The organism is Streptomyces sp. NPDC058470, from assembly GCF_042721055.1.
Classification (GTDB): domain Bacteria; phylum Actinomycetota; class Actinomycetes; order Streptomycetales; family Streptomycetaceae; genus Streptomyces.
In genome coordinates, this window is record NZ_JBHXMF010000061.1 from 1 (window position 1) to 54,761 (window position 54,761).

A 54,761-nucleotide genomic window follows, 5' to 3' on the forward strand; every position below is an offset into this window, starting at 1 on the left:
CCTGGGGGCTGCCGCCCCCAGACCCCCGCTGTCGGCCTGGACGGCCTCGTCCTCAGACGCCGGACGGGCTGAAGATCTCTCCCCGGCCGGCGTTGAAAGATCTCGGTCGCTCCCCGGCTGGAAGATTTCAGCGCCGCCGGGGAAAGATCCAGCCCCTCCGGCGTTTGAGGAGCGGGGTCTGGGGCGGAGCCCCAAAAGCAAGGGACGGGTAGGGGCGGAGGGGGCGAAAAACCCCGCCCCGCACCACCCACGACCGCGCCAAAGCGGCGCACCCCCCACCTCGACTGCTACGCCTCGTACAAACGCCCTCCGGTTGTCCCACCCCTAACGTTGACGACGAAAGCCACGCCAACCAACCTCGGAAGGGCCGGACTCATACATGACTTCCCCCCACGCCTTCTGGCTCGCCGGCCGCCAGGCCACCGGTGAGACCACGTTCGACGTCACCTCCCCGTGGGACGGCCGGCTCGTCGGCCAGGTCAGCGTGCCGACCGACGCCCAGGTCGAGGAAGCGGTGGCCGCCGCGTACGCGGTACGGGACGAGTTCGCCGCGACCCCGGCGCACGTCAGGGCCGCCGCCCTCGATCACGTGTCGAAGCGCCTGGCCGAGCGGACCGAGGAGATCGCCCGGCTCATCTCGGCCGAGAACGGCAAGCCGATCAAGTGGGCGCGCGGCGAGGTCGGCCGCGCGGTGTCGGTGTTCCGGTTCGCGGCCGAGGAGGCCCGCCGGTTCAACGGAGGCGAGGCGCAGCGGCTCGACACGGACCTCGGCGGTCAGGGCCGGCTCGCGCTGACCCGCCGGTTCCCGAAGGGCGTCGTGCTGGGCATCGCTCCCTTCAACTTCCCGCTCAACCTGTGCGCCCACAAGATCGCCCCGGCCATCGCCGCCGGCGCGCCGATCATCCTGAAGCCGGCGCCCGCGACCCCCCTGTCGGGCCTCCTCATCGGCGAGCTGCTGGCCGAGACCGAGCTGCCCGCCGGTTCGTGGAGCATCCTGCCGGTGTCGAACGAGCGGATGCCCGCGCTGGTGCAGGACGAGCGGCTGCCCGTCATCTCCTTCACCGGGTCCGAGAAGGTCGGTTACGCGATCATGGACAGCGTGCCGCGCAAGCACTGCACGCTGGAGCTCGGCGGCAACGGCGCTGCCGTGGTGCTGGCCGACTGGGCGAGCGACGCGGACCTGGACTGGGCCGCCACCCGCATCGCCACCTTCTCCAACTACCAGGGCGGCCAGTCCTGCATCTCCGTGCAGCGGGTGATCGCGGACGCGTCCGTGTACGACCGGCTGCTGCCGCGCATCGTCGCCGCCGTCGAGGCACAGGTCACCGGGGACCCGTCGGACGACAGGACCGACGTCGGCCCGCTGGTCGGCGAGGACGCCGCCAAGCGCGTCGAGGCGTGGGTGGAGGAGGCGGCCGGGGCCGGTGCCCGTGTGCTCACCGGCGGCAAGCGGGACGGTGCCGCGTATGCGCCGACCGTGCTCGCCGACGTACCGCAGGACACCACCATCTCCTGCGAGGAGGTCTTCGGGCCGGTCCTCACCGTACGGCGGGTGGAGGGCGAGGCAGCCGCCTTCGCCGCCGCCAACGACTCCAAGTACGGGCTCCAGGCAGGCGTGTTCACGCACGACCTCCAGACCGCGTTCCGCGCCCACCGCGCCCTGGAGGTGGGTGGCGTCGTGATCGGTGACGTGCCGTCCTACCGTGCCGACCAGATGCCGTACGGCGGTGTGAAGCAGTCCGGCGTGGGCCGCGAGGGCGTGAAGTTCGCGATGGACGACTACACGTACGAGCGGGTGCTGGTTCTGACGGGTCTCGCCCTCTGACCTTCCCTCCCCAACAACTAGCTCATGGGAACCATTTTCATATAGGCTCCCGATGAAGGGCCCGGCGCCGATGCCTTCCGGTGCCGGGCCCTGTGCGTCGTCGGCCCGCGCGTTGGGCCGCGCGTTGAGCCGCGCGTTGGGCCGAACGCCGCGCGAGGGCTGGTGGGGTCACCCGGAATCAGGTAAATACGATCGAGTAGAACCGATCGGTAACGTGCGCCCGAAGATCAGCGAAATGGTGCACAAGATCGGGGTACCGGAGCGTAGGAGATCGGTACACGAAACCCTGTTCCCGATGCGCGGCGAGGTGACCCTCATGACCGCAACACCCCACAAGCCCACCGTCACCGAACGTGAGGCCCGGCAGGTGGCCGAGGCCGCGCGCGAACAGGACTGGCGCAGGCCCAGCTTCGCCAAGGAGCTCTTCCTCGGCCGCTTCCGGCTCGACCTGATCCACCCGCACCCCCTGCCCGCCGACGAGGACGCCCGGCGCGGCGAGGAGTTCCTCGCCAAGCTGCGCGACTTCTGCGAGACGAAGATCGACCCGGCGCTCATCGAGCGCGAGGCGCTGATCCCCGACGAGGTCATCAACGGCCTCAAGGAACTCGGCGCCTTCGGTATGAAGATCGACACGAAGTACGGCGGTCTGGGCCTCACCCAGGTCTACTACAACAAGTCGCTCGCCCTGATCGGCTCGGCGAACCCCGCGCTGGGCGCGCTGCTCTCCGCGCACCAGTCGATCGGCGTACCGCAGCCGCTGAAGCTCTTCGGCACCCAGGAGCAGAAGGACGCCTTCCTGCCGCGCTGCGCCCGCACCGACATCTCGGCGTTCCTGCTGACCGAGCCGGACGTGGGTTCCGACCCCGCCCGTCTCGCGACGAGCGCCGTACCGGACGGCGACGACTACCTCCTGGACGGCGTGAAGCTCTGGACGACCAACGGCGTGGTCGCCGACCTCCTCGTCGTCATGGCGCGAGTGCCGAAGTCCGAGGGCCACAAGGGCGGCATCACGGCCTTCGTCGTCGAGGCGGCCTCCGAGGGCATCACCGTCGAGAACCGCAACGCTTTCATGGGCCTGCGCGGCCTGGAGAACGGCGTCACGCGCTTCCACCAGGTCCGGGTGCCCGCCGCGAACCGGATCGGCCCGGAGGGCTCGGGCCTGAAGATCGCGCTGACCACCCTGAACACCGGCCGGCTCTCGCTCCCCGCGATGTGCGTGGGCGCCGGCAAGTGGTGTCTGAAGATCGCCCGTGAGTGGTCGGCGGCGCGTGAGCAGTGGGGCAAGCCGGTCGCGTTCCACGAGGCGGTCGGCGCGAAGATCTCCTTCATCGCGGCGACGACGTTCGCGCTGGAGGCCGTCCTCGACCTGTCCTCCCAGATGGCCGACGAGGACCGCAACGACATCCGGATCGAGGCCGCCCTCGCCAAGCTGTACGGCTCCGAGATGGCCTGCCTGATGGCCGATGAGCTGGTCCAGATCCGCGGCGGCCGCGGCTTCGAGACGGCTGCGTCACTGGCGGCGCGCGGGGAGCGGGCGGTACCCGCCGAGCAGGTCCTGCGCGACCTCCGTATCAACCGCATCTTCGAGGGCTCGACGGAGATCATGCACCTGTTGATCGCCCGCGAGGCCGTGGACGCCCACCTCTCGGTCGCCGGTGATCTCATCGACCCCGACAAGTCCCTCTCGGACAAGGCGAAGGCGGGCGCGAACGCCGGTGTCTTCTACGCCAAGTGGCTGCCGAAGCTGGTCGCAGGACAGGGTCAACTCCCGCGCGCGTACGCCGAGTTCAACCAGGACGTCGACCTCTCCCCGCACCTCCGCTTCGTCGAACGCAGCGCCCGCAAGCTCGCCCGCTCCACCTTCTACGCCATGTCCCGCTGGCAGGGCCGGATGGAGACCAAGCAGGGCTTCCTGGGCCGGATCGTCGACATCGGCGCCGAACTCTTCGCGATGAGCGCGGCCTGTGTACGCGCCGAACTCCTGCGCACCACCGAGGAGCACGGCCGCGAGGCCTACCAGCTCGCCGACGCCTTCTGCCGTCAGTCCCGCATCCGCGTCGACGAACTCTTCGGTCGGCTGTGGACCAACACCGACGACCTTGACGGCAAGGTGGTCAAGGGAGTCCTGGCGGGCAGGTACGAGTGGCTTGAGCAGGGCGTGATCGACCCGTCGGGGGATGGCCCGTGGATCGCCGACGCGTCGCCAGGCCCAAGCAAGAAGGAGAACGTCCACCGTCCCATTCGCTGACCTTTTCCCCAGGAGCGCACAGCAGCCCCGTCCGTCATTCCACCGCTTGCCGCACCGAACCTGTGCGCCAACAATGAAATGAGTGGAATGGCGAACGGGCGTCCGCATTCTCCGGTGGGCCCACCACTGGACAAGGGTGCTCACGGACGCCGCTCAGTTGTGGGGGAATTCCCATGCCAGCCAAGGGCCTTGACGCCATCACCGGCAGGATCATGCGGGCCGGTGAGGGCCGGATGCTGCGCCGCCTTGAGCGCGTGGCCGAACAGGTGGGCTCCCTGGAGGAGGACTTCAAGGAGCTGACCGACGAGGAACTCCAGTCGCTCACACCGGAGTTCAAGGAACGGTACGCCGCAGGCGAGAGCCTCGACGATCTGCTGCCGGAAGCCTTCGCCGCGATGCGCGAGGCCGCGCGCCGCACCCTGGGTATGCGCCACTTCGACGTCCAGATCATGGGCGGCGCGGCGCTCCACCTCGGCAACATCGCCGAGATGCAGACCGGCGAGGGAAAGACGCTCGTCGGCACGCTCCCCGTGTATCTGAACGCCTTGACCGGCAAGGGAGTTCACCTCGTCACGGTCAACGACTACCTGGCCGAGCGCGACGCCGAGTGGATGGGCCGCGCCTACCGCTTCCTCGGCCTGACCGTCGGCGTCATCAAGACGCAGTCGACCCCGGCCGAGCGCCGCGACCAGTACGCCTGCGACATCACGTACGGCACCAACACCGAGTTCGGCTTCGACTACCTGCGCGACAACATGGCCTGGTCAAGGGACGAACTGGTCCAGCGCGGCCACCACTTCGCGATCGTCGACGAGGCCGACTCGATCCTCATCGACGAGGCGCGCACCCCACTGATCATCTCCGGCCCGGCCGACCAGCCCACGCACTGGTACGAGTCCTTCGCCGGGTTCGCCCTGCGGATGAAGGGCGTCCTGGTGCAGGAGGAGCAGTTCACCACGCCGACGGACAAGGACCGCCTCGCCGAGCTGCGCACCCAGTACGACTACGAGTACGACCCCAAGAAGCGCACCGTGTCGATCCTGGACCGCGGAGTGGAGTACCTCCAGGACCAGTTGGGCATCGAGAGCCTCTACGAGTCCGACCACACCCCGCTCATCGGACACCTCGGCAACGCCCTCAAGGCCAAGGAGCACTTCAAGAAGGACAAGGACTACGTCCTGGTGGACGGCGAGGTGCTGATCGTCGACGAGCACACCGGGCGCATCCTCGCGGGCCGCCGCTACAACGAGGGGCTGCACCAGGCCATCGAGGCCAAGGAAGGCGTGACGATCAAGGACGAGAACCAGACGCTCGCCACGATCACCCTGCAGAACTTCTTCCGCCTCTACGAGAAGCTCGCCGGAATGACCGGCACCGCCATGACCGAGGCGGCCGAATTCCACCAGATCTACCAGCTGCACGTCGTCCCGATCCCCACCAACCGGCCGATGGTCCGCGTCGACGACCCCGACCAGATCTACCGCACCGAGGAGGCGAAGTACGCCGCGATCCTCGCCGACATCGCCGAGCGGCACGAGGCCGGCCAGCCGGTCCTGGTGGGCACCACCTCCGTGGAGAAGTCCGAGGTGCTGTCCGCACGGCTGCGCAGGGAAGGCATCCGGCACGAGGTACTCAACGCCAAGAACCACCAGCGCGAGGCCCAGATCGTCGCGCAGGCCGGACGCAGGGGCGCGGTCACCGTGGCCACCAACATGGCGGGCCGCGGCACCGACATCATGCTCGGCGGCAACCCGGAGGCCATGGCGCTCGCCGAGACCGGCGCGGACACGGACCCCGAGGACCGACAGAAGGTCCTCGACCGGATCACCACCACGGCCGCCGCCGAACACGACGAGGTCAAGAGCCTCGGCGGCCTCTACGTCCTGGGCACCGAACGCCACGAGTCACGTCGCATCGACAACCAGCTGCGCGGCCGGTCGGGCCGCCAGGGCGACCCGGGAGCCTCCCGCTTCTACCTCTCGCTCCAGGACGACCTGATGCGGCTGTTCCGCGCCAACGTGGTCGACCGCGTGATGTCCATGGCGAACGTCCCCGACGACGTACCCATCGAGAACAAGATGGTCACCCGCGCCATCGCCTCCGCCCAGGCCCAGCTGGAGCAGCAGCACTTCGAGTCCCGCAAGGACGTCCTGAAGTTCGACGAGGTTCTCAACCGGCAGCGCACCCTCATCTACGCCGAACGCCGCCGGGTCCTCGCGGGGGAGGACCTGCGCGAACAGGTCCTGCACTTCATGGACGACACGGTCCGGGCCTACGTCGAGCAGGAGACCGGCGAGGGCTTCGCCGAGGAGTGGGACCTGGAGCGGTTGTGGAGCGCCCTCAGGCAGCTTTACCCCGTGCGGATCACCGTCGAGGACCTGGAGGACGCGGCGGGCGACCGCGCGAACCTCACCGCCACCGAGCTGCTCGACGCGGTGACGGAGGACATCCACGCCCGCTACGAGGACCGAGAGGCCGAACTCGGCGCCGACGCCCTGCGTGACCTGGAACGCCTGGTCGTTCTCTCCGTCCTCGACCGCAAATGGCGCGTGCACCTCTACGAGATGGACTACCTGCGCGACGGCATCGGCCTGCGCTGGACGCTCGGCCGGGAGCCGATCGTCGAGTACGAGCGCGAGGGCTTCGACATGTACGGCGCGATGACCGAGGCCATCAAGGAGGAGTCCGTCGGCTATGTGTTCAACCTCGACGCCGCGGCTCCGGCCGCCGAGACCCGTCGCGGGCCGACCGACGGACTTCACTTCACCGCGCCCACCCTCGACACGGCGGAGGGAGTCGTCGAGGGCGCCTTCACCCCGGCCGACACCGCTCCCGAACCCGCGGAGGAGGCCCCCGCGGGGGAGGGCGCCCGGCCCGAGAGGTCGAGGGCCAGGCGCCGCCGCAAACGGTGAGGGCGGGTCAGCAGTACTTGTCGCTGGGATCCCGCGTCGTCCACGAGCACGAGTCGACCTTGCTGCCGTTCGCCTTGGTGAGCGTGGCGGTGTCGCTCGTGTTGTTCCAGACGTACGCGCGGCGGTTCTGGTACCGGTTCGCCGAGGTGGCCGTGCCCTTACCGGTGTGCACCTTGACGGTCTTGCCCGCCCCGATCTTGATATTGGGGAAGGTGTACTTGTGGTTCGCGATGTCCTTCAGGATCCAGCCCTTGACCGAGATCGCCGCGGAACTGGTGTTCTTGAGCAGCACCCATTCGCCGTTCAGGCTGGTGTTCGAGCCGGTGTCCGATCCCGGGCTGTCGAACCAGACCCGGTTGATGGTCACACCGCCGGCGGCCTGAGCCGGAGTGCTGAGAAATGTGCCGGTCAGTGCCACGGCGCCCGCGAGAGCGGGCAGGGCAGCGCGTATCCGCATGATCCGCATGAGAAACCCCCCAGGGTTTTGTCCACCGGTCGGTCGTCCACCGACCGGTGATGCAGTGTTATCACGTGATCTTCACGTTGGTTTCACAAAGGGTGATTTCAGTTCCTCCGGCACACGTAGGTGCTAATGGGACCGGAAGAGGGCGCGCTGTCCTGCGCGTGACGCATTGCGGCCACAATGGGGGAATGAGCGACAGTCCAGCGCCCCTCGCTGATCCGCATCTTGTCTTCGATCCCGTGAACGGAGTCCGGGATGTCGTGATCCTCGGTTCCACCGGCTCGATCGGCACCCAGGCCATCGACCTCGTGCTGCGCAACCCCGACCGGTTCCGGGTCACCGGGCTCTCCGCCGCCGGCGGAAGGGTCGGACTGCTCGCCGAGCAGGCCCACCGGCTGCGCGTCCGGACAGTCGCCGTGGCCCGCGAGGACGTCGTACCGGCACTGAAGGAAGCCCTCGCGGCGCGGTACGCCCCTGGTGAGGCCCTTCCCGAGATCCTCGACGGGCCGGCCGCGGCCACCCACCTGGCCGCCTCCGCCTGCCACACCGTGCTGAACGGAATCACCGGCTCCATCGGCCTCGCGCCCACCCTCGCCGCCCTGGAGGCGGGCCGGACCCTCGCGCTCGCCAACAAGGAGTCGCTCATCGTCGGCGGCCCGCTGGTGAAGGCGCTGGCCAAGCCCGGCCAGATCATCCCGGTCGACTCCGAGCACGCCGCCCTGTTCCAGGCCCTCGCCTCCGGCACCCGGGCAGACGTACGGAAACTCGTCGTGACCGCTTCCGGGGGCCCCTTCCGGGGACGTACGAGATCCGAACTGGCCGCCGTCACCCCCGAGGCCGCACTCGCCCATCCCACCTGGGCCATGGGGCCGGTCATCACCATCAACTCCGCGACCCTGGTCAACAAGGGGCTCGAAGTCATCGAGGCGCACCTCCTCTACGACATTCCCTTCGAACGGATTGAGGTGGTCGTGCACCCGCAGTCGTATGTCCACTCGATGGTTGAGTTCACCGACGGATCGACGATCGCCCAGGCGACGCCCCCCGACATGCGCGGGCCCATCGCCATCGGGCTCGGCTGGCCCGAGCGCGTGCCCGACGCCGCGCCCGCCTTCGACTGGACCAAGGCGTCGACCTGGGAGTTCCACCCCCTCGACACCGACGCGTTTCCGTCGGTCGCCCTCGCCCGGCATGTCGGGCAGCTCGCGGGCACGGCCCCGGCGGTGTTCAATGCCGCCAACGAGGAGTGCGTGGACGCGTTCCTGAGCGGCGGACTGTCGTTTCTCGGGATCATGGAGACTGTCACCCGAGTGGTTGAGGAACACGGCACACCGGTTACGGGAACTTCCCTGACCGTCGCGGACGTCCTCGAAGCGGAGACCTGGGCGCGCGCCCGGGCCCGCGAACTGACGGCACAGACGAAACAGACAGCACAGACGACAACCGCGGAGGCTCGTGCATGACGACCTTGATGATGATCCTCGGCATAGTCGTCTTCGTGGTCGGCCTGCTCATCTCGATCGCGTGGCACGAGCTGGGGCACCTGTCGACGGCCAAGCTCTTCGGCATTCGCGTGCCCCAGTACATGGTCGGTTTCGGCCCGACCATCTGGTCGCGCAAGAAGGGCGACACCGAGTACGGCATCAAGGCGGTCCCGCTCGGCGGCTACATCCGCATGATCGGCATGTTCCCGCCCGGCCCGGACGGCAGGATCGAGGCCCGCTCGACCTCCCCCTTCCGCGGCATGATCGAGGACGCCAGGTCGGCCGCCTTCGAGGAGCTCAAGCCCGGCGACGAGAACCGCCTCTTCTACACGCGCAAGCCGTGGAAGCGAGTGATCGTGATGTTCGCGGGCCCCTTCATGAACCTCATCCTGGCCGTCGCGATCTTCCTCGGCGTGATGATGACGTTCGGCATCCAGACCCAGACCACCACCGTCGGCAAGGTCTCCGACTGTGTCATCCAGGGCAGCGAGAACCGGACGAAGTGCGCGGCAGGCGACGAGGCCGCGCCCGCCAAGGCCGCCGGCCTCCAGGGCGGCGACAAGATCGTCGCGTTCAACGGCAAGTCCGTCACAGACTGGTCGACCCTCCAGTCCGACATCCGCGCCAACCCCGGCAAGGACGTCACCCTCACCGTCGAGCGCAAGGGCGAGCAGCTCGTCCTGAACGCCCACCTGATCAAGAACCAGGTCAGCAAGAGCGACGGCAACGGCGGCTATGTCGAGGGCAAGTACGTGTACGCCGGCTTCCTCGGCTTCACACCCGCCACCGGCATCGTCGAGCAGTCGTTCGGCCAGTCCGTGGACCGCATGGGCGACATGATGCAGAACGGCGTGGAGTCGCTGATCGCCCTGCCCAGCAAGGTCCCCGCCCTCTGGAACGCGGCCTTCGGCGACGGTCCGCGCGCGGCCGACTCCCCGATGGGCGTGGTCGGCGCGGCCCGCATCGGCGGCGACGTCTTCACCCTCGACATCCCGGCCTCGCAACAGATCGCGATGATGCTGTTCCTGGTGGCCGGCTTCAACCTCTCCCTGTTCCTGTTCAACATGCTCCCGCTGCTGCCGCTCGACGGCGGGCACATCGCGGGCGCGCTCTGGGAGTCGCTGCGCCGGAACCTGGCGAAGGTGCTGAAGCGTCCCGACCCGGGCCCCTTCGACGTCGCCAAGCTGATGCCGGTCGCCTATGTGGTGGCCAGCGTCTTCATCTGCTTTACGATCCTGGTGCTCATCGCCGACGTGGTTAACCCGGTGAGAATCTCCTAGTAAGACAGCGTTCGCGGTGGCCGGGCAGACTGACTGCCCGGCCACCGCCGTTGTGTGCGTCCGGCCGACCACCATTGAGTGCGTTTACCGGCGGGATGTGCTTGGGCCGCTGCCCGTGCCGTAATCTCGAAGCCTGGAGCCCACAATTCCGGGACCTTGATCCACAACTTGGGGTTGCACAGCAGATGACTGCGATTTCTCTCGGCATGCCGTCCGTTCCGACCAAGCTGGCCGAGCGCCGCAAGACCCGGCAGATCCAGGTCGGAACCGTGGCCGTGGGCGGAGACGCACCCGTCTCGGTGCAGTCGATGACGACGACGCGTACGTCGGACATCGGCGCCACGCTTCAGCAGATCGCCGAGCTGACCGCGTCCGGCTGCCAGATCGTCCGGGTCGCCTGCCCCACCCAGGACGACGCCGACGCCCTCGCGGTGATCGCCAGGAAGTCCCAGATCCCCGTCATCGCGGACATCCACTTCCAGCCGAAGTACGTCTTCGCGGCGATCAACGCCGGCTGCGCGGCCGTGCGCGTGAACCCGGGCAACATCAAGCAGTTCGACGACCAGGTCAAGGAGATCGCGCGGGCCGCCAAGGACACCGGCACCCCGATCCGGATCGGCGTCAACGCGGGCTCGCTGGACAAGCGGCTCCTCCAGAAGTACGGCAAGGCGACGCCCGAGGCGCTCGTCGAGTCCGCCCTGTGGGAGGCGTCCCTCTTCGAGGAGCACGACTTCCGGGACATCAAGATCTCGGTCAAGCACAACGACCCCGTGGTCATGGTCAACGCCTACCGCCAACTGTCGGCGGCCTGTGACTACCCCCTCCACCTCGGCGTCACGGAAGCCGGTCCGGCCTTCCAGGGCACGATCAAGTCGGCTGTCGCCTTCGGCGCGCTGCTGAGCGAGGGCATCGGTGACACGATCCGCGTCTCCCTCTCGGCCCCGCCCGTGGAGGAGGTCAAGGTCGGCATGCAGATCCTGGAATCGCTGAACCTCAAGCAGCGGCGCCTGGAGATCGTCTCCTGCCCGTCCTGCGGCCGCGCGCAGGTCGACGTCTACAAGCTGGCCGAGGAGGTCTCCGCCGGCCTCGACGGCATGGAGGTCCCGCTGCGCGTCGCCGTCATGGGCTGCGTGGTGAACGGCCCGGGCGAGGCCCGCGAGGCCGACCTCGGCGTAGCCTCCGGCAACGGCAAGGGGCAGATCTTCGTCAAGGGCGAGGTCATCAAGACCGTCCCCGAGTCGAAGATCGTCGAGACGCTCATCGAGGAAGCGCTGAAGATCGCCGAGCAGATGGAGGCGGACGGAGTCGCTTCGGGCGAGCCGTCGGTGTCGGTGGCGGGCTGAAGCTTTTCCCGGGCCGGCGCTGGAGATCTTCAGCCCGTCCGGCGTTTGAGGACGAGCGCCTTCAGTGCGATGCGGGGGCCCTGGGGCGGTAGCCCCCAGGAACAAGGGACGGGCAGGGGCGCAGGGGGCGAAAAACCCTCCCCACCCCAACGGGGCGGCGCGCCACAACCGTGGCAGGTACAGTGCGGAGATCAGCAGATCCGTATGGTGAGGCCCCCGCACGTGTTGACGCAGACCACCACAAGGGTCCTCGAACCGAGTGACCTGGACGCCGCGCTCGCCGTCCTCGACCGCGAGCCGGTCACGAACGCTTTCGTCGCCTCCAGGGTCCAGGTCGCCGGCCTCGACCCCTGGCGCCTGGGCGGCGAGATGTGGGGCTGGTACGAGGACGGCATGCTGCAGTCCCTCTGCTACGCCGGCGCCAACCTCGTGCCGATCTGCGCAACCCCCCGAGCCGTCCGCGGCTTCGCCGACCGCGCCCGCAGGGCCGGCCGCCGCTGCTCCTCGATCGTCGGCCCCACCGAGGCCACCGCCCAGCTGTGGCGCCTGCTCGAACCGAACTGGGGCCCCGCCCGAGACGTCCGCCCGCACCAGCCCCTGATGGTCACCGACCGGCTCCCCACCGCCATCGCCCCGGATCCGTACGTCCGCCGCATCCGCAAGGACGAGATGGAGACGATCATGCCGGCCTGCGTGGCGATGTTCACCGAGGAGGTCGGCGTCTCGCCGCTCGCCGGTGACGGCGGCCTGCTCTACCAGGCCCGTGTGGCCGAACTCGTCGGCGCCGGCCGCTCGTTCGCCCGCCTCGACCGACACGGCAAGGTCATCTTCAAGGCCGAGATCGGCGCCGCCACGACACAGGCCTGCCAGATCCAGGGAGTCTGGGTCGCCCCCGAGTACCGGGGACAGGGCTTCGCGGCCCCGGGCATGGCAGCGGTCCTGGGCTACGCCCTCGCGGACGTCGCCCCGGTCGTCAGCCTGTACGTCAACGACTTCAACACGGCGGCGCGGCGCACCTACCAGAGGGTGGGCTTCAGAGAAGTCGGCGCATTCATGAGCGTCCTTTTCTAGCCCGGCGCTCCTCCCGACCGTCCGGTTCCGGCCGCGCCACGGCAGTCAGTTCTGAGCCGCGGACGTGACCTGTAGTCTCCCCGGCATGCTGCGCTTCCCCGGTCAGGGCCCCCGCACCCCCGACGACGTGGTCATCGGCCCGCTGGATCTCACCGCGCGCGTCGACGAGGCGCTCGCCGTGCAGGCCCTCGCCTTCGGGCTCGGCGCCGACGAGATCGCCGTACGACGCCAGATCGTGCTGCGGCACCTGAGCTATCCGGGAGCCCGCGCGCTCGGCGCCACCACCGTCGACGGACGGCTCGTCGGCTTCGTCTACGGCATGCCGAACGACCGTACGCACTGGTGGTCAACCGTCGTCGAGCCGTATCTGCGCGGCCAGGGCCACGACAACTGGCTCGACGACTCCTTCGTGATCACCGAACTGCATGTGCACCCGCACCACCAGAACCGGGGGGTGGGCCGCGCACTGATCACCACCATCACGGACGACGCCGCGGAACCCCGTTCGATCCTCTCCGCCATCGACACGGACAGCCCGGCCCGCGGTCTGTACCGCTCGCTGGGGTATGAGGACCTGGCCAGGCAGGTTCTGTTCCCCAGCGCGCCGAAGCCGTACGCGGTGATGGGTGCCCCACTGCCGTTGCGGCGCCGCTGACGGGGAAACGGATTTCCGGGGACGGCGGGCCCCCGGCTAACCTCCTTGGCATCACCCTTGAGCAGCAGGAGTCAACAATCATGGCCCAGGTCCAGCGCATGTCCCGTTTGATGGTCAAGACACTGCGTGACGACCCGGCGGACGCCGAGACGCTCAGCCACAAGCTGCTCGTCCGCGCCGGCTATGTGCGCCGTACCGCCGCGGGCATCTGGTCCTGGCTGCCGCTGGGCAAGAAGGTCCTCGACAACATCTCCCGGGTCGTCCGGGAGGAGATGGACGCCATCGGCGCGCAGGAGGTCCTCCTCCCCGCGCTGCTGCCCAAGGAGCCGTACGAGGCCTCCGGCCGCTGGCAGGAGTACGGCGACCTGCTCTTCCGTCTCAAGGACCGCAAGGGCGCGGAGTACCTGCTCGGCCCGACCCACGAGGAGATCTTCACCCTCCTGGTGAAGGACCAGGCGTCCTCGTACAAGGACCTGCCGGTCATGCTCTACCAGATCCAGACGAAGTACCGGGACGAGGCCCGCCCGCGCTCCGGTGTGCTGCGCGGCCGCGAGTTCCAGATGAAGGACTCGTACTCCTTCGACACCACGGACGAGGGACTCGCGGAGTCGTACGCCCTCCACCGCGCCGCCTACCAGAAGATCTTCGAGCGCCTGGGCCTGGACTACCGCATCGTGTCGGCCGTCTCCGGCGCGATGGGCGGCTCGGCCTCGGAGGAGTTCCTCGCGCCCGCCGCCGCCGGCGAGGACACCTTCGCGGACTGCCCTGCCTGCGACTACGCGGCCAACACCGAGGCGGTCACCTTCGCGCTGGCGCCCGTGGCCGGTGAGCACGGCCCGGTCGAGGAGCTGGACACCCCCGACACCCCGACCATCGAGACCCTGGCCGCGCTCCTCGGCGTCCCCGCCTCCGCCACCCTCAAGAACCTCCTGGTCAAGGTCGACGGCGAGATCGTCGCCGTCGGCGTCCCCGGCAACCGCGAGGTCGACCTCGGCAAGCTCGGCGAGCACCTCGCGCCCGCCGTCGTGGAACTCGTGACGGCCGAGGACTTCGAGGGCCGCGAGGATCTCGTACGGGGGTACGTGGGCCCGCAGGGTCTGGAGAAGGTCCGCTACATCGCCGATCCGCGCATCGCCCCCGGCACCGCCTGGATCACCGGCGCGAACAAGGTCAACACGCACGCGAAGAACGTCGTCGCCGGCCGCGACTTCGAGGTCGACGACTACCTCGACGTCGTGGTGGTCGAGGAGGGCGACCCCTGCCCGTCCTGCGGCACCGGCCTCAAGCTCGACCGTGCCATCGAGATCGGCCACATCTTCCAGCTCGGCCGCAAGTACGCCGACACCTTCCAGCTCGACGTCCTCGGCCAGCAGGGCAAGCCCGTCCGCGTGACCATGGGCTCGTACGGCATCGGCGTCTCCCGCGCGGTCGCGGCCCTGGCCGAGCAGTCGGCGGACGACCAGGGGCTGTGCTGGCCCAAGGAGATCGCCCCGGCCGACGTGCATGTAGTCGCCGCGGGCAAGGCGCTCCAGACCGAGCTGGCCCTCACCGTCTCCGAGAAGCTCGGCGCCGCGGGTGTACGTGTCCTGGTGGACGACCGGGCCGGTGTCTCGCCGGGCGTGAAGTTCACCGACGCCGAACTCATCGGTGTACCGCAGATCCTGGTCGCCGGGCGGCGCTCGGCCGAGGGCGTCGTGGAACTCAAGGACCGCCGCACCGGCGAGCGCGAGGAGCTGACGGTGGACGAGGCGGTCGCCCGCCTGACGGCGTAACCCTCGATCGGTCTTCCACGGCTCTCCGATTGCTTGAAGTCTGGAATTAAAGACGTCTCTCAGAGACTTCTTCTCGGCCCTATGGTCGCCGCACAGGCTTCTCTCAGGCTGCTCCCCGACCGTATGACGTGACAGCGCGTCATACGGTCGGGAGCGCCAATGACAGGCAGCGAGTGGGGGGCCGCCGCGGCGGTCCGCAGAGGGACACGGCGTACGGCGGCGGTGGCAGCGGCCGTGACACTGGCGGCGGCTGCCGGGATGTTCGCCCTGATCGGCACGATGCAGGCGGACGCGAACACGGCGGCGAGCGGCAGCACGGACTCCTCGTCGAGTTCGACGGGTTCGTCCTCGGACTCTTCGTCGTCTTCTTCCTCGTCGGACTCGAGGCTCCAGGCGCCGTCCGACAACCCCACGTCCGTGGGCGGCGGCTCGGCCGACTCCACCTCGGGGGCGTCATGACCGCCGCTGCCGACTGGCGTGCCCTCGGCACGAGCGTCCGCCTGGTCACCACCGACCCGGCTCTGCTGGACTCCTGCAACCTGCTGCTCGCCCGGCATCTCGCCGAGGTCGACGCCACGTGCAGCCGGTTCCGCGAGGACTCGGAGCTGACCGCGCTCGACGGCACCGAGGGCCGGCCGGTCAAGGTCAGCCCGCTCCTCGCGGAGGCCCTGGCCGTCGCGCTGCGCGCAGCGGAGGCGACCGACGGCGCCGTCGACCCGACGGTCGGCTCGGCCATGAACGCCCTCGGCTACGACCGCGACTTCCAACTGCTCAAGGTGGACGGTCGCCCCGTGCGGCTCACCGTGCGCCCGGTCCCCGGCCGACGCCTGGTGACCCTGGACCGCGCGACCAACACGGTCACTGTCCCGGCGGGGATCCGCCTCGACCTCGGCGCCACCGCCAAGGCCTGGGCCGCCGACAGGGCGGCGACGATGCTCGCCGAGGCGGCCGGCTGCGGGGTCCTGGTGAGCCTCGGCGGCGACACGGCCGTCGCGGGCGAACCACCGCACGGCGGCTGGCGCATCCGCGTCCAGGACGCCACCGGTGCCGTGGACGAGATCCCGGCGGCCGGCTCGTACGCCACCATCGGCATCCGCAGCGGCGGCCTCGCCACCTCCGGCACCACCGTCCGCCGCTGGCGCCGCGGAACCCACAACCTCCACCACATCCTCGACCCCCGAACCGGCCTGCCCGCCCAGACCCCCTGGCGCACGGTCTCCGTAGCAGCAGCAACCTGCGCCGACGCCAACGCCGCGAGCACAGCGGCCCTGGTGAAGGGCGCGGGAGCAGAACGCTGGCTGACCCATCTGGGCCTCCCGGCACGACTGGTGGCAAACGACGGCGCGGTGATCACGACACCGGGCTGGCCTACACCAACTTCTGATCCAGGACGGGCACTTTCAGCCCGTCCGGCGTCATTCGAGGACGAGGCGGTGCCATCCTCATCCCTCGCCCACCTGTTGGGGCCCCGCCCCAATCCAGCCCGTCCGGCGTTGTTCGTGGACGAGGCGGTGCCATCCCGATCCCCCGCCCACCCGTTGGGGCTCCGCCCCGTTTCAGCCCGTCCGGCGTTTGAGGACGAGCGCGTTCCGCGCGATGCGGGGGTCTGGGGGCGGAGCCCCCAGGAACAAGGGACGGGTAGGGGCGGCGGGGGCGAAAACCCCTGGACCCCAGCCACAACCGAGGCCGCGGCATGACCGACCCCGCGATCCTCTGGTACGCCAACCGGGCCACCGGCGCGATCTGCCTGGTCCTGTTCACGGTCGTGGTCCTGCTCGGCACAGCCGTACGGCTACGAGCCCGCCTCCCCGGCCTCCCCCGCTTCGGCACCGTAACCCTGCACCGCACCCTCTCCCTCTCCGCCCTCGCCTTCCTCGCCCTGCACATCACCACCGCCGTCGTGGACGGCTACGTCAACATCACCGTCCTCGACGTCCTCGTCCCCTTCACCTCCGCCTACCAGCCCCTCTGGCTGGGCCTGGGCACGGTGGCCCTGGACCTGATGATCGCGCTCGTGGTGACCAGCCTGCTGCGGGCCAGGATCGGCCCCCGCACCTGGCGCGCCGTCCACTGGCTGGCGTACGCCTCCTGGCCGATCGCCCTGATCCACGGCATCGGTATCGGCACGGACACCGGATCCGCCTGGATGCTGTGGCTGACGATCTCCTGCGTGACCGCCGCGCTCACGGCCTTCGGCATCCGGGTGGCCCACGCGGCCCGCGAGTCGAGGCTCACCCCGTCGGCCCTCCTCCACACAGCCGAACTCCATGCGGCCGAACTCCGCACGGCCGAACTCCGTACGAGGGCGGGAGCTCGCTCATGACCATGACCTTCACGGACATCTACATGTCACCCCGTCTGCTCGCCCCCGGCGGCACCCCGGCCGGCCACATCACCCACCAGCAGCGCTACGGCCCCGTGGCGTACGGCAACCCGGCGCACCTGCTGCGCACGCTCGCCGAGTCCGGGCTCACCGGCCGTGGCGGCGCCGCGTTTCCCACGTACCGGAAGGTGGTCGCCGTCGCCGAGGCGAGCCGCCGCTCGGGCCGCGTCCCGGCCGTCGTGGCGAACGGCGCCGAGGGCGAACCCGCCAGCCACAAGGACAAGACGCTGCTGCGGCTCTCGCCCCATCTGGTCCTGGACGGGCTTCAGTTGGCGGCCGAGGCGGTCGGCGCGGGGGAGGCGTACCTCGCTGTCGAGGACGGCGTGACTCCCCTGGAGAGGGCACTCGCCGAGCGCCACGACCCGCTGCCCGTGCGCGTCGTACGCGTCCCGAAGCGCTTTCTCTCCGGCCAGTCGTCGGCCCTGGCCCAGTACCTCTCCGGGCAGGCCGCGCTGCCCCGCGACCAGCACCCCCCGGTCCGTGAGCAGGGCGTGCGCCGAGCCCCGACCCTCGTCCAGAACGTCGAGACGCTCGCGCACCTCGCCCTGATCGCCCGCTACGGCGCCGACTGGTTCCGCTCGGCGGGCACGCCGGACGAGCCGGGCAGTGCCCTGTGCACGGTGTACGCGCCGGGCCGGGAGGTACGCGTGGTGGAGGCGCCGTTCGGGATGCCGCTGCACCGCCTCCTCCCGCTGGACGGCGTCGGCGCGGTGCTGACCGGTGGCTACCACGGCAGCTGGCTCACGACCGCCGAGGCCGCGACCCGTATGCTGAGCGCCGCCAATCTTGGAGCGGGCGTCCTCATCGCGCTGCCCGCCGACCGCTGCGGCCTCGCCGACACCGCCCACGTGCTGCGCTACCTCGCCCTGGAATCGGCAGGCCAGTGCGGGCCCTGCCTCAACGGCCTGCCGCGTATCGCCGCCGCGTTCCAGACCCTGGCCGCACCCGGCCCGCAGGGCACCAGCCGGCAGGACATCGCCCGCTGGGCCGGACTCGTCGAGGGCCGCGGCGCCTGCCACCACCCCGACGGCACCGTCCGCCTGGTCCGCAGCGCGTTCACGACCTTCGCCACCGAACTCGACGCCCACGCCACCGGCCGCTGCACCGCGTCCGACCGTCGCCCGCTGCTGCGCGTCCCCGAGAACCGGAGCTGACATGGAAGCAGGCACGGAACTCGACGTCGACTGGACCGCCTGCAAGGGCCACGGCCTCTGCGCGGAACTGCTCCCCGAGCACATCACGCTCGACGAGTGGGGCTACCCCCTGTTCCCTCCGGGCCCGCTCCCCCGAAAGGCCCTGAAACGCGCCGGAAGAGCAGCGGCCGACTGCCCGGTCCTCGCCCTCAAACTCACCCCGGCACAAGGGAGTTGAATCCGCAGGGGAGTCAGAACCGCAAGCAGGTCAGAGCCACTCCGCGAACTCCAGCAGCAGCTCCGCATCCTGCGCACGCCCGACCCGCCGCGCCCGTACCCCCGACTCGACCGCCCGGAACAGGGTCCAGCCCCGCAGCCGCTCCTGGTCCACGTCGAGTGACTCGGCGAGCCGCTTCACCCGTCGACGTGTGGTCGAGGACCCGGAGGACGACGCGATCAGGTCCTCCACCCGGTCGCGGACCAGCCGGGCCAGATCGAAGGCGCACTCGCCGACCACCGGATCGGGACCCACGGCCAGCCACGGCATGCGCTCACCGGCGAGCACCTTGCTCTGCCGGAAGGTGCCGTGCAGCAAGAGCTCCTCGGGCGGCCCCGCCAGAAGTTCCTCGCGGACCGTGAGCGCCGCGTCCACCAGGGCCGTGACCTCCGCGTCTCCACCCGCCGAGGCCCGCATCGCCTCGGCCTGCCGACCGGTCCGCTCGGCGACGGTCTCGAAGACATGCCCGGCGGGCGGCTCGACCCACAGCCGCCGCAGTGTCCCGGCCGCCTCCAGCAGGGCCTTCGCCTCGGGCAGCGAGCGCACGGACAGGTCGGGATGCAACCGTTCCAGCAGCAGGACGCCCTGCGCGTCACCGGGGTTGAGCAGTTGCACGGCACCCCGGCCGTCCCAGTGGGCGAGCGCGGCACGCTCGCTCTCCGGACGGGCCCGCTCGGGCGCCAGCTTCAGCACGGCCGGCGTACCGTCGGCCTGCCGCACCAGGACCACCAGACTGCTGCGACCGCCGGGCGCCTGCACCCGTTCCACGGTCAACTCGCGTAGATCAACCGCCTGTTGAGCCAACACAGCCAGCTTGTCCAGCCAGTCGCCGGCCCCACCGGTCCCCTCGGCACCGGCGGCTCCGTTGCGCTGCGTCTCGCCGAGCGCCCGTACGAGGCGCTGCGGCGGTTCGAAAGCCATGCGCGAGTGGTTCCCTTCCAGATGGCGTTACGTCGGTGAGGGTGCCGACGCCGACGGGGTGGCCGCCCGCTCGGCGAGCCCAGGGAAGGCTACGCTCTCGCCGCTCCACCGCACCGCCCGTACCGCCGCCTCGCGCAGCGCCTCGGCGGCCGTGCGCCGCCGGTCGCCCGTCGAGGCACGTACGAGATCGGAGTACACCCCGGCCACCCGTTCCTCCAGCTCGGCCGCGAGCCGTACGGCCGCGCCGGAGTCCTTCACCTGGAACGGCAGCGCGTACGCCGCCGCGGATGCCTCGGGACTGCCGCCCAGGTCCCGCACCGCCCGCGCCAGCTCGTCCCGCCGCGCCCGGTGGGCGTCGTACCCCGCCCTGGCCTCGGTCCCGCGCGCGTCGTCGATCTTGCCGCCGACCACGCCGTACCCGTAGACGGCGGCATGCTCGGCACCCAGCGCGGCCTGCAGGGCCTTCAGCTCGGCCGCCTTGGCTTCCTTGGCTCTCTCGGTGTCCTTGGTGCCGCTCATTTCGTCCCCTCCGTCAGCAGATACGCGTGCGCCGCCCCGGCCGCCGCGACCGAGGCCAGCAGTCGGGCCAGCTCTCCCGGGACGTCGAGCAGGGTCTTCGTACGCTGGTCGGCCAGGGTGCGCTCGGCTGCCGCGAGGTCGGCGAGGGCGCCCTTTTCGTCGGTCGGTACGGCGGGGGAGGCGCTGGGGGACGCCGAGGCGGACACGGAGGCGGTCGGCGAGGCGGTGGGCGATGCCGATGCCGACGCGGGCTGCCCGGTGTCGAACGCCGCCGCATGCCGTACGACTTCCGCCCGCAGTGGGCGCAGACGCTCCGCCAGGGGCGGGTGCGCGGTGATCACCGTCGCGTACCGCTCGGCGAGCGCCTGGCTGTCGCCGGCCGCACGCACGCGTGCCCGGTCGGCGGCCGACGGGCTCCCGCCGGTGCTGTCGATGGACGACTCGGGGGCGGAACAGCCCGCGAGCGCGAAGGTGGCCGCGGCCGACGCGAGCAGGGTCCTTCGGCGCGGGCCCGAGGGGGTGCGCGACGGCGGGGTGAACGGCACGGGAGACGTCCTCGACAGGCTCGTACGAAAGGAAGGGCTGCACGCCCGTGATCACGGTACCCGCGCCGTGGTCGATCGCTCGCCAGCGGCTCTCCCCGGCCACGGGTTCGGCCGGTTTGTTTCGCTCCTGCCGCCCCCGCATCCTCCTGTCACCTGGGGAGTGCCGCCGCGTCCGGCCACGACACGATGGACGGCAACACCCCCGGCGACCGGATACCCTTTGACCTGACACGCGAGACCTACCCACAACAGCACACGCGGCCGAGGAGTCACCCGGATGAGCACCACCCTTAGCGAGAGGCTGCGAGAACTGCTGGAACCGCTCGTCAGCTCTCAGGATCTCGATCTCGAAGAGGTCGAGATCGAGTCGGTGGGGCGCAAGCGTGTACTGCGTGTCGTGGTCGACTCGGAGACGGGTGCCGACCTGGACCAGATCGCCGATGTGAGCCGCGCGCTCTCGGCGAAGCTCGACGAGACGGACGCGATGGGCGAGGGCGAGTACACCCTCGAAGTCGGAACCCCCGGTGCCGAGCGCGAGCTCAAGGAACACCGTCACTACGTACGCGCCACGGACCGCCTGGTGAAGTTCCAGCTGACCGAAGCCTCCGGGGCCGGCGAGCTGATCGCCCGGATCCTGAAGGTGGACGACACCGGAGTCGACGTCGAGGTGCCCGGCGTGAAGGGGCGCAAGCCCACCGCCAAGAGGCTCGCCTTCGAGGACATCGCCAAGGCGCGCGTCCAGGTCGAGTTCAACCGCAAGAACAAGACCGACGAGCAGGACCAGCACGACGAGCAAGACGTGCGAGAAGAGCACGAAACGCACGAAGAGAACGCAGAGGAGGCGTAGCCGTGGACATCGACATGAGTGCCCTGCGGGGTTTGGTACGGGAGAAGGAGATCTCCTTCGACCTGCTGGTCGAGGCGATCGAGTCGGCCCTCCTCATCGCCTACCACCGCACCGAGGGAAGCCGTCGGCACGCGCGCGTGAAGCTCGACCGGGAGACCGGTCATGTGACCGTGTGGGCGAAGGAGGACCCCGAGGACCTGGAGGAGGGGCAGGAGGCGCGCGAGTTCGACGACACCCCGTCGGGCTTCGGCCGTATCGCCGCGACCACCGCCAAGCAGGTCATCCTGCAGCGCCTGCGGGACGCCCAGGACGACGCGACGCTCGGCGAGTACGCGGGCCGCGAGGGCGACATCGTCACCGGTGTCGTGCAGCAGGGCCGCGACCCCAAGAACGTCCTCGTCGACATCGGCAAGCTGGAGGCCATCCTGCCCGTGCAGGAGCAGGTCCCCGGTGAGACCTACACGCACGGCCTGCGCCTGCGCTCGTACGTCGTACGGGTCGCGAAGGGCGTCCGAGGTCCGTCCGTGACGCTCTCCCGCACGCACCCCAACCTGGTGAAGAAGCTGTTCGCCCTGGAGGTGCCGGAGATCGCCGACGGGTCCGTCGAGATCGCCGCCATCGCGCGTGAGGCGGGCCACCGTACGAAGATCGCCGTCCGCTCCACCCGGTCCGGGCTCAACCCCAAGGGTGCCTGCATCGGCCCCATGGGCAGCCGGGTGCGCAATGTGATGGCCGAGCTGAACGGTGAGAAGATCGACATCGTCGACTGGGCGGACGACCCGGCGGAGATGGTGGCGAACGCGCTGTCCCCGGCCCGCGTCTCCAAGGTCGAGGTCGTCGACCTCGCGGCCCGCTCCGCGCGCGTGACCGTCCCCGACTACCAGCTGTCGCTGGCGATCGGCAAGGAAGGGCAGAACGCCCGGCTCGCGGCCCGTCTCACGGGCTGGCGGATCGACATCCGCCCGGACACCGAACAGCCCGCCGAGCAGCGCGGGGAATAGACCCGGGAATACGCCGGGGAATAGATCCAAGCCGCAGGTGGCTGAGATCACGACAGTTTTGTGCGCGGCAACTGTTCGATTCTTGCCCCAAAGGGGTGAGGTCGGTACGGGGAGGTAGACTCAAGAGTGTCTGGCCGGACGCGAGCCCGCGCATGCCCTGAGCGCACCTGTGTGGGGTGCCGGGAGCGAGCGGCCAAGAAGGATCTGCTGCGCATCGTGGCGGTCGAGGGTGAATGTGTCCCCGATCATCGCGGTACGCTGCCCGGCCGGGGTGCGTATGTACACCCCGCCCTGGTCTGTTTCGACCTGGCGGTCCGCCGCCGGGCGTTCCCAAGGGCGCTGCGTGTCCCGGGATCACTCGACAGCAAGGCGTTGCGCCACTACGTCGAGCAGGTAACACCGTAAGACGTGTCGTACGGAACCCCCGTGCGGCCCTGGTACCCCGCGAGTTGGAAGTAGGTCGAGATTGCGATGAGCACTCGATGAGCACGCGATGAGTACGCCCATGAAGTAGCGACGGTCCGGACGCAACCCGGACCTAAAAGGAGCGAAGTGGCTAAGGTCCGGGTATACGAACTCGCCAAGGAGTTCGGGGTTGAGAGCAAGGTCGTCATGGCCAAGCTCCAGGAACTCGGTGAGTTCGTCCGTTCAGCGTCCTCGACGATCGAGGCGCCCGTAGTACGCAAACTGACAGATGCCCTCCAGCAGGGCAACGGCGGCGGCAAGCCGGCGCCGCGCAAGGCAGCGCCCGCCAAGCCGGGTGCGCCTTCTCCCGCGCAGGCCGCCCGTCCGGCAGCCCCGCGCCCGCCGGCCCCCAAGCCGGCGGTGGCCGAGAAGCCCGCGGAGGCCGCTCCGGTCACCCCGGTCACCCCGGTCATTCCGTCCACTCCCGCCTCGGGCCCGCGTCCGGGTCCCAAGCCCGCGCCGAAGCCCGTCGTGGCCGCTCCGGCTCCGGTCGCCGCCGAGTTCACGGCGCCTCCGTCGGCTCCCGCGGCTCCTGCCGCCGGCGCCGCTCGTCCGGCTGCTGCCCGTCCGGGCGCTCCCAAGCCCGCCGGTGCCCGTCCGGCCGGTCCCGCCCAGGGTGGCCAGGGTCGTGGCGACCGTCCTGAGCGTACGGACCGTCCCGAGCGTGGCGACCGCCCCGACCGTCAGGGCGCTGCGCGTCCGGGTGGCCAGGGTGCGCGTCCCGGTGCTCGTCCGGCCGGTCCGCGTCCGGGCAACAACCCGTTCACCTCTGGTGGCTCCACCGGTATGGCGCGCCCCCAGGCGCCCCGTCCGGGCGGTGCCCCGCGCCCGGGTGGCGCAGGCGCCCCCGGCGCTCCGCGTCCGCAGGGCGCGGGTCAGGACCGTGGCGACCGTGGTCCCCGTCCCCAGGGCGGTCCCGGCGGCGCTCCGCGTCCGCAGGGCGGTCCCGGCGGTGCCCGTCCGAGCCCGGGCGGCATGCCTCGCCCGCAGGGTGGCGCTCCGCGTCCCGGCGGCGGCCCCGGTGGTAACCGTCCGAACCCCGGCATGATGCCGCAGCGTCCCGCTGCGGGCAGCCCGCGTCCGGGCGGCGGTGGCCCCGGTGGCGGCCGTGGTCCCGGTGCTGGTGGCGGTCGACCCGGCGGTGCCGGTGCCGGTCGTCCCGGTGGTGGCGGCGGCGGTTTCGCCGGTCGTCCGGCCGGTCCCGGTGGCGGTGGCGGCGGTTTCGCCGGTCGTCCCGGTGGTCCGGGTGGCGGTGGCGGCGGTTTCGCCGGTCGTCCCGGTGGTCCCGGTGGCGGTGGCGGCGGTCGTCCCGGCTTCGGTGGTCGTCCGGGTGGTCCCGGTGGCCGTGGTGGCACACAGGGCGCCTTCGGTCGTCCCGGTGGTCCCGCGCGTCGTGGTCGCAAGTCGAAGCGGCAGAGGCGCCAGGAGTACGAGGCCATGCAGGCCCCGTCGGTCGGCGGCGTCATGCTGCCTCGCGGCAACGGACAGTCCGTCCGCCTGTCGCGCGGTGCCTCGCTCACCGACTTCGCCGAGAAGATCGGCGCCAACCCGGCGTCGCTCGTCGGCGTGATGATGAACCTCGGCGAGATGGTCACTGCCACGCAGTCCGTCTCCGACGAGACGCTGAAGCTCCTCGCGGACGAGATGAACTTCGTCCTCGAGATCGTCAGCCCCGAGGAGGAGGACCGCGAGCTGCTCGAGTCCTTCGACATCGAGTTCGGCGAGGACGAGGGTGGCGAGGAGTTCCTCGTCGCGCGTCCGCCGGTCGTGACCGTCATGGGTCACGTCGACCACGGTAAGACCCGACTGCTCGACACCATCCGCAAGACGAACGTCGTTGCGGGCGAGGCCGGCGGCATCACGCAGCACATCGGTGCGTACCAGGTCGCCACCGAGGTCAACGGTGAAGAGCGCAGGATCACCTTCATCGACACCCCGGGCCACGAGGCGTTCACCGCCATGCGTGCCCGTGGTGCCAAGTCGACCGACATCGCGATCCTCGTGGTGGCGGCCAACGACGGTGTGATGCCCCAGACGATCGAGGCGTTGAACCACGCCAAGGCGGCCGACGTGCCGATCGTGGTCGCGGTCAACAAGATCGACGTCGAGGGCGCCGACCCGACCAAGGTGCGCGGTCAGCTCACCGAGTTCGGTCTGGTGGCCGAGGAGTACGGCGGCGACACGATGTTCGTCGACATCTCCGCCAAGCAGGGCCTCAACATCGAGGCTCTCCTGGAGGCCGTGGTCCTCACCGCGGACGCCTCGCTCGACCTGCGGGCCAACCCGGAGCAGGACGCGCAGGGTATTGCGATCGAGTCCCACCTCGACAAGGGCCGCGGCGCCGTCGCGACCGTCCTGGTCCAGCGAGGCACCCTGCGGGTCGGCGACACCATGGTGGTCGGCGACGCGTACGGCCGTGTCCGCGCGATGCTCGACGACAAGGGCGACAACGTGGAAGAGGCGGGTCCCTCGACCCCGGTCCTCGTCCTCGGTCTCACCAACGTCCCGGGCGCCGGCGACAACTTCCTGGTTGTCGACGAGGACCGTACGGCGCGTCAGATCGCCGAGAAGCGCGCGGCGCGTGAGCGCAACGCCAACTTCGCCCGCCGGGGTGTCCGGTTCTCCCTGGAGAACCTGGACGAGGCCCTCAAGGCCGGTCTGGTGCAGGAACTCAACCTCATCATCAAGGGCGACGCGTCCGGTTCGGTGGAGGCTCTCGAGTCCTCGCTGCTCCAGCTCGACGTCGGCGAAGAGGTCGAGATCCGTGTCCTGCACCGCGGTGTGGGTGCGGTCACCGAGTCGGACATCAACCTGGCGACCGGCTCCGACGCCATCGTCATCGGCTTCAACGTCCGCGCTGCGGGCCGCGCGGCTCAGATGGCGGAGCGCGAGGGCGTCGACGTCCGGTACTACTCGGTGATCTACCAGGCCATCGAGGAGATCGAGGCGGCCCTCAAGGGCATGCTCAAGCCGGAGTACGAGGAGGCCGAGCTCGGCACGGCGGAGATCCGCGAGGTCTTCAAGTCGTCCAAGCTGGGCAACATCGCCGGTGTCCTGGTCCGTTCGGGAGAGGTCAAGCGCAACACCAAGGCGCGCCTCATCCGCGACGGCAAGGTCATCGCGGAGAGCCTCAACATCTCCGGTCTGCGTCGCTTCAAGGACGACGTCACCGAGATCCGCGAAGGCTTCGAGGGCGGTATCAACCTCGGAAACTTCAACGACATCAAGGTCGACGACGTCATCGCGACGTACGAGATGCGCGAGAAGCCGCGCTCGTAAAGTGATGGTGTGAGCTGGCCGGGGTGACAAAGTCACCCCGGCCAGCTCACCGCTTTCAGGGGCGCGGGGAACTGCGCGATCAGCCCCCACCGGCCGGCGGCCGGCGGCCGACGAACAACCCAGGGGGTCTGGGGCGCAGCCCCAGAAGGATGGGACGGGTAGGGGCGGCGGGGGCGAAAATATCCGTCGAGCACCCCCACCGGTTCGTTGTACGGTTCTGATGTCCCTGCCAAGCGCATTGGCAGGCCATCTATCCCGTACCGGCGGGACATCCGGTTACACATGTACGTGGGGACGCTGTCCTTCGATCTACTCCTCGGCGATGTCCACTCGCTCAAGGAGAAACGCTCTCTCGTCCGGCCGATCGTCGCCGAACTTCAACGGAAGTACGCGGTGAGCGCGGCGGAGACGGGAAACCAGGACCTGCACCGCAGGGCGGAGATCGGCCTCGCGGTGGTCTCCGGCGACACCGAGCACCTCACCGACGTACTGGACCGGTGTGAACGGCTCGTCGCGGCACGACCGGAGGTGGAACTGCTGTCGGTACGGCGCAGACTCCACACGGACGACGACTGACAACAGCGGCCGGCGTCCGACGAAGACTGACGGAACAAGCAAGGCGAAGAAGGAGACGGACCAGTGGCCGACAACGCGCGGGCTAAGAGGCTGGCGGACCTCATCCGAGAGGTGGTGGCCAAGAAGCTGCAGCGCGGGATCAAGGATCCGCGGCTCGGCACCCACGTCACCATCACGGACACCCGGGTCACGGGTGATCTGCGGGAGGCGACCGTCTTCTACACGGTGTACGGGGACGACCAGGCGCGGGCGGAGGCCGCCGCGGGCCTGGAGAGCGCCAAGGGCGTGCTCCGTTCCGCGGTCGGTGCGGCGGCGGGCGTGAAGTTCACGCCGACGCTGACCTTCGTCGCGGACGCCCTGCCGGACACCGCCAAGACCATCGAGGACCTGCTCGACAAGGCGCGGGCCTCGGACGAGAAGGTGCGCGAGGTCTCCTCCGGCGCGAAGTACGCCGGTGACGCCGACCCGTACAAGAAGCCCGACTCCGACGAAGAGCCTGACTCCGTCGAAGAACCGGAAGACGACGAGACGGACGACGCCACCGGATGACCGAGAAGCACCGGACGCCCGACGGACTTGTCATTGTCGACAAGCCGTCGGGCTTCACTTCGCACGACGTGGTCGCCAAGATGCGCGGGATCGCGAAGACCCGCCGGGTCGGACACGCCGGCACCCTCGACCCCATGGCGACGGGCGTGCTCGTCCTCGGCGTCGAGAGGGCCACCAAGCTCCTGGGGCACCTGGCGCTCACCGAGAAGGAATACCTGGGAACGATCCGGCTCGGGCAGAACACCCTGACGGACGACGCCGAGGGTGACTTCACCTCGTCCACGGACGCCTCCGGCATCGAGCGGGACGCCGTCGACGCCGGCATCGCCAAGCTGACCGGCGACATCATGCAGGTGCCGTCCAAGGTCAGCGCCATCAAGATCAACGGCGTGCGCTCGTACAAGCGGGCGCGCGACGGCGAGGACTTCGAGATCCCGGCCCGTCCGGTACGGATCTCGTCGTTCGCGGTGTACGACGTGCGTGACGCCGTTGCCGAGGACGGCACACCGGTGCTCGACCTGGTGGTGTCGGTCGTCTGCTCGTCCGGGACGTACATCCGGGCCCTCGCCCGAGACCTGGGCGCGGACCTGGGCGTCGGCGGTCATCTCACCGCGCTCCGCCGCACCCGGGTCGGCCCGTACAAGCTCGACTCCGCGCGCACCCTCGACCAGCTCCAGCAGGAGCTGACCGTGATGCCGGTCGCGGACGCCGCCGCGGCCGCGTTCCCGCGCTGGAACGTGGACGAGGGGCGGGCGAAGCTGCTTCTCAACGGCGTACGCCTGGAGATGCCCGAGGAGTACGCGGGGCGCGGCGCCGTCGCGGTCTTCGACCCGGCGGGGCGGTTCCTGGCACTGGTGGAGGACCAGAAGGGCAAGGCGAAGAGCCTGGCGGTGTTCGGCTGACGCCGACCGCCCGCATCGCTGTGCCGAACCCGCCCGTGGAGCGGCGGTCACGGGGTCTCGTGCCCGCCGCTCCAGGGTCCCCCCTCGGTTCCCCCACCCAAGGGTGTATCCATCCGCCCTCGTCTGTTCACCCCTTCGGGCAGGCGCTCGGAGTGAAGCGGGGGAGCGGAAGGGGGCGCGTTCGCCAGGCGATCTGTCGCGCTGATCACCCCATGCCTACCGTCGAAAGCAGGAGCGCGCGGCGGGGAGGTTCGAGCATGGCGGGACGGGGCCCGCGGACCGGGGGCCGGCACGTACCGGTCGACAGCAGGAAAGTACTCGACGGCCGACAAACAGCGGACGACACCCGGGCCATGGAGGCCCATGACCGGGCGGCGCCAGGGGCCGATACCTCTCGGACACCCGACGACGGCCCTCGGACACCCGACGACAGTCGGGAGACCTTCGACGAAGCCCTGGTACGCGTCTGCGACCTGGCGGGGCGTCCGCGTGGCACGGGGTTCGTCGCCGACCACCACGGCACGGTGATCACCAGCCACGAAGCGGTCGACGGACTGACCTGCCTTGTCCTGCACACTTCCGGCGGCCGCACCTGCGTGGTCACCGACGACGCCGTCACGTCCTTCCCGGACGCCGATCTGGCTCTCGTACGCACCGAGGGCCTCGGCGTGGACCCGCTCCCCGTCACCGTGCGGAGCCGCGTCGAGGCCGACACGTACGTCCGGATCGCCGCGGGCGGCTGGCGCGAGGCCCGGGTGCTCGGCGCGTCCGCCGTCACCTACACGGCGACCGACCGCTTCCATCTCCTGGGCGAGGCACTGGAGTTGGCGATCGGTACGGCGGGCGCCGACGCGCTGCGGCTGGGCGGCGGTGCCGCGGGTGGGCCGGTCCTCGACGCCTCGACCGGGGCGGTGGTGGCGGTCCTCGGCACCGCGCTGCACGGCGGGCACAGGGTGGCGGGCCTCGCGGTCCCTCTGCGGGGTCCGGACGCGGAAGGACCACTCACCGCGTTGCTTGCCCGCAACGCGGCCACGGTGCCCGCGTACGGGGCCGATCTGAATCCGGCGGGGGTGCTGGAGCTGACGGCGACCTCCGTGGGCTCGGACGGGCCGGGGACTTCTGTGGGCCCGGACAGCGGTCACTACGGGCCCGTCGAACGGGCCGATGCCGTGCGGGAGTTCGCGGCATTCGCGGACAGCCCGGCCGCCGTGCTCGGGCTCGTCGGCCGGCCCGGCAGCGGCCGTACGACGGAACTGGCGGCCCTCGCCGCACGCCGCACCCGAGGTGCGGAACCGGCGCCCACCTTGTGGCTGCGAGGCGCCGACCTCCTCGACACGGACCTTTCGGTGGCGGACGCGGCGGCACGGGCGCTGGAGCGGGCGGGCCGGATCGTGGCGGCCTCGCGAGAAGGCCCTCAATCCGGAGATTCTGCGGCCTCGGACGTGCTGCCTCCCGAGTCGTACGGCGGTGAGCTGGGCGATATCGGGCCGGAGCGGCTGGCCCGGGTGGCGCGGGACGCGGGGCGGCCGTTGCTGCTGCTCCTCGACGGTCCCGAGGAGATGCCGCCCGCCCTCGCCCACCGGATGCCCGAGTGGACGGCGGGCACGGCGGACTGGCTGCGGGAGAACGGGGCGCGGCTCGTGGTCGCGTGCCGGGCGGAGTACTGGGAGCAGGTGGGGGCGGAGTTCCCGGCGGAGTTGCTGCACCGGAGCGGTGCGTCCTCCGTCCTTGCCGGTCCCTCCGTGTACGAGACCGGGCGGTTTCCCGCCTGTGTGTGGCTGGGGGACCTGACCGAGGGCGAGGCGCTGCGGGCCCGGGCTCGCGCGGGGATTCCCGAGGGTGTGCTCGCGGCGGCCGATGCACGGCATCCGCTGACCTTGCGGCTGCTGGCCGAGGTGCGGTCCGCACTGCCGGAGTCACCTGCGGGGCCGCTCGACCGGGACGAGGTGTTCGCCGCGTACCTGGACCTCATGTGCCTGCGCGTCGCGGTCCGGCTCGCCGCGGCGAACGGGCTTCGGGGGGCGGCCGTACGGCGGCTCGCCGCTCAGGTCTCGGGCCAGGTGCACGAGGCCGCACGGCGCTGTCTGGGGCCCGGGCAGGGGGAGTTGGACCGCGCCTCCTTCGAAGCCGTCTTCCCGTGGGGACCCGCCTCCGGACGCCGCCTCGGCGCCACCACCGGCTGGGCCTCCGCCGTCCTCACCGAGGGCCTCCTCGTCCCCGCGGGCAACGGCTACCGCTTCGCCCACGAGGAACTCGCCGACTGGATCCAGGGCACCCACCTCGACCTGGACTCCGCCCTGCACGCGCTGGTACACCGGGGGTGCGCCGACTCGGCCCGGTCGCGGAAGCCGGCGAACACGGCCGAGGGGGCTTCTACTGGGAGGGGCGCGGCCGACGGGGCTTCGGCCGGGAGGGGCGCGGTGCCGTCCTGGGCGGCCAAGGCCTCCGCCCCGCCCCGCGCACTCCCCGTCCCCCGCCACCGCATCGGCCCGGTCGTCCAGGCCCTGCTCCTCCTGGCCCGACAGCAGGGCCCCGCCGAGCTGGCCCTCCGGCTGGAGGAGCTGGTGCACGCCCTGGACGACCTCCTGCCGGCGAGGACGGCACCGCTCGGCGACCCCGCCTGGTGGGCCACCCACCTCTGCGCCGACGCCCTGCTGCGGCTGCCCGACGCGGGTCCGTACGCCGGGGTGCTGCGGCTGCTCGCCGAGCGGATCGTGACGTGGCGGGAGCAAGGGCGGGGCGTGCCGGGGGAGTTCGGGCCGGCGTTCTGGGAGGGGGCGGCGCTGCCGGAGGCGGAGCGGTTCGAACTGCTGAGGTGCCTGGTGGTCGCCGACGAGGCGCCGAACCCCGCGAGCCAGGAAGGCGAACCCCGTTACCTGGACGCCGTGGCCCGCCTCCTCACCAGCGACCCCACCGCCGTACAACCGCATCTCACTTCCTGGTTCCACGACGACCGCCCCCTTCCCGCGACCCCGCACGCGACCGTGGCGACGGCGGCGCAGGCCTTGCTGTACGCGTACCGGCGTCGGGCCCTGGACGATCTCGCGGAGGCGCTCGTCGCCGTCGCGCACCGGCGTGGCGACGAACTGCTGGCCGTACTCGCCGAGGAGGAACCGTCGGCCGTGTGCCGGGCGGTGGACCGATGGGCGCATGACGAGCGCCCTGCGCGGCGGGTGGCGGCGGTGGCGTACGGGTTGCGGGCCGCACCGCATGTGCGGACCGAGGCCGACCGGACGCTGCTGCGTTACGCGGCGCTCGCGCTGCTGGCCCGCCCCGCCGACTGCTCCCTGCACGGCGGAGCGCTCGGCCTCCTTGTACAGGACCCGTGGACCCGGGCCAGGTACCTCCCGCAGGCGCTGGAGCGGTTCACCGCGGGCGATCCGCAGCTGCCCGCGAGCGCGCTGGTGGCCGCCCTGACGACCCATCCCGACTCGGTGCTCGCCGCCTTCCGCGCCCGGCTGTGGCAACCGGGCGCGGGTCCGGACACGGACGAGACGCTGCGCACCCTGGCCGATGTCACCACGCCCGCCCTGGCCCGCCGGGTCGCGGCCCTCGTCCGCGAGGTGGTGGAGCTGCGCCCGGCAGCCGCCGCGCAGGTGGCCGGGTACGTCGACCGGCACCTCGACCACGGTCCGGAGGCCCGCGCGGTGCTCTTTCCACTGGTCACCGGACTGGTGACCGGCTGCCCCGCACCGGTGCGGTCGGCGCTCGCGACCGTGCTCGCCGCGTCGGGCAGCCCGGTCTCCCGCCCGCTGCGGCGCGAGCTGCTCGACCTCCTCCTCGCGCACGAGCGGGACCCGGCCGTCCTCGACGCCCTGCTGCGGGCCGCCGCGGCCGGTGCGGCCCGCAGAGGAGAGGAGCGTACGCGCGAGCTGGTGCACCGAACGGGCCTCCTCCTGGTCCGGACTCCGGCCGGCGCGACCGGCTTCGACCGCGGCCTCGTCGACCTGGCCCGTACCGTCCCCGGCTTCGCCGCCCTGGTGGCCCGCTGGCTGACCGGTGCCCCCGAGGAGTGGGCCGGCGTGGTCGGCCCGAGCACCCGCCGCATGATCGAGAACCTGGCCGGAGTGCGGGTCCCCGCCCGACCCGCGCGCAGTGGTGCGGGATGCGTCACAGCCTGATGCCGATGCAAGCTGAGCGCACCCGGCATGGCACTCTTAGAGCTGCGAATGAGGCATTCACGGACACAGGTTCGACGAGTTTGCGACAAGGAGCAGACACAGTGCAGCGCTGGCGTGGCTTGGAGGACATCCCCGAGGACTGGGGGCGCAGCGTGGTCACCATCGGTTCCTACGACGGGGTGCACCGCGGACACCAGCTGATCATCCGGCACGCCGTGGATCACGCCCGTGACCTGGGCGTTCCCTCCGTCGTCGTCACCTTCGACCCGCACCCCAGCGAGGTCGTGCGCCCTGGCAGCCACCCTCCGCTGCTCGCCCCGCACCACCGCCGTGCCGAACTGATGGCCGAGCTGGGTGTGGACGCCCTCCTCATCCTTCCGTTCACCAAGGAGTTCTCGAAGCTGTCGCCCGCCGACTTCGTGGCGAAGGTTCTCGTCGACAAGCTGCACGCGAAAGCGGTCGTGGAAGGTCCCAACTTCCGCTTCGGCCACAAGGCCGCCGGGAATGTCGACTTCCTGCGTGAACAGGGCGCGACCTACGACTTCGAGGTCGAGGTCGTCGACCTGTGCGTGACCGGTGACGCGGGCGGCGGGGAGCCCTTCTCGTCGACCCTCACCCGGCGGCTCGTCGCCGAGGGCGATGTCGAGGGCGCGCGCGAGATCCTCGGGCGCCCGCACCGCGTCGAGGGCATCGTCGTACGCGGCGCCCAGCGCGGCCGTGAGCTCGGCTTCCCGACGGCCAACGTCGAGACCCTCCCGCACACCGCCATTCCCGCCGACGGCGTCTACGCGGGCTGGCTGCACGTCGCGGGCGAGGCGATGCCCGCCGCGATCTCCGTGGGCACGAACCCCCAGTTCGACGGCACCGAGCGCACCGTCGAGGCGTACGCCATCGACCGCGTCGGCCTCGATCTGTACGGTCTGCACGTCGCCGTCGACTTCCTCGCCTTCGTGCGCGGCCAGGCCAGGTTCGACTCCATCGAGTCGCTGCTGGTGGCCATCCGGGACGACGTGAAGCGGTCGTTGGAACTGATCGAGGCGTACGGGGGAGAGTAGGTCTGCGGAGCGGTCGGCGTTTTGGAGGCACCGGCCGCTCCTTTCACGTGGTGACGGGATCGGCCGGAGTTCTGGAAGCACCGGCCGCTGCCCTCACGTAGTGACGTGGGCCCTCGCCCAGTGACACGCCACCTGCGTCTCGGCGCCCCCGCCGAGCACCTCCAGATCCTGGCTCCGGCACGCGTCCGCCACACCCGCCCGCTCCGCCTCCCCGCTCGCCAGGATCTGACAGCGGGCGTGGAAACGACAGCCGGAGGGGATGCGGGACGGGTCCGGGGGCTCGCCGGTCAGCACCACCGGGTCGCCCGGGGCTTCCGGCAGGACGGACAACAGGGCTTGGGTGTACGGGTGTTGAGGGGCCGTCAGGACCTGCTCGACCTCGCCCGTCTCCACGATGCGGCCCAGGTACATGACCGCGACCCGGTCGGCGATGTTCCACGCCAGGCCCAGGTCGTGGGTCACCACCAGGGCGGACAGGCCGAGTTCGGTGCGCAGCCGAAGGAGCAGGGCGAGGATCTCGCCGCGTACCGAGGCGTCCAGGGAGGCCACCGGCTCGTCGGCGACGATGAGTTCGGGCTCCAGGACGAGGGCGCCCGCGATGACGACCCGCTGGCGCTGGCCGCCGGACAGCTCGTGCGGGTAGCGGAGGAAGAAGCGTTCAGGTGGGCGAAGTCCCGCCCGGGAGAGGGCATCCGCGACCGCCGCCCGCTCGTCGCCGCCGTACCGGTGGATGCGCAGTCCCTCGGCGACCGCGTCGTACACCGTGTGCCGGGGGTTGAGCGAGCCGCTCGGGTCCTGGAGGACCAGCTGGACGCGTTTGCGGTACGCCTTCAGCGCGCGTGAGGAGTAGTCGAGGGGCTTGCCGTCGAAGGTGACGCGGCCCCCGGTCGGCGGAACGAGACCGAGGAGCGAGCGTGCCAGCGTCGTCTTGCCGCAGCCCGACTCGCCCACCAGCGCGACGATCTCGCCGCGCCGGATGTCGAGGTCGACTCCGTCGACAGCGCGCGCGGGGTCGGCGCCGTGGCGTCCGGGGAAGGTGATGTGCAGCCCCTCGGCGCTGAGCAGCGGCGGTGTCGTCACGGGAGGTGTCGTCATGGCGTGCTCCTGGCTGGTTCCGCTCCTACGGCCGCGTCCACGTGTACACAGGCCGCCCACCGCCCCGCCCCCGCGTCCCGCAGCGCCTGGTCCTCGGTCACGCAGGAGTCCAGGGCCACCGGGCACCGGGAGTGGAACGTACAGCCGGACGGCAGCGCCGACGGGTCCGGCGGGTCGCCCGGCAGGCCGCGCGGCGCGAACCGGGAGGCCGTGTCGCCGATGCGCGGGAAGGCGGCCGACAGGGCGCTGCCGTAGGGGTGTCGGGCATCCTCGTAGACCTGCCGGGCCGGGCCTTCCTCGACCACCCGGCCCGCGTACATCACCGCAAGACGGTCACAGGTGTCGGACAGGACCGCGAGATCGTGGCTGATCATGATGAGGCCCAACTCCTGCTCGGTGACCAGCTGTTGGATGAGGCGGAGGATCTGTGCCTGGATCATCACGTCGAGCGCGGTGGTCGGTTCGTCGGCGATGACGAGCCGGGGGTCGCAGGCCAACGCCATGGCGATCATGACGCGTTGGCGCTGGCCGCCGGAGAGCTCGTGCGGGTAGGCGTCCGCGCGGGCGGCGGGGAGGCCGACGTGTTCGAGCAGTTCGCCGGTCTTCCGTTTCGCGCCCGCCGCGGTCGCCTTCCTGTGCAGCAGGATCGGCTCGGCGATCTGGTCGCCGATGCGGTGCACGGGGTTCAGCGAGTGCATGGCGCCCTGGAAGACGATCGAGGCGCCTGCCCAGCGGACCGCCCGCACCCGGCCCCACTTCATCGTCAGCACGTCCTCGCCGTCGAGCAGGATCTCGCCGGTCGTGCGCGTCCCGGCGGGCAGCAGCCGGAGCAGTGCGAGTGCGAGCGTGGACTTGCCGCAGCCCGACTCGCCCGCGATGCCGAGCTTCTGGCCCGCGTCGAGTGCGAGGTCCACACCGCGTACGGCGGCCGCCCCGCCGGCGTACGTCACTTCGAGGTTCCGGACCTCAAGGAGGCGTTGTCCGGTCGTCGTGCTCAACGTGCCACCCCCAGCTTGGGGTTGAGGATCGATTCGACCGCGCGTCCGCACAGCGTGAACGCCAGCGCGACCCCCGCGATCGCGATACCCGGCGGCACCAGATACCACCACTTCCCGGCGCTGACCGCGCCCGCCTCCCGTGCGTCCTGGAGCAGTCCGCCCCACGAGACGACCGTCGGATCGCCGAGCCCGAGGAACGCGAGCGTCGCCTCGGCGAGGATCGCGGAGGAGATGATCAGCGTGGTCTGGGCCAGCACCAACGGCATCACATTGGGCAGCACATGGCGGGACATGATGTGCCAGTGCCCGCCGCCCAGCGCCCTGGCCCGCTCGATGTACGGCCGCGACTCCACCGCCAGGGTCTGCGCACGCACCAGCCGGGCCGTCGTCGGCCAGGTCGTGACACCGATCGCCAGGATGATCGTGCCCAGCGAACGGGACAGCACGGTCGCCAGCGCGATGGCGAGGACGAGTGTCGGCATGACCAGGAACCAGTCCGTGATCCGCATCATCACGGTGGCGAACCAGCCCCGGAAATGACCCGCCGTGATCCCGATGACCGCGCCGATCGCGACGGAGAGCACGGCGGCCAGCAGCCCGACGAGCAGCGACACCCGCGCGCCCCAGACCACAAGACCGAGCAGATTCCGCCCGAACTGGTCGGTCCCCAAGGGGAACTCGGCGCTCGGACTCTCCATCGGCCCGCCCGGCGCGTTCGTGACGCTCTGCACGTCGGAGCCGACGGTCAGTGGTGCGGTCAGCGCGATGAGGGCGAAGAGGCCGAGGGCGGCGAGCCCGAAGACGCCCGCGCGGTGGCTTCGGTACTGCTTCCAGAAGCGGGCGGCGGAGGCGCGGCGGCGCTGCCGGGCGAGCGTGCGCGGGCTCGCTGTCGCCACCTGCGGGGTTGCTTCGGTCGGCACCGGTCCGCCCGACTCTGTTGTGGTCATCGGCCCACCCGTGGATCCAGCAGCGGATAGATCAGATCGGCCAGCGTGTTCATCACGATCACCGCCGCCGCGAAGAAGAAGAACAGCCCCTGCACCAGGGGCAGATCGGGCACACTCAGGGCCTGGTAGAAGAGCCCGCCGAGGCCCGGCCAGGAGAAGACGGTCTCGACGAGGATGACGCCGGCGACGGTTCGGCCGAGGTTGATGAAGATCAGTGTCACGGTCGGCAGCAGGGCGTTGGGCACGGCGTGCCGGCGCCGTACGAGGTCGTCCCGCAGGCCCTTGGCCCGGGCCGTGGTCAGGTAGTCGCTGCCCATCTCGTCGAGCAGCGCGGAGCGCGTCACGAGCAGCGTCTGCCCGTACTCGACGGCGACCAGTGTCACCACCGGAAGGACGAGATGGTGGGCGACATCGACGACGTACGCGAAACCGGTCTCACCGCTCCCCGACTCCATGCCGCCGGTCGGGAACAGGCCGGGGATCGGGCCGATGCCCACCGAGAAGACGATGATCAGCAGCAGCCCGAGCCAGAAGGACGGGATGGAGTAGAGGGTGAGCGCCAGACCGGTGTTGAGCCGGTCGCCGAGCCCGCCGTTGCGCCACGCGGAACGAGTACCGATGAAGACGCCGAGCGCCGTGAAGAGGACGAACGACGTGCCGGTGAGGAGAAGGGTGTTCGGGAGTGCCTCGGTGATCTTGTCGATGACGGGGGCCCGGAACTGGTACGAGGTGCCGAGGTCGCCGGTGAGCGCCTTGGCGCAGTAGTCCGTGAACTGCTCCCACAGCGGCAGATCGAGACCGAACTCCTTCCGGTAGTTGGCGAGTTGCTCCGCCGACACCTGGCGGCCACCCGTCATGTACTTGACGGGGTCGCCGGGGATGAGCCGGAAGAGGAAGAAGCTGGTGACGAGGACGGCGAGCAGCGAGACGGCCGCGCCGCCCAACTTGCCCGCCACATACCGCGGATAGGCGGTCCTGCTGCGCGCCCGCCGCCCGCGGACCGACGGCCCGGCCTCAGCCGGACCGCCGATCGCCGCGGTCGGGGAGGATGTTGCTTCAGCGGTCATGGACTCTCACTCGGTGGGGGCTGCTCGCGGCTCGGTGGCGGGGGACCCGTGGCTACTCGCGGTCGCTACTCGCGGTCTTCGGCGGTCGAGCGGCGTCGCATCGCGAAGAACGCGCCGGCGCCCACGAGGACGACGATGCCCGCGACGATGCCGATGATGACCCCCGTGGAGCTCGAACCGTCGGAGGACTCACCGGAGGAGGCCGCCGGAACCGCCGACCACCAGCTCCAGTAACCGTCCTGGCCGTAGATGTTGCCCGCGGCCTTCGGCATCGTCTCGATCGACTCGATCTGGTCGGTGCGGTAGGCCTCGACCGCGTTCGGGTAGGCCATGACGTTCATGTACCCGGTGTCGTACAGCCGCGATTCCATCTGCTTGACGAGGTCTGCCCGTTTGGCGGTGTCGTACTCGGCGAGCTGCTGGTCGTAGAGGTCGTCGAACTTCTTGTCGCAGATGAAGTTGTCCGTCGCACCGGTGTCCTTGGGGGTCGCCGGAAGCGCGTCGCAGGTCTGGATCGACAGCAGGAAGTCGGGGTCTGGGTTGGCGGACCAGCCGTCGAAGGCGAGGTCGTAGGTGCCCGCGAGCCAGGGATCGGTCACGTTGTCCAGGCAGTTGAGGGTGACACCGATACCGAGCTCGCCCCACCACTCTTTCAGGTATTGTCCGACCGCCTTGTCGTTCGGGTCGGTGGCGTGGCACAGGACGCGGTAGGTGATCGGCTTGCCGTTCTTGCCGACGCGCTTGCCGTCGCCGTTCTTCTTGTAGCCCGCCTCGTCGAGGAGTTGGGCCGCCTCGGCCGGGTCGTACGACAGCTTCTGGCTCGCGGACGGCTCCCAGAAGTAGTCGGAGAAGCGGGGCGGGATGTAGCCGGCGCCTTCGACGGCGTGGCCCTGGAAGACCTTGTCGATGAGGGCCTTGCGGTCGACGGCCATGAACAGCGCCTGTCGCACCCTCTCGTCGAGCAGCGACTCGTGCCCGTCGCCGAACTTCTGGCCGTTCTTGGCCTGGGCGCCCGGGTTGACGGCGAGCGCGTAGAAGCGGCGGCCCGGCGCGTCGTTGACCTTGATGTTCTTCTGGGTCTCCAGAGTGGCCGCCTGAGCGGGCGTCAGGCCGAAGGTGAAGGACACCTCGCCCTTCTGCAGGGCGGCGACGGCGGCGTCGTTGTCCTTGTAGTACTTGAAGACCAGCTCGTCGAACTCGGGCGAGCCGCGCCAGAAGCTCTTGTTGGCCTTGAGCCGTACGTAACTGTCGGCCTTGTAGTCAGTGAGGATGAACGGTCCGTTGCCGACGACGGGGAAGCTCTTGTCGTTGTTGAACTTCGAGAAGTCCCCGACCTTCTCCCAGACGTGCTTGGGCACGATCGGTACATCGAGCGCGGTCATCGTCGCCTGCGGCTTCTTCAGTTCGATGACGAGCTCGGTGGGGCTGGGGGCCGTGACCTTCTTGAAGTTGGCGACGAAGCTGCCGTTGGCGGTGGCCGCGCCGTCGTCGGTCATCATCTTGTTGAAGGTCCAGGCCGCGTCCGCGGCGGTGGCCTGCTCGCCGTCCGACCACTTGGAGTCGGAGCGGATCGTGTAGGTCCAGGTGAGCTTGTCGGCCGAGGGCTCCCACTTGGTGGCCAGCCCGGGGACGGCGTGGTTGTCCGCGGGGTCGTAGTTGGTCAGGTACTCGTACATGAGCCGGTGAATGCTCGTACTGACCAGGCGGCTCGCCAGGAACGGGCTCAGCGAGTCGACGCTCTGCGCCACCGCGACGGTGAGGGTCTTCTTGCCCTCCTTGGCCTGGGCCTGCTGGGGCGCCGGGTTGAGGGGGGTCGCGAGACCGGCGGTGAGGGTGAGGGCCGCGGCTCCCGCGGCGGCGATGAGCCGCAGCCATCCGGCGCGTACGGCACGACTGCCGTGCTGATCTGGTGTGTTCATGGGTCGGTGACCTCGCGTCATCGCTCGCACAGGGATGGCTTGTTGAACCGGTGGGACTGATGGAACCGACGGAACCGACGGAACCGACGGAACACGGTTGATCGGGTGACGCCGACGGGGTTGATCTGTGTGTCTACCAGCGGCGCTCTGTGAACGTCAACGGCGCATGAACCCCATGTGGCCTGCGGAAATAACGAGTTGACGCGAATTTTCCACTCATTGGTTCAGACCGCTGAAGCCCTCCAGGTGGGGGCCTGGCGGCGCGAAACGCCTGCGGATACGCGCAGGACCCGCACCGTACGGAGACGATGCGGGCCCTGGCGTGAAGCGGTCCCTCGAAAGGGTCCGATCGGGTTACTGCTGAGGCGGCGCCGGCGGCTGGAAGGGCTGGCCGGGCTGGGGCGGATACGGCTGGCCCGGTTGCTGCGGGTAGCCCTGTCCCGGTTGCTGGGGGTAGGGCTGACCGGGCTGCGGCGGGTACGGCTGCTGGGGGGCCTGCCCTGGTGCCGGTGCCGGCTGTCCGGGGTACGGCTGGCCCGGATACTGCTGGTACTGCTGACCGGGCAGCGGCGGCGCGGCCACCGGCGGCGGGTTGCCGTCCGAGGTCCAGAGCCCGTGCGACTGCTGGTGGCGCGCGATGTCCTCGGCCACCATCGCAGAGAGGTCGAAGTACGCCTCCCGCACCTTCGGCCGCATCATGTCGAGGTCGACCTCCGCGCCCGCGGACAGGTGCTCGTCGAAGGGCACGACGACGACACCGCGGCAGCGTGTCTCGAAGTGGCTGACGATGTCATCCACCTTGATCATTTTTCCGGTCTCGCGTACCCCGGAAATGACGGTGATGGACCGCGAGACGAGATCCGCGTACCCGTGCGCCGACAGCCAGTCAAGCGTCGTACTGGCGCTGCTCGCACCGTCGACCGACGGCGTCGAGATGATGATGAGCTGGTCGGCGAGGTCCAGCACACCGCGCATCGCGCTGTACAGCAGTCCCGTGCCCGAGTCGGTCAGGATGATCGGGTACTGCTTGCCCAGTACGCCGATCGCGCGCCGGTAGTCCTCGTCGTTGAACGTGGTCGACACCGCAGGGTCGACGTCATTGGCGATGATCTCCAGGCCGGACGCGGCCTGGGATGTGAACCGCCGGATGTCCATGTACGAGTTGAGGTGCGGGATCGCCTGGACGAGGTCACGAATGGTGGCCCCGGTCTCGCGGCGCACACGGCGCCCGAGCGTACCCGCGTCCGGGTTGGCGTCGATCGCGAGGATCTTGTCCTGCCGCTCGGTGGCGAGCGTCGAACCGAGCGCGGTGGTCGTGGTCGTCTTGCCCACGCCGCCCTTGAGGCTGATGACGGCGATCCGGTAGCACGACAGCACCGGCGTACGGATCAGGTCCAGCTTCCGCTGGCGCTCCGCCTCCTCCTTCTTCCCGCCGAGCTTGAATCGCGACGAGGCGGCAGCCGGGCGTCCGCTCCTGGCCTTCTGCTTCTTGTTGTTGAGCAGCCGGTCGGAGGAGAGCTCCACCGCCGCGGTGTAACCGAGAGGGGCGGCACCGGGATTGATGGGCTGGCGCTGGTCGTGCTGCACCGGCTGCGGCCAGGCGGCCCCGGCTCGCGGGTCGACAGGCGCGTGCGCCTGCGCGGCGGGCGGAACAGGGGGACCTTGCGGGGGCTGTACGTCGTACTGCTGCGGTACGGGCGGGTGGCCCGGCTGCGGTTGGGGCTGCCCCTGCTGGGGATACGGCGGGGCCGCTTGCGCCGGCGGGAGCGGATCGGCCGGCGGCGCGGGCTGGTTGGGGAAGCCGTAACCGGCCTGGGGCGCGGGGGTGTTGGGAACCTGTGGTGCGGGGGGCTGGTGCGGGAAGCCGTATCCCGGCTGCGGAACCGCGGGTGCTCCCTGGGGAGGGAAGCCGTAACCGGGCACTGGGGCGGGCGGGTTGAGCGCGGGCGCAGGCGGGGTGGGCGCCGCTGGTGCCGGTGCCGGTGCTGGCACCGGCGCGGGGGCGCCGGGTTGCGGGAAGCCGTAGCTGCCCTGCGGGGTGGGGCTTGGGGCCGGAACGCTGGGCTGCGGGAACCCGTAGCTTCCCTGCGGTTGCGGTTGCGGTTGCGGTTGCGGTTGAAGCTGTGGCTGTGGCTGTGGGTGGGGCGCTTGCGCCGGAGCGGCAGCTGCCGGCGATGGCGGTGCCACGACCGGGGACGGAACCTGCGGCGGCGCCGGAACCGGGTTCTCGAAGGCGGGCGGGTACACCGGTGCGGGCGCTTGCGCCGGGTCGGCGGAAACGGGTACACCGGGGGAGGGCCACGCCGGCGGCGCCGCGGGCGGCTGTGTCTGGAAGGGCCGGCCTGGTGCCGGGGCCGGTGCCGGCGGCTGGAACGGCTGACCCGGTGCGGGCGCGGGCGGCTGCGCCCGCGGCGGGTCCTGTACGTGTCCGGCCTCGGCCGCCACTGGTTCAGTGGACGCGGGCCACTCCGCCGCGGGAGCGGGCGCCGCAGGATGATAGGCGGGCGGCAACGGCGGCAGCCCACTCTGAGGAAGCGGCGGCGGAGCCCACGCGGGGGGAGCGTCCTGCGCGGAGCCTTCCCCGCTCGACCCGGCCCCGGCGACCACGTCCTGATGCTCGGCGTCCTGCGGCAGCGCGTCATTGACGTCGTCCTGCCGCGGCTCGGCGTCACCGGCCTCGTCGGCCGCTTCGACTGTGTCGGCCGATGCGGAGCCCCGCAGTTCCACGACCTCGCCGCCGCCGCCGTCGGAGGAGTCCAACTCGGCGTCAGCCGGTGCTTCGTCCTGTACGACGTCTACGTCTGCGGCCGCGTCACTGCCGTCGCCCGAGCCGTCGGACTGGTCAACAGCTGCCGCCGTAGCGGTATCGGCATCCGTAGCCCTCGGCGTCGCCCGTTCCGCGACCTCACGCTTCACAGCCCGAGCGGAGATCCGCATGGTCGCGCCGCTCTCCAGATCCCCGTCGCCGGTCTCCCCATCGTCGGAAGCGGCGACACGCGCGGCCGGAGGTGTGGCGGGCCCCGACTGGAGCGGCAGATTCGGCAGCGCGGTCGGACCGCCCGCGAGGGGACTCACCACCACCACCGGCGGCACGGAAGACGTTCCCCAAGCCGATGATTCCGGCGCGGCCGCGGCGTCGGAACCCGCCGAGGACGAAGCCTCCGCGTCGGGAACCTCCGAAGTGCCTGGAGTATCCGAGTCCTCGGAGACCTCCGAAGCGACCGAGACCTCGGAGGCGACCGAGACCTCGGAGGCGTCCGAGACCTCCGAAGCGACCGAGACCTCAGAGGCGTCGGAGCTGCCAGAACTCCCTGAGTCCTCCGGGGCGCCCAAGGCCTCCGGCCCTCCCGAATCCTCCGAGTCTCCCGAGTCCTCCGGTTCCGCCGCCGGCTTCGACTCCGAAGCTCCGTCCCTCGAACTCCCCGAGGCGTTCTGCGTGTACCAGGCCGGCGGTGCGTAGTCGATGGTGAACTCGCCCGTCGTCTCGACGGCGGACTCCGCGTCGGAGTGGTCATCGCCGGGCGTGGCCCAGCCCCCGCGGATGCCGTCCCGATCGCTGTTCACAATTCCTCCTGGTGTGGTCGAGCCCCCTGATGCGGCGCGGTGCCGGGGCGGGACGTGGTCGATCCGTCCACGGGCTCTGGCGTCCCGCCGGTCCCAGCCTAATCACCACCACTGTCAATAGGGCAGGCCCGTCCGCCCCACCGCGGCTGCCCGCTACGTCACACCCTGCCCAGAAGTGGCGTACGCACGTGCACTATTGACCAGCAAAGCGGACAAACGGTGTCATCGAGGTGATCGTGCCGAGAGTGAGCCGCGGCCTGCCCTCCCCTTGTACCCCGTCCGTGCCGGGTACTTGGGCGGTTGGCGAGATCCTCGTGAAGAGGTGTGCGCGGCAGCCCATGAAGAGATGCACGGCCAGGCACACAAACACGAAAAGGCGGCCGACGCAGCGCCCCGCCGCATCGACCGCCGCGCCCTACCACTCCGCTGCGAGCCGCCCGCCCTACTCCGCCGCCGCTCCGCCGTTGTGCGGCGCCGGCTCCAGGTCGAACTCCCCGTCCCGGGCCCCGAGCACAAAGGCCCGCCACTCCGCCTCCGTGTACCGCAGGACCGTGTCGGGGTCGAGGGAGGAACGCATGGCCACCGCGCCCTCGGGCAGGTACGCGATCTCCACCCGCTCCTCGTGCTCCTCCGTGCCCGGCGCGCTCAGCCACTCGACGCCCGAGATGTCGAGGGCGTAGAGCTCGTCCTTCTCCCGCTCCTTGCGCGCCTTGACGTCCTTGTCCGCTTCCTCGGCCATGTTCCGGCGGCCCCTTCCCCACATACGAAAGACCTGTCCGCTCACCCTAGTGGCCTGGTCCTCGCCGTACGGGCGGGTTCGGGGACCGGGTAAGGCGGGTCCTTGCGGGCTGGTAACCTGTGAAACGGCCGTTTGTGTACGCACCCCCGGAGCTCACCGCTCCGGAGGCCGCGCCCAGCGGATCCCGCCTCCCGAGTATCGGAAGATCCCCTGAGATGTGGACCAGGGGCACTCGGTGGCACATCACAGACTACGAGGAGTACGCGTGTCGCTCGACGCCGCAACGAAGAAGCAGCTCATCACCGAGTTCGGTCAGAAGGAGGGCGACACCGGCTCCCCCGAGGTCCAGGTCGCCATGCTCTCGCGCCGTATCTCGGACCTGACCGAGCACCTCAAGACCCACAAGCACGACCACCACTCCCGCCGTGGTCTGCTGATCCTGGTCGGTCAGCGTCGCCGCCTGCTGCAGTACCTGGCCAAGAAGGACATCCAGCGCTTCCGTGCGCTGGTCGACCGCCTGGGCATCCGCCGCGGTGCGGCGGGCGCCAAGTAAGACGCCGTGAGAGGGAGCGGTTCCCACCATTCAGGGGGCCGCTCCCTTTTGCTGTACGTGCTCTAGGTGCGGAGTGTCACCGACGCTTTGTACTGTGGTAGCACAACGCAGGACACAGTAGGTACGACAGAAGTACGTAGGAACACAGCGTGATGACGCCCCGCCCGCCGGGCAGCGCGCCGTCACGACACTGAACGAGGAGAAGCGCACCTCGCCGCCGCCGGTCCTCGGTAGTGGCCCCCGGGGAAACACGAACCCGGGTGCTTCGATCGAAGACCGGCCAGCACCAGAAGGAGCGCTTCTCCGCCGCTGTCCCTCTGCCACACGGGCAGGATGGGGCGAAAGACGAAAAGTATCGGAGAAAACGCTAGTGGAGAACGAGACCCACTACGCCGAGGCCGTTATCGACAACGGATCCTTCGGCACCCGCACCATCCGCTTCGAGACGGGCCGGCTGGCCAGGCAGGCCGCCGGATCCGCCGTCGCCTACCTGGACGACGACACCATGGTGCTGTCGGCCACCACCGCCTCCAAGAAGCCCAAGGAAAATCTCGACTTCTTCCCCCTCACGGTGGACGTCGAGGAGCGGATGTACGCCGCCGGCAAGATCCCCGGCAGCTTCTTCCGCCGTGAGGGCCGTCCCTCCGAGGACGCCATCCTCACCTGTCGCCTGATCGACCGCCCGCTGCGTCCGTCCTTCAAGAAGGGCCTGCGCAACGAGATCCAGGTCGTCGCGACGATCATGGCGCTCAACCCCGACCACCTGTACGACGTCGTGGCGATCAACGCCGCCTCCGCGTCCACGCAGCTGGCCGGTCTGCCCTTCTCCGGCCCGATCGGCGGCGTCCGCGTCGCGCTGATCAACGGCCAGTGGGTCGCGTTCCCGACGCACACCGAGCTCGAGGACGCCGTCTTCGACATGGTCGTCGCGGGCCGCGCCCTGGAGGACGGCGACGTCGCGATCATGATGGTCGAGGCCGAGGCCACCGAGAAGACCATCCAGCTGATCGCGGGCGGCGCCGAGGCGCCGACCGAGGAGGTCGTCGCCGCCGGTCTGGACGCCGCGAAGCCCTTCATCAAGGTGCTCTGCAGGGCCCAGGCCGACCTCGCCGCGAAGGCCGCCAAGCCCACCGGCGAGTTCCCGGTCTTCCTCGACTACCAGGACGACGTCCTGGAGGCCCTGACCGCCGCGGTCAAGAGCGAGCTCTCCCAGGCGCTCACCATCGCCGGCAAGCAGGACCGCGAGGCCGAGCTGGACCGCATCAAGGAGATCGCCGCCGAGAAGCTGCTCCCGCAGTTCGAGGGCCGCGAGAAGGAGATCTCCGCCGCGTACCGCTCGCTGACCAAGTCCCTGGTGCGCGAGCGCGTCATCAAGGACAAGGTCCGCATCGACGGCCGAGGCGTCACGGACATCCGTACGCTCGCCGCCGAGGTCGAGGCCATCCCGCGCGTGCACGGCTCGGCGCTGTTCGAGCGTGGCGAGACCCAGATCCTGGGCGTCACCACCCTCAACATGCTCCGCATGGAGCAGCAGCTGGACACCCTCTCCCCGGTGACCCGCAAGCGCTACATGCACAACTACAACTTCCCGCCGTACTCCGTCGGTGAGACCGGCCGCGTCGGTTCCCCGAAGCGCCGCGAGATCGGCCACGGCGCGCTCGCCGAGCGCGCGATCGTGCCGGTCCTGCCGTCGCGCGAGGACTTCCCGTACGCGATCCGTCAGGTGTCCGAGGCCCTCGGCTCCAACGGCTCGACGTCCATGGGCTCGGTCTGCGCCTCCACCATGTCGCTGCTGAACGCCGGTGTGCCCCTCAAGGCCGCCGTCGCCGGTATCGCCATGGGTCTGATCTCCCAGGAGATCGACGGCCAGACGCACTACGTCGCCCTCACCGACATCCTCGGTGCGGAGGACGCCTTCGGTGACATGGACTTCAAGGTCGCCGGCACCAAGGAGTTCGTGACCGCCCTCCAGCTCGACACCAAGCTGGACGGCATCCCGGCCTCCGTCCTGGCCGCGGCTCTCAAGCAGGCCCGCGACGCCCGCCTCCACATCCTCGACGTGATGATGGAAGCGATCGACACGCCGGACGAGATGTCCCCGAACGCCCCGCGGATCATCACGGTCAAGATCCCCGTGGACAAGATCGGTGAGGTCATCGGCCCGAAGGGCAAGATGATCAACCAGATCCAGGAGGACACCGGCGCCGACATCACGATCGAGGACGACGGCACCATCTACATCGGTGCCCAGCAGGGCTCGCAGGCCGAGGCCGCGCGCGCCACGATCAACGCGATCGCCAACCCGACCATGCCGGAGGTCGGAGAGCGCTACCTGGGTACGGTCGTCAAGACCACCACCTTCGGTGCGTTCGTGTCGCTGCTCCCGGGCAAGGACGGACTGCTGCACATCTCGCAGATCCGCAAGCTCGCCGGCGGCAAGCGCGTGGAGAACGTCGAGGACGTGCTCGCCGTGGGCTCCAAGGTCCAGGTCGAGATCGCCGAGATCGACTCCCGCGGCAAGCTCTCCCTGATCCCTGTGGTCGAGGGCGAAGAGGGCGACGACAAGAAGGACGACACCGACCAGTGACGTCCACCAGCTCCACGGCGACGGCCCGCACCACAACCCAGGCGCCGGCCCTCGCCCCGACCCCAAACCACATCAAGGGCGAGAACGGCATCGGTACGGTCCGCAAGACCACCCTCCCCGGCGGCCTGCGCATCGTCACCGAAACCCTCCCCTCCGTTCGCTCCGCCACCTTCGGTATCTGGGCGCACGTCGGTTCCCGCGACGAGACCCCGACACTGAACGGCGCGACGCACTACCTGGAACACCTGCTCTTCAAGGGCACCCGGCGCAGGTCCGCCCTGGACATCTCCTCCGCCATCGACGCGGTCGGCGGCGAGATGAACGCGTTCACGGCGAAGGAGTACACCTGCTACTACGCGCGCGTGCTCGACACCGACCTCCCGCTCGCCATCGACGTCGTGTGCGACATGCTCACCGGCTCGCTGATCGAGCAGGCGGACGTCGACGCCGAGCGCGGTGTGATCCTCGAAGAGATCGCGATGACCGAGGACGACCCGGGCGACTGTGTGCACGACCTGTTCGCGCACACCATGCTCGGCGACACCCCCCTCGGCCGCCCGGTCCTCGGCACGGTCGACACGGTCAACGCCCTCGGCGCCGACCGCATCCGCCGCTTCTACAAGAAGCACTACGACCCGACGCACCTCGTAGTGGCCTGTGCGGGCAACGTCGACCACAACAAGGTCGTACGCCAGGTCCGCGCCGCCTTCGAGCAGGCGGGCGCTCTCAAGGGCCCCGACGCCACGCCCTTCGCCCCGCGGGAAGGCAGCCGCGCCATCCGCACCGCGGGCCGCGTCGAACTGCTCGGCCGCAAGACCGAGCAGGCCCATGTCGTCCTCGGCATGCCGGGCCTGGCCCGCACCGACGAGCGTCGCTGGGCGCTCGGCGTGCTGAACACCGCCCTCGGCGGCGGCATGTCCTCCCGCCTCTTCCAGGAGGTCCGCGAGAAGCGCGGCCTGGCCTACAGCGTGTACTCGTACACCTCGGGCTTCGCCGACTGCGGCCTCTTCGGCGTGTACGCGGGCTGTCGCCCGAGCCAGGTCCACGACGTGCTCAAGATCTGCCGCGACGAGCTCGACCACGTCGCCGAGCACGGCCTCTCGGACGACGAGATCGGCCGCGCCATCGGCCAGCTCCAGGGCTCCACCGTCCTCGGCCTCGAGGACACCGGCGCGCTGATGAACCGTATCGGCAAGAGCGAACTGTGCTGGGGCGAGCAGATGTCCGTCGACGACATGCTGGTCCGGATCGCATCGGTCACCCCGGACGAGGTCCGCTCGGTCGCGCACGACATCCTGGGACAGCGGCCCTCGCTGTCGGTCATCGGCCCCCTCAAGGACAAGCAGGCAACCCGTCTGCACGAAGCGGTCGCGTAAGCCCTCGGCCGGTGGCGTAAGCCCTCGGCCGGTGGCGTAAGCCCTCGGCTGGTGGCATAGGTCCTCGGCCCGTCGTGTAAGTCCTCGACTGTCCTCGACTAAGGAAGCAGGAAGATGAGCAAGCTGCGCGTGGCGGTCCTCGGTGCCAAGGGCCGTATCGGAGCCGAGGCGGTACGAGCCGTCGAGGCCGCCGAGGACCTGGAGCTGGTGGCCGCGCTCGGCCGGGGCGACAAGCTGGAGACGCTGACCGAGACCGGCGCCCAGGTCGCCGTCGAACTGACCACGCCTGCCTCGGTGATGGACAACCTCGACTTCTGCGTACGGCACGGCATCCACGCAGTCGTCGGCACGACGGGCTGGACCGACGAGCGCCTCACGCAGTTGCGGACCTGGCTGTCCGGCTCCCCGGAGACCGGCGTGCTCATCGCGCCCAACTTCTCCATCGGCGCCGTACTGACCATGAAGTTCGCCGAGGTCGCCGCGCCGTACTTCGAGTCCGTCGAGGTCATCGAACTGCACCACCCGAACAAGGTGGACGCTCCCAGTGGCACCGCCACGCGCACCGCCCAGCTCATCGCCGCGGCCCGGGAACGCGCGGGCAGTACCCCGCAGCCCGACGCCACGGCGACCGCCCTGGACGGCGCCCGCGGCGCGAACGTCGACGGGGTGCCCGTGCACTCCGTACGCCTCCGTGGCCTCCTCGCCCACCAGGAGGTCCTGCTCGGTGGCGAGGGCGAGACCCTCACCATCCGTCACGACTCCCTCCACCACAGCAGCTTCATGCCGGGCATCCTGCTCGGCGCCCGCCGCGTGGTGACCACCCCGGGTCTCACCTTCGGCCTGGAACACTTCCTGGACCTGAACTAGAAGCCATGCGCGCGAAGCTCACATACGCCATCACGGCGGCCGTCCTGGTCGCCTACTTCGTGCTGGTCGGCTGGCGCGGACTCCTGCTCATCCAGGCCGGCACGCTCCTCACCGTCACCTTCGGTGTCGCGGTGCTGATCCTGCCGGTCATCGGCGTCTGGTTCCTCTGGAAGAACACCCAGTTCGTCCGCAGAGCCAACCGCCTCGCCGCCGAGCTCGACGCCGAAGGCGGCCTGCCCGTCGACGAGTTGAAGCGCACGGCGGGCGGCCGCATCGACCGCGACTCGGCCGACGAGGTCTTCGCCAAGCGCAAGGCCGAGACCGAAGACGCCCCGGACGACTGGCGCAGCTGGTTCCGCCTCGCGATCGCCTACCACGACGCCCGCGACACCCCGCGTGCCCGCAAGGCGATGCAGCGAGCGATCGCACTGCACGAGGGCAGGCCACCGGTGGAAGCCTGAGTGCCACGACGACCGGTGGAAGCCTGAGAGCCACGACGAAGGGGCCGGCCCGCGGTGTGCGGACCGGCCCCTCCTCAATTCCCGTCGGCGCTGAGCCTCAGGCCCGCCGGTACTCGTCCGCCCACACCTCGATGGCGTCCGCCGCCCGGTCGAAGGCCTCCACACGGGCCAGAAAGTCCGTGCCGTGCGAGGTCAGCAGCGGCGGCAGGTCGTTGGGCGCACGATTCCTGCGTACGAGGGTCAGTGCCTGCCCCTGAACGGTGCGCGGCAGCCCGAGCCAGCGCACCGGCTGCTGCACCGTCCGTACCGCGACGACCTGCGCCCAGGGTGTCGTACTCGTACGGAGGAAGCTCACCCGGCGCAGCCCCTGGGCGCTCACCCAGACGCCCACCCGCAGCAGTCGCAGCGCGCAGAGTATGGCGAGCGCGGCCCCGCCGAGGCAGGCCGCGGCGCCGGCCGGAGTCCCGGTGACCGCGATGATGACCGCGGCGAAGAGTACGTACGAGGCCAGCAGCAGGACGAGCGCGGCCGCGCCCACCCGCCACGGCCCGGGCCGGTAGGGACGCCGCCAGTGGTCGCGGTCGTCGAACGGCAGCGCGAGGTCGTCCGCCACCTCGTCAAAAGCGCGGTCCGCCGTCAGGAAGGGCAGGGGCACGATTGGTCCTCACTCAATCCACGCATGGGCTGGCTGTGCCCGGTGAGGTTATCGAGCCGGGTCCCCGCTCACCACACTTGGGGGTCCGGATGAGTCAGTGGCCGTGCGACGCCTCGGACTGCTGAGTCGTCGCGGACGTCTGATCCGCGGACGACTTGTCCAAGGACAATGCGGGCATTCCGATGATCAGGGCGCCCGCGAGCCCCGCGATCACAGTGAGTCCTATCAGCCATCGGCCGGCCAACTGACTGGCGGACGGACGCTCACGGGGTGGGGGAGTGACATTGCTGCGGAACTGGTCTGCTTCGGCGAGGAAGGCAAAGGGAACGGGCTCGCGCCGACGGAGCATGGGGACTGCTTCTCCTCTGGGGACTCGAACGAATCGTTGTCACCAATACAGACGAGCGAACGCCCCAATCGGTGCCCGGTTTCGCCGAATTCGCAGAAGTTCGCGGACTAATGTCGCGGCACGCCACCGAACGCCCTGTTGTCGGTGCCGGGCCGTAGAGTGGGCGCCGCCCGAGCCTGTGATGGGAAGGACCCTCTCCACCGTGACCGACACCCCCGCCGACGACCTCAAGCCCAGCTTCCGCAGCGATGTCACCGTCGAGCTGGTCAAGCACACCGCGTCCGACTCGGATGTGCTGTTCGCCGCCCGCGTCTCGACGCTCGGCGAGCAGTCGCTGGACGAGCTGAAAAAAGACCCGGAGCGCTCAAAGGGCCTGCTCAACTATCTGATGCGGGACCGGCACGGCAGCCCCTTCGAGCACAACTCGATGACGTTCCTCATCAGCGCCCCGATCTTCGTCTTCCGCGAGTTCATGCGCCACCGTGTCGGCTGGTCGTACAACGAGGAGTCGGGCCGGTACAGGGAGCTCCAGCCGGTCTTCTACGTCCCGGGCGAGTCCCGCAAGCTGATCCAGGAGGGCCGCCCCGGCAAGTACGTCTTCGTCGAGGGCACCCCCGCGCAGCAGGAGCTCACCGGCCGCGTCATGGAGGACTCATACCGTCAGGCGTACGAGGCGTACCAGGAAATGCTCACCGCCGGTGTAGCCCGAGAGGTCGCCCGTGCGGTCCTCCCGGTGGGCCTCTTCTCCTCGATGTACGCCACGTGCAACGCCCGCTCGCTGATGCACTTCCTGGGCCTGCGCACCCAGCACGAGCTGGCCAAGGTCCCGTCCTTCCCGCAGCGCGAGATCGAGATGGTCGGGGAGAAGATGGAAGCGGAGTGGGCGAAGCTGATGCCGCTCACGTATGCGGCCTTCAACGCCAACGGGCGCGTGGCGCCGTAGCGCGCTTCCGCACGCCTTCCGGCACAGATGTGCGGATGGACCGTGCGAAGTGTCCGTATTGCGGCATTTCGAGAAGTTCATCTAGCCTGATCAAACGGACCCGGCACTGCTTGAACCCCCGAGCAGGCAGTGCCGGGCTCCACCTTTGTCACGACTTGTCGCCTGCCCCTAGGGCAGACCCCGCCCTGAGCAGCGAGTAGCGTATTACCCATGGCTCCGACCTCCACTCCGCAGACCCCCTTCGGGCGGGTTCTCACCGCCATGGTCACGCCCTTCACGGCGGACGGCGCGCTCGACCTCGACGGCGCGCAGCGGCTCGCAACCCATCTGGTGGACGCAGGCAACGACGGCCTGGTCATCAACGGCACCACCGGCGAGTCCCCGACCACCAGCGACGCGGAGAAGGCGGATCTCGTACGAGCCGTACTGGAGGCGGTCGGCGACCGTGCCCACATCGTCGCCGGCGTCGGCACGAATGACACCCACCGCAGCATCGAGCTCGCCCGAGCCGCCGCGAAGACCGGCGCGCACGGCTTGCTGACCGTCACGCCGTACTACAACAAGCCCCCGCAGGAGGGCCTGTACCGGCACTTCTCAGCCATCGCCGACGCCACCGAACTACCGGTGATGCTTTACGACATCCCCGGCCGCAGCGGCGTACCGATCAGCACCGAAACCCTGGTGCGCCTCGCCGAGCACCCCCGTATCGTCGCCAACAAGGACGCCAAGGGAGACCTCGGCCGAGCCAGCTGGGCCATCGCCCGCTCCGGCCTCGCCTGGTACTCCGGCGACGACATGCTGAACCTGCCGCTGCTCTCCGTGGGCGCCGTCGGCTTCGTCTCCGTCGTCGGCCACGTCGTCACGCCGGAGCTGCGCGCCCTGGTGGACGCCTTCGCGAGCGGCGACGTCCACAAGGCCACCGAGATCCACCAGAAGCTGCTTCCCATCTTCACCGGCATGTTCCGCACCCAGGGCGTCATGACGACCAAGGCCGCGCTCGCCCTCCAGGGCCTGCCCGCCGGACCGCTGCGCGCCCCGATGGTCGAGCTGTCGCCCGAGGAGACTGCCCAGCTCAAGATCGATCTTGCCGCCGGCGGGGTACAGCTCTAACTACAGACTTCACAACTGAATACGTACGACAACGCAGGCCACGAGCCTGCAGCCCACACGACAACTGCTACTGCACGAACGTCACGCGCGCCACGTGCCTTGCCAGGTACGTGGCGCGTGTGGTGAGGAGAGTCTTTTGAGTCATCCGCATCCTGAACTCGGCGCCCCGCCGAAGCTCCCGAAGGGCGGCCTGCGGGTCACCCCGCTCGGCGGCCTCGGTGAAATCGGCCGGAACATGACGGTCTTCGAGTACGGCGGTCGTCTGCTGATCGTCGACTGCGGAGTGCTCTTCCCCGAAGAGGAGCAGCCCGGAATCGACCTGATCCTGCCGGACTTCACGTCCATCAGGGACCGCCTCGACGACATCGAGGGCATCGTCCTCACGCATGGCCACGAGGACCACATCGGCGGCGTCCCCTTCCTCCTGCGGGAGAAGCCGGACATCCCGCTGATCGGCTCCAAGCTGACCCTCGCTCTCATCGAGGCGAAGCTCCAGGAGCACCGCATCCGCCCCTACACGCTCGAAGTCGCGGAGGGCCACCGCGAACGCATCGGCCCCTTCGACTGCGAGTTCGTCGCGGTCAACCACTCCATCCCGGACGCCCTCGCGGTCGCCATCCGCACCCCCGCGGGCATGGTGGTCCACACCGGCGACTTCAAGATGGACCAGCTCCCGCTGGACGGCCGCCTCACGGACCTGCACGCCTTCGCACGGCTGAGCGAGGAAGGCATCGACCTTCTCCTCTCGGACTCGACGAACGCCGAGGTCCCGGGCTTCGTCCCGCCCGAGCGCGACATCTCGAACGTGCTGCGCCAGGTCTTCGCCGGCGCCAGTAAGCGAATCATCGTGGCGAGCTTCGCCAGCCATGTGCACCGCATCCAGCAGGTCCTGGACGCCGCCCACGAGAACGGCCGCAGGGTCGCTTTCGTCGGCCGCTCGATGGTCCGCAACATGGGCATCGCGAGGGACCTGGGCTACCTGAAGGTCCCGCCGGGCCTCGTCGTCGACGTCAAGACGCTCGATGACCTGCCCGACAGCGAGATCGTGCTGGTCTGTACGGGATCCCAGGGCGAGCCGATGGCGGCGCTGTCCCGGATGGCCAACCGCGACCACCAGATCCGCATCGTCCAGGGCGACACGGTGATCCTCGCGTCGTCCCTCATCCCGGGCAACGAGAACGCGGTCTACCGCGTCATCAACGGCCTGACCCGCTGGGGCGCGAACGTCGTCCACAAGGGCAACGCCAAGGTGCACGTCTCCGGCCACGCCTCCGCGGGCGAACTCGTGTACTTCTACAACATCTGCAGGCCGAAGAACCTGATGCCGGTCCACGGCGAATGGCGCCACCTACGAGCCAACGCCGAGCTGGGCGCCCTCACCGGTGTCCCACACGACCGCATCGTGATCGCCGAGGACGGCGTCGTCGTCGACCTCATCGGTGGCAAGGCCAAGATCTCCGGCAAGGTCCAGGCGGGATATGTGTACGTCGACGGCCTCTCGGTCGGCGACGTGGGCGAGCCCGCCCTGAAGGACCGGCGCATCCTCGGCGACGAGGGCATCATCTCGGTCTTCGTGGTGATGGACGCCAGCACCGGCAAGATCACCGGCGGCCCGCATGTCCAGGCCCGCGGCTCGGGTATCGACGACTCGGCCTTCACGGACGTGATCCCGAAGGTCAGGGAAGTCCTGGAGAGGTCGGCACAGGACGGCGTCGTCGAGCCCCACCAGATGCAGCAGCTCATCCGCCGCACGCTGGGCAAGTGGGTCTCGGACAACTACCGCCGACGCCCGATGATCCTCCCGGTCGTCGTCGAGGTCTGACCCTCGCACGAGCTCAACCAGGAGCGGGGCGGGGCGGGGTAGGAGAACGGGGCCCCCCCCCCCACCAAATTAACAGACAAGAA

The 54,761-nt window shown here is 70.1% G+C and carries 44 protein-coding genes; 31 read left to right on the forward strand and 13 right to left on the reverse strand.

Going from position 1 to position 54,761, the window contains the following annotated elements; genetic code table 11:
- Nucleotides 1-379 precede the first annotated feature (379 nt).
- From ACFWP7_RS34200 to secA, 3 genes are all read left to right on the forward strand, one after another.
- Complete coding sequence (locus tag ACFWP7_RS34200) at nt 380-1,825, forward strand: aldehyde dehydrogenase family protein (RefSeq protein ID WP_384389666.1); 1,446 nt, start codon at nt 380-382, stop codon at nt 1,823-1,825.
- A gap of 316 nt (nt 1,826-2,141) precedes the next feature.
- Nucleotides 2,142-4,073, forward strand: a complete 1,932-nt coding sequence (locus ACFWP7_RS34205; RefSeq protein WP_384389669.1) for an acyl-CoA dehydrogenase family protein — start codon at nt 2,142-2,144, stop codon at nt 4,071-4,073.
- A gap of 173 nt (nt 4,074-4,246) precedes the next feature.
- The gene (gene secA / locus ACFWP7_RS34210) at nt 4,247-6,985 is read left to right on the forward strand and encodes a preprotein translocase subunit SecA (protein ID WP_384389672.1); all 2,739 of its coding nucleotides are present in this window, start codon (nt 4,247-4,249) and stop codon (nt 6,983-6,985) included.
- Between the two features lie 7 nt (nt 6,986-6,992).
- Here the strand turns inward: secA and ACFWP7_RS34215 are convergent, their stop codons facing one another.
- On the reverse strand, nt 6,993-7,442 hold the full coding sequence (locus ACFWP7_RS34215; RefSeq protein ID WP_384389674.1) for a lamin tail domain-containing protein: 450 nt from the start codon (nt 7,440-7,442) through the stop codon (nt 6,993-6,995).
- Between the two features lie 194 nt (nt 7,443-7,636).
- On the opposite strand from ACFWP7_RS34215, the gene dxr reads away from it, so the two are divergent.
- The 11 genes from dxr to ACFWP7_RS34270 all read left to right on the forward strand — a co-directional run bounded on the left by dxr (nt 7,637) and on the right by ACFWP7_RS34270 (nt 18,807).
- On the forward strand, nt 7,637-8,911 hold the full coding sequence (gene dxr / locus ACFWP7_RS34220) for a 1-deoxy-D-xylulose-5-phosphate reductoisomerase (protein ID WP_384389677.1): 1,275 nt from the start codon (nt 7,637-7,639) through the stop codon (nt 8,909-8,911).
- On the forward strand, nt 8,908-10,212 hold the full coding sequence (locus ACFWP7_RS34225; RefSeq protein ID WP_384389678.1) for a M50 family metallopeptidase: 1,305 nt from the start codon (nt 8,908-8,910) through the stop codon (nt 10,210-10,212). The genes dxr and ACFWP7_RS34225 overlap by 4 nt, the downstream gene beginning before the upstream one ends.
- Nucleotides 10,213-10,397: 185 nt before the next feature.
- Nucleotides 10,398-11,555, forward strand: coding sequence for a flavodoxin-dependent (E)-4-hydroxy-3-methylbut-2-enyl-diphosphate synthase (gene ispG / locus ACFWP7_RS34230; protein ID WP_384389680.1), 1,158 nt, complete (start codon nt 10,398-10,400; stop codon nt 11,553-11,555).
- A gap of 222 nt (nt 11,556-11,777) precedes the next feature.
- Entirely contained in the window at nt 11,778-12,626 is an 849-nt protein-coding gene (locus ACFWP7_RS34235; protein ID WP_384389683.1) for a GNAT family N-acetyltransferase, read from the forward strand.
- Between the two features lie 85 nt (nt 12,627-12,711).
- Nucleotides 12,712-13,281 carry a GNAT family N-acetyltransferase gene (locus ACFWP7_RS34240; protein WP_384389686.1) on the forward strand — a complete coding sequence of 190 codons (570 nt, stop codon included), beginning with the start codon at nt 12,712-12,714 and terminating at the stop codon, nt 13,279-13,281.
- Between the two features lie 80 nt (nt 13,282-13,361).
- The gene (locus tag ACFWP7_RS34245; protein ID WP_384389689.1) at nt 13,362-15,053 is read left to right on the forward strand and encodes a proline--tRNA ligase; all 1,692 of its coding nucleotides are present in this window, start codon (nt 13,362-13,364) and stop codon (nt 15,051-15,053) included.
- Between the two features lie 159 nt (nt 15,054-15,212).
- Nucleotides 15,213-15,512, forward strand: coding sequence for a hypothetical protein (locus ACFWP7_RS34250; protein ID WP_384389692.1), 300 nt, complete (start codon nt 15,213-15,215; stop codon nt 15,510-15,512).
- Nucleotides 15,509-16,750: an FAD:protein FMN transferase gene (locus tag ACFWP7_RS34255; protein WP_384389694.1), complete on the forward strand. Its 1,242-nt coding sequence runs from the start codon at nt 15,509-15,511 to the stop codon at nt 16,748-16,750. The genes ACFWP7_RS34250 and ACFWP7_RS34255 overlap by 4 nt, the downstream gene beginning before the upstream one ends.
- Entirely contained in the window at nt 16,747-17,376 is a 630-nt protein-coding gene (locus ACFWP7_RS34260) for a ferric reductase-like transmembrane domain-containing protein (protein ID WP_384389697.1), read from the forward strand. The genes ACFWP7_RS34255 and ACFWP7_RS34260 overlap by 4 nt, the downstream gene beginning before the upstream one ends.
- A complete protein-coding gene (locus tag ACFWP7_RS34265) occupies nt 17,373-18,590 on the forward strand; it encodes an NADH-ubiquinone oxidoreductase-F iron-sulfur binding region domain-containing protein (RefSeq protein WP_384389700.1) in 1,218 nt (405 codons plus the stop codon). The genes ACFWP7_RS34260 and ACFWP7_RS34265 overlap by 4 nt, the downstream gene beginning before the upstream one ends.
- Before the next feature lies 1 nt (nt 18,591).
- Nucleotides 18,592-18,807 carry a ferredoxin gene (locus ACFWP7_RS34270; protein WP_384389703.1) on the forward strand — a complete coding sequence of 72 codons (216 nt, stop codon included), beginning with the start codon at nt 18,592-18,594 and terminating at the stop codon, nt 18,805-18,807.
- A gap of 30 nt (nt 18,808-18,837) precedes the next feature.
- Here the strand turns inward: ACFWP7_RS34270 and ACFWP7_RS34275 are convergent, their stop codons facing one another.
- From ACFWP7_RS34275 to ACFWP7_RS34285, 3 genes are read right to left on the reverse strand one after another with little or no spacing between them, the layout of a single operon-like run.
- Complete coding sequence (locus ACFWP7_RS34275; protein ID WP_384389705.1) at nt 18,838-19,767, reverse strand: aminoglycoside phosphotransferase family protein; 930 nt, start codon at nt 19,765-19,767, stop codon at nt 18,838-18,840.
- Nucleotides 19,768-19,794: 27 nt separating this feature from the next.
- Nucleotides 19,795-20,286: a ferritin-like domain-containing protein gene (locus tag ACFWP7_RS34280; RefSeq protein WP_384389708.1), complete on the reverse strand. Its 492-nt coding sequence runs from the start codon at nt 20,284-20,286 to the stop codon at nt 19,795-19,797.
- Nucleotides 20,283-20,831, reverse strand: coding sequence for a hypothetical protein (locus tag ACFWP7_RS34285; protein WP_384389710.1), 549 nt, complete (start codon nt 20,829-20,831; stop codon nt 20,283-20,285). The genes ACFWP7_RS34280 and ACFWP7_RS34285 overlap by 4 nt, the downstream gene beginning before the upstream one ends.
- 277 nt (nt 20,832-21,108) lie before the next feature.
- Between ACFWP7_RS34285 and rimP the strand changes: the two genes are divergently transcribed.
- The 9 genes from rimP (at nt 21,109) to ACFWP7_RS34330 (ending at nt 33,626) form a co-directional block, all read left to right on the forward strand.
- Entirely contained in the window at nt 21,109-21,678 is a 570-nt protein-coding gene (gene rimP, locus ACFWP7_RS34290; protein WP_384389713.1) for a ribosome maturation factor RimP, read from the forward strand.
- Nucleotides 21,679-21,680: 2 nt separating this feature from the next.
- The gene (nusA, locus tag ACFWP7_RS34295; RefSeq protein WP_384389716.1) at nt 21,681-22,679 is read left to right on the forward strand and encodes a transcription termination factor NusA; all 999 of its coding nucleotides are present in this window, start codon (nt 21,681-21,683) and stop codon (nt 22,677-22,679) included.
- Nucleotides 22,680-22,805: 126 nt separating this feature from the next.
- On the forward strand, nt 22,806-23,084 hold the full coding sequence (locus tag ACFWP7_RS34300) for a YlxR family protein (protein ID WP_365428564.1): 279 nt from the start codon (nt 22,806-22,808) through the stop codon (nt 23,082-23,084).
- Nucleotides 23,085-23,231: 147 nt separating this feature from the next.
- The gene (gene infB, locus ACFWP7_RS34305; RefSeq protein ID WP_384389720.1) at nt 23,232-26,423 is read left to right on the forward strand and encodes a translation initiation factor IF-2; all 3,192 of its coding nucleotides are present in this window, start codon (nt 23,232-23,234) and stop codon (nt 26,421-26,423) included.
- Between the two features lie 282 nt (nt 26,424-26,705).
- Nucleotides 26,706-26,999 carry a DUF503 domain-containing protein gene (locus tag ACFWP7_RS34310; RefSeq protein WP_384389723.1) on the forward strand — a complete coding sequence of 98 codons (294 nt, stop codon included), beginning with the start codon at nt 26,706-26,708 and terminating at the stop codon, nt 26,997-26,999.
- A gap of 63 nt (nt 27,000-27,062) precedes the next feature.
- Nucleotides 27,063-27,548 carry a 30S ribosome-binding factor RbfA gene (gene rbfA / locus ACFWP7_RS34315; RefSeq protein ID WP_384389726.1) on the forward strand — a complete coding sequence of 162 codons (486 nt, stop codon included), beginning with the start codon at nt 27,063-27,065 and terminating at the stop codon, nt 27,546-27,548.
- Nucleotides 27,545-28,450, forward strand: a complete 906-nt coding sequence (gene truB / locus ACFWP7_RS34320; protein ID WP_384389729.1) for a tRNA pseudouridine(55) synthase TruB — start codon at nt 27,545-27,547, stop codon at nt 28,448-28,450. Before rbfA ends, truB begins: the two co-directional genes overlap by 4 nt.
- 257 nt (nt 28,451-28,707) lie before the next feature.
- Nucleotides 28,708-32,571 (forward strand): trypsin-like peptidase domain-containing protein, encoded by a 3,864-nt coding sequence (locus tag ACFWP7_RS34325; RefSeq protein WP_384389732.1) that lies wholly within the window; start codon nt 28,708-28,710, stop codon nt 32,569-32,571.
- A 101-nt stretch (nt 32,572-32,672) separates the two neighbouring features.
- Nucleotides 32,673-33,626 (forward strand): bifunctional riboflavin kinase/FAD synthetase, encoded by a 954-nt coding sequence (locus ACFWP7_RS34330; protein WP_384389735.1) that lies wholly within the window; start codon nt 32,673-32,675, stop codon nt 33,624-33,626.
- Nucleotides 33,627-33,719: 93 nt separating this feature from the next.
- On the opposite strand, the gene ACFWP7_RS34335 is transcribed toward ACFWP7_RS34330, so the two are convergent.
- From ACFWP7_RS34335 to ACFWP7_RS34365, 7 genes are all read right to left on the reverse strand, one after another.
- A complete protein-coding gene (locus ACFWP7_RS34335) occupies nt 33,720-34,721 on the reverse strand; it encodes an ABC transporter ATP-binding protein (protein WP_384389737.1) in 1,002 nt (333 codons plus the stop codon).
- Nucleotides 34,718-35,719 carry an ABC transporter ATP-binding protein gene (locus tag ACFWP7_RS34340; protein ID WP_384389740.1) on the reverse strand — a complete coding sequence of 334 codons (1,002 nt, stop codon included), beginning with the start codon at nt 35,717-35,719 and terminating at the stop codon, nt 34,718-34,720. Before ACFWP7_RS34340 ends, ACFWP7_RS34335 begins: the two co-directional genes overlap by 4 nt.
- Nucleotides 35,716-36,666: an ABC transporter permease gene (locus tag ACFWP7_RS34345; protein ID WP_384389742.1), complete on the reverse strand. Its 951-nt coding sequence runs from the start codon at nt 36,664-36,666 to the stop codon at nt 35,716-35,718. The genes ACFWP7_RS34340 and ACFWP7_RS34345 overlap by 4 nt, the downstream gene beginning before the upstream one ends.
- Entirely contained in the window at nt 36,663-37,733 is a 1,071-nt protein-coding gene (locus ACFWP7_RS34350; RefSeq protein ID WP_384389745.1) for an ABC transporter permease, read from the reverse strand. The genes ACFWP7_RS34345 and ACFWP7_RS34350 overlap by 4 nt, the downstream gene beginning before the upstream one ends.
- 65 nt (nt 37,734-37,798) lie before the next feature.
- Nucleotides 37,799-39,652 carry an ABC transporter substrate-binding protein gene (locus ACFWP7_RS34355; protein WP_384389748.1) on the reverse strand — a complete coding sequence of 618 codons (1,854 nt, stop codon included), beginning with the start codon at nt 39,650-39,652 and terminating at the stop codon, nt 37,799-37,801.
- Nucleotides 39,653-40,006: 354 nt separating this feature from the next.
- Nucleotides 40,007-43,216: an SCO5717 family growth-regulating ATPase gene (locus ACFWP7_RS34360; RefSeq protein WP_384389751.1), complete on the reverse strand. Its 3,210-nt coding sequence runs from the start codon at nt 43,214-43,216 to the stop codon at nt 40,007-40,009.
- A 442-nt stretch (nt 43,217-43,658) separates the two neighbouring features.
- On the reverse strand, nt 43,659-43,955 hold the full coding sequence (locus ACFWP7_RS34365; RefSeq protein WP_384389754.1) for a DUF397 domain-containing protein: 297 nt from the start codon (nt 43,953-43,955) through the stop codon (nt 43,659-43,661).
- A gap of 265 nt (nt 43,956-44,220) precedes the next feature.
- On the opposite strand from ACFWP7_RS34365, the gene rpsO reads away from it, so the two are divergent.
- From rpsO to ACFWP7_RS34390, 5 genes are all read left to right on the forward strand, one after another.
- Nucleotides 44,221-44,508, forward strand: coding sequence for a 30S ribosomal protein S15 (gene rpsO / locus ACFWP7_RS34370; protein WP_019075416.1), 288 nt, complete (start codon nt 44,221-44,223; stop codon nt 44,506-44,508).
- 370 nt (nt 44,509-44,878) lie between these two features.
- Nucleotides 44,879-47,095, forward strand: a complete 2,217-nt coding sequence (locus tag ACFWP7_RS34375; RefSeq protein ID WP_384389757.1) for a polyribonucleotide nucleotidyltransferase — start codon at nt 44,879-44,881, stop codon at nt 47,093-47,095.
- Nucleotides 47,092-48,471, forward strand: a complete 1,380-nt coding sequence (locus tag ACFWP7_RS34380; RefSeq protein WP_384389760.1) for a M16 family metallopeptidase — start codon at nt 47,092-47,094, stop codon at nt 48,469-48,471. The genes ACFWP7_RS34375 and ACFWP7_RS34380 overlap by 4 nt, the downstream gene beginning before the upstream one ends.
- Nucleotides 48,472-48,585: 114 nt before the next feature.
- Nucleotides 48,586-49,338 carry a 4-hydroxy-tetrahydrodipicolinate reductase gene (dapB, locus tag ACFWP7_RS34385; RefSeq protein ID WP_384389762.1) on the forward strand — a complete coding sequence of 251 codons (753 nt, stop codon included), beginning with the start codon at nt 48,586-48,588 and terminating at the stop codon, nt 49,336-49,338.
- 5 nt (nt 49,339-49,343) lie between these two features.
- Nucleotides 49,344-49,799, forward strand: coding sequence for a hypothetical protein (locus tag ACFWP7_RS34390; protein ID WP_384389765.1), 456 nt, complete (start codon nt 49,344-49,346; stop codon nt 49,797-49,799).
- 97 nt (nt 49,800-49,896) lie between these two features.
- Here ACFWP7_RS34390 and ACFWP7_RS34395 read toward each other — a convergent pair whose 3' ends face one another.
- Together ACFWP7_RS34395 and ACFWP7_RS34400 are read right to left on the reverse strand one after the other, a co-directional pair.
- Nucleotides 49,897-50,454 (reverse strand): hypothetical protein, encoded by a 558-nt coding sequence (locus ACFWP7_RS34395; RefSeq protein ID WP_384389768.1) that lies wholly within the window; start codon nt 50,452-50,454, stop codon nt 49,897-49,899.
- Between the two features lie 94 nt (nt 50,455-50,548).
- Nucleotides 50,549-50,803 (reverse strand): hypothetical protein, encoded by a 255-nt coding sequence (locus tag ACFWP7_RS34400; protein WP_384389771.1) that lies wholly within the window; start codon nt 50,801-50,803, stop codon nt 50,549-50,551.
- A 202-nt stretch (nt 50,804-51,005) separates the two neighbouring features.
- Here ACFWP7_RS34400 and thyX point away from each other — a divergent pair, with 202 nt between their 5' ends.
- The 3 genes from thyX (at nt 51,006) to ACFWP7_RS34415 (ending at nt 54,678) form a co-directional block, all read left to right on the forward strand.
- On the forward strand, nt 51,006-51,746 hold the full coding sequence (gene thyX / locus ACFWP7_RS34405; protein ID WP_384389774.1) for an FAD-dependent thymidylate synthase: 741 nt from the start codon (nt 51,006-51,008) through the stop codon (nt 51,744-51,746).
- Between the two features lie 210 nt (nt 51,747-51,956).
- Nucleotides 51,957-52,856 carry a 4-hydroxy-tetrahydrodipicolinate synthase gene (gene dapA, locus ACFWP7_RS34410; protein WP_384389777.1) on the forward strand — a complete coding sequence of 300 codons (900 nt, stop codon included), beginning with the start codon at nt 51,957-51,959 and terminating at the stop codon, nt 52,854-52,856.
- 136 nt (nt 52,857-52,992) lie between these two features.
- Entirely contained in the window at nt 52,993-54,678 is a 1,686-nt protein-coding gene (locus tag ACFWP7_RS34415) for a ribonuclease J (RefSeq protein WP_384389780.1), read from the forward strand.
- Nucleotides 54,679-54,761 lie beyond the last annotated feature (83 nt).

Excerpts from the sequence above, each read along its gene's own strand:
- ACFWP7_RS34200 (WP_384389666.1), top strand. The coding sequence starts at position 380 with ATGACTTCCCCCCACGCCTTCTGGCTCGCCGGCCGCCAGGCCACCGGT.
- ACFWP7_RS34205 (WP_384389669.1), top strand. The coding sequence starts at position 2,142 with ATGACCGCAACACCCCACAAGCCCACCGTCACCGAACGTGAGGCCCGG.
- secA (WP_384389672.1), top strand. The coding sequence starts at position 4,247 with ATGCCAGCCAAGGGCCTTGACGCCATCACCGGCAGGATCATGCGGGCC.
- ACFWP7_RS34215 (WP_384389674.1), bottom strand. The coding sequence starts at position 7,442 with ATGCGGATACGCGCTGCCCTGCCCGCTCTCGCGGGCGCCGTGGCACTG.
- dxr (WP_384389677.1), top strand. The coding sequence starts at position 7,637 with ATGAGCGACAGTCCAGCGCCCCTCGCTGATCCGCATCTTGTCTTCGAT.
- ACFWP7_RS34225 (WP_384389678.1), top strand. The coding sequence starts at position 8,908 with ATGACGACCTTGATGATGATCCTCGGCATAGTCGTCTTCGTGGTCGGC.
- ispG (WP_384389680.1), top strand. The coding sequence starts at position 10,398 with ATGACTGCGATTTCTCTCGGCATGCCGTCCGTTCCGACCAAGCTGGCC.
- ACFWP7_RS34240 (WP_384389686.1), top strand. The coding sequence starts at position 12,712 with ATGCTGCGCTTCCCCGGTCAGGGCCCCCGCACCCCCGACGACGTGGTC.
- ACFWP7_RS34245 (WP_384389689.1), top strand. The coding sequence starts at position 13,362 with ATGGCCCAGGTCCAGCGCATGTCCCGTTTGATGGTCAAGACACTGCGT.
- ACFWP7_RS34250 (WP_384389692.1), top strand. The coding sequence starts at position 15,213 with ATGACAGGCAGCGAGTGGGGGGCCGCCGCGGCGGTCCGCAGAGGGACA.
- ACFWP7_RS34255 (WP_384389694.1), top strand. The coding sequence starts at position 15,509 with ATGACCGCCGCTGCCGACTGGCGTGCCCTCGGCACGAGCGTCCGCCTG.
- ACFWP7_RS34260 (WP_384389697.1), top strand. The coding sequence starts at position 16,747 with ATGACCGACCCCGCGATCCTCTGGTACGCCAACCGGGCCACCGGCGCG.
- ACFWP7_RS34265 (WP_384389700.1), top strand. The coding sequence starts at position 17,373 with ATGACCATGACCTTCACGGACATCTACATGTCACCCCGTCTGCTCGCC.
- ACFWP7_RS34270 (WP_384389703.1), top strand. The coding sequence starts at position 18,592 with ATGGAAGCAGGCACGGAACTCGACGTCGACTGGACCGCCTGCAAGGGC.
- ACFWP7_RS34275 (WP_384389705.1), bottom strand. The coding sequence starts at position 19,767 with ATGGCTTTCGAACCGCCGCAGCGCCTCGTACGGGCGCTCGGCGAGACG.
- ACFWP7_RS34280 (WP_384389708.1), bottom strand. The coding sequence starts at position 20,286 with ATGAGCGGCACCAAGGACACCGAGAGAGCCAAGGAAGCCAAGGCGGCC.
- rimP (WP_384389713.1), top strand. The coding sequence starts at position 21,109 with ATGAGCACCACCCTTAGCGAGAGGCTGCGAGAACTGCTGGAACCGCTC.
- ACFWP7_RS34310 (WP_384389723.1), top strand. The coding sequence starts at position 26,706 with ATGTACGTGGGGACGCTGTCCTTCGATCTACTCCTCGGCGATGTCCAC.
- truB (WP_384389729.1), top strand. The coding sequence starts at position 27,545 with ATGACCGAGAAGCACCGGACGCCCGACGGACTTGTCATTGTCGACAAG.
- ACFWP7_RS34325 (WP_384389732.1), top strand. The coding sequence starts at position 28,708 with ATGGCGGGACGGGGCCCGCGGACCGGGGGCCGGCACGTACCGGTCGAC.
- ACFWP7_RS34335 (WP_384389737.1), bottom strand. The coding sequence starts at position 34,721 with ATGACGACACCTCCCGTGACGACACCGCCGCTGCTCAGCGCCGAGGGG.
- ACFWP7_RS34345 (WP_384389742.1), bottom strand. The coding sequence starts at position 36,666 with ATGACCACAACAGAGTCGGGCGGACCGGTGCCGACCGAAGCAACCCCG.
- ACFWP7_RS34350 (WP_384389745.1), bottom strand. The coding sequence starts at position 37,733 with ATGACCGCTGAAGCAACATCCTCCCCGACCGCGGCGATCGGCGGTCCG.
- ACFWP7_RS34355 (WP_384389748.1), bottom strand. The coding sequence starts at position 39,652 with ATGAACACACCAGATCAGCACGGCAGTCGTGCCGTACGCGCCGGATGG.
- ACFWP7_RS34365 (WP_384389754.1), bottom strand. The coding sequence starts at position 43,955 with ATGGCCGAGGAAGCGGACAAGGACGTCAAGGCGCGCAAGGAGCGGGAG.
- dapB (WP_384389762.1), top strand. The coding sequence starts at position 48,586 with ATGAGCAAGCTGCGCGTGGCGGTCCTCGGTGCCAAGGGCCGTATCGGA.
- ACFWP7_RS34390 (WP_384389765.1), top strand. The coding sequence starts at position 49,344 with ATGCGCGCGAAGCTCACATACGCCATCACGGCGGCCGTCCTGGTCGCC.
- ACFWP7_RS34400 (WP_384389771.1), bottom strand. The coding sequence starts at position 50,803 with ATGCTCCGTCGGCGCGAGCCCGTTCCCTTTGCCTTCCTCGCCGAAGCA.
- dapA (WP_384389777.1), top strand. The coding sequence starts at position 51,957 with ATGGCTCCGACCTCCACTCCGCAGACCCCCTTCGGGCGGGTTCTCACC.